This window comes from Pandoraea sp. SD6-2, assembly GCF_000389825.1.
In the GTDB taxonomy this organism is placed as follows: Bacteria; Pseudomonadota; Gammaproteobacteria; order Burkholderiales; family Burkholderiaceae; genus Pandoraea; species Pandoraea communis.
Genome location: NZ_KB944427.1, coordinates 1 through 51,836 on the forward strand (window position 1 = coordinate 1; position 51,836 = coordinate 51,836).

The following is a 51,836-nucleotide window of genomic DNA, read 5'->3' on the forward strand; positions in this document are numbered from 1 at the left end:
GAGGATCTTTTACGCTTTGGTAGTACTGCGTGCTGCGAGGTTGCTTCACCAAACGACAGGCCCGCCTCATCGTCAATCCATAGTGGCTTATCACGTAATCCACCACGTCTTTCCTCAGCGCGGGCCGGGCCACTTTTTTGAAGCAACATCCTGCAGAATGGCCTTGTCCAGGCTTAGCTCGGCCACTAGCTTCTTGAGCCGTGCGTTCTCGTCTTGCAACTGTTTGAGCTCACGTACCTGGTCTGACTGCATACCCGCGTATTGCTTTTTCCAGCGATAAAACGTCTGCTCCGAAATACCGACGTGACGGATGAGATCGGCCACCGGCATGCCCAACTCGGCCTGCTTCAGTACCGCCACAATCTGCTCGACTGAAAAGCGCTTGCGTTTCATAGCAAACCCCTCCTTTTTCCAAGGGTTAAGTTTGCCGAAAAACTAACGTCCCAGGTGGTCCAGATTTCTCATTGCAGATCACCCCTTCTGATGGATCAACCGGAGGACAACCTCGACAACGCCTTCATCGCAGATCGGATCGTCGTAGAGTTGAGGGAGGCAAAGACCAGTCGGCAGTTCTTGTTTGCGACACACAACGCGAACATCCCGGTGTTCGGTGATGCCGAGTGGATTGGCGTGTTCACGGCCGCTGAGAACCACGGGTGTCTCGGGTTGGAAGCGCAAGGCTCGATTGACGTTCCTGTGATTCGGGATCAGGTGGCCAGCATTCTGGAAGGCGGGCGCGACGCTTTCATCCAGCGCAAAGAGAAGTACGAGTTCTAATTGGCCGTGGAGTGGAGCGCGGAACCGAATTGTTTGTCATGGTATTTCCCATGGCATTGATTAGGTCGATGTATGTAAGTTGTTGGTGTTTAATGATAAAAATCCGTCAAATACAATTGAGCGGAAATAATTCGGCGCGTTCGGCGAGCCCAGTCGCTGTATGATCACCGAACCATTTTTCGCGAGTGGGCGGCCGCCCTGAAGCAGGCGTGGACAACTTGACAACGCGCCCCATGCTGCGGCGCGCCTTGTCCCAGTGACCCGTCATAGACCGGGTCACTTGTTTTCTTACCTACCCAGCCGACTTGAGGTCGGTCCAGCGAAGCGCCGTAAAACGGTGCCTTTTGGCTGGAAGGCGACCTTAGGCCGCGTGTCACCTGTCTAACGGCACGCCATCATGTGCGGCTAATACGTGGAAAGAAAAAATGAAGTGACAAGCGAGCGAGAAGCGCCTGGTCGGGCGCTTCTCGTTTTTGACAAGCTACTTCATGTACTTGACGGTCACGGTACCTGCGACCTTATTCTTCCCGATCTCATAGTCTGGATCATAGGTAGCGAGATTGTGCGCAGCTATACCAATTGCGGCACCTACGCCCAGAATAGCCGCCGGACTAAATATCGTTGCTAGGGAGGCAGAGCGATATTCCGTGTACACGCGGCATTTCAAATCGGATTTTTCGATTCTTCCTTCGATCATCTCGACGACTTTGCCGATGTCGGCGACGCCCACGACCTGAAATGAGGCGCGAGTGGAGATCAACTGGTTGAGCCTGCCGGTGTTGAGTTCGTCGGCGGCGAACTTCTGAATATCGATGGACATTTTTAGTCCTTCCAAGAGTGGACATTTCGGACGCCGGGTTTCGTCGGCGTGTTGGCCAGCGACAATGCGGCGTCGCCGTGTTCCCCGCCAGCGGTGCTGATCTGGCGTCCGACGGTTTCCAAGTGCATATGCGGGGCTGTGGGATATTGCCTCAGTTGCAGTTGCGCTGATCCTGGAAGTCAAAGTCGCTCAACTTGCCCCACCCGACGACACGCCCAGCACCCTGATTCGGATTCGGTTTGTCATAGTCCGGCACTGTCACCAACTGGATGTACCCGCCTGGCGCCTGCGCTTTAATGGTGAATGCCTCCATTGAGGTGAGAGTGCGTTTGCTTGCTGTGGCATTCGGTGCGTCGGCGACGTTGATCGGTGCCTTCATGACAAGTCGTCCTCCTGCTCCTACCTTTGTCTTAGGAAACACGCACTGCCCGACGTGGTTGGCCGCGAACCCGGTCGACGAACCTACAAAGCCTATGGCGATAGCCACGGCGATTGTGATTTTCTTCATGATTTTCCTTGTGTTAATGGTGATGCGGGTGAGGAGCTGATTCGCCGTTTGTCTGGCTGGTCAGGCGAGTCCAATGAGGACGAAGGTTGCAATCCAAACCCAGAAGTAGGCTTTGGGTTGGCGCAACGAGGTGGCCCGCTTCCACAGGTACACGGGCACGATGAAAGCGAATTTGCCAAAAGCCGACGTATCGACACCAGCCTGCTTGAGCTGCCTGTCGTCCAGCAAGCTCAAACCGATGTTGAGCAACAACGTGATGTACCAATATTGGTTTGACCGTAACGCAGCAGTCGCTGCCGCACTGGCCATATAGTCAGGGGCAATGGCAGCGGCAAAGGTCGCCTCAAGAAGTGCCCCGATGATTGGTGCGAACGCGAGGATCCACACGATCGTGTTGCCAATGCGCGTCGCTGGCAGCACTGGTGGCGCGCTTGCCTGACGTAAATGCACCGCCAGATCAGTTTCCGCAAGCGGCGTCCAGTCTGCCAATCCTTGTGACCAGACCAGGGTCTTTCCATCAATCGTTCGGTTCTGAATGAGCGCCCCGATCTCTGTGGTGCTAATAGCACCGATGCGCTGACCGTTCTTTTCGTAATGCCACGAGTCCGTCATGAAGCACTTTTCTCCTTAAAGGTTTGATGTGTTTACTCTACAAAAATGGGCGAGCGGCTACTCCGCCCACTGACTGCTACGTCACGGCGGAACCACAGCCCAAATAATCAAATAAGATTTGTAGTATATAGTCATCATTAATTGATGTGTTTACAGCGTCGTTAATCAGTCGTCAAGCAGGCATCCTGCCGCTCATGACTGCCAAACGCCAGGACGCCACTGCTGCTCGCCAACCGGCCCCCATCTCGCTTGCCCTGGGCAAGCGGATCAAGCAATGTCGGCATGCCGCGGAGAAGTCCCAGGAAACGCTGGCGTTCGAGGCACATGTGGATCGCACGTACATCTCTGCGATCGAACGTGGGGTAGCGAACCCGTCGATTGAGACGATCGCCAACATTTGCCACGTGTTGGGTGTGACGCTCGCCGAACTGTTCGAGCCGTTAGGCAAAGTGTCCCTGGCCCCCACCGGTACCCGCCGCGCGAATGTGGCGACTCCGCCCGAGATCAAGCGTCAGCGCTTGCGCTAACAACATCACGAATCGACACGCCGCCAAGCAGCTGAACACCTCGGGAAGCCGATGGCGACTGATATCGAAATAGCGTGTCGTTGTGTCGGGCGAGACGTGCATTGAACCCGGCAAGGCCTGGTTCATTCCCTGCTGGGTCAATGAGCAACAGTGCTTGCGTATCAAAAGCGCGACCGCCTCCACGTCCCTCAATACCAACAACGAGCGCAGCGCGCCATTTGACCGGGTGTCGTTGCTGCCAGCCGATAATGACCGGCCATCCGGCGTCGAGCTCGCGCAGCACAAAGCGCAGTAGGTCGCGCCCTGTGGCCGTACGCGTCGCAGGGCGCACGCCAAGATTCAACTCTGCGATAAAGCTTGCCAGTTCTGGCAACGTCAGCCCGTCCAGATAATGCGGCCATGCGTCGTCCCACACCTTCTGCTCCGGACCGCTACCGTGGTACGGCAGATAGACGGGATCCGTCAATTTGCCAAGGAGTGCGAGCGCCATGGCAACGCAGTGCAATGGGCTGCCACCGTCCCAGTGGCCTTGCCTGCTGAACAGCGGGTTGCCGGTTTGAGCGACGACGGGTTGCTGACCGAGTCGGATGGCAGGGTGAAATTTGTGAGTCACCATGATCAATACTCATGAGGCAACAGGAGGGTGGTGGTGAACCGATCAGCTTCGGTGATGATCCACACTTTCTGTTCGTCGCCAAGGGGGTAGCAGGACAGCACACGGCGCCCAGCCACGACCGACAGGTCGTTTTGCTCCCGATCGGCTTCGGACAGTTCGCCCCAGTCGCCGCGAGCATGGCGGTTGACCAAAGCAAAGATCGAGGCACCGGTCGATTGGATCGCATCGACGGCAGCGGGAGTTGCCAACAGGCGGCCGAGCGGCAGACGTGCGCGGGGGATACGTGAATGGGAATTCGTCAAAGTGTTCTCCTGAATAGGGACGAGCAGATACTTCCGAAGTCCCTAGGGGGATCGGATGCTCAGTTGAACAACGGGAAATGGCGGAAGCTGAACGCGTCTGGTGAGGTGAACTAGCGCGCTTCTGAGGCGAGTGCGTTGGGGTAGTGCTTGGCGAGGATCTTATTCATTTGGTCGACAAGATCGGCGCGAAGGAACGTCAAATGACCATTTCCATTCTTGAACCAACGCAACTGGAAATAGGCGTTCTCGGTCTCTGTCTCGCGTAGACGCTGGGCGTGCGAAATGAGCGACGATATGCCATGTCGATGATCCGGCTCGGGCTTGCCATCGAGCACGCTGAACACTCGCGTTAGATCGTCCAGTTCGTTGGTGGCGTGATAGTTCGAGCACCCTTGCGAAAGAAGGTGGCGCACGATGATGCGCTTGCCGAACCTGAACGGCGAATTGGATTTGTAGTCCCACGACAGCCGGCGAAAGCACTGAAGCACGCCGCGCTCGAACATGTCGCCGCGTGCACTATAGAGCTGGGCGAATGTGGCTTCAATATTGGCGACGGTGAGTTCTGGTACGTCGCCCTCTGCGATCTGCCGGTTCCACTGCTCACGTGCCTTGGCGTCCATGAACGTGCGCATGCCGGATTCCGACAGCAAGTAGTTCCAGCCGTGAGCGTCGATGAGGCGCACCATGGCGGCTTGGGCTTCGTCGCGTTTGGCATAGTCACCGGTGACGCTGGGATGACCGCGGCAGCCATAACTTTCGTCGAGCACAAGCCGGGGAAATCGTAGGTGCGCAGCGGTGGCGAGTTGTTGGGCTTCGCCGAGCAGGTCGAGTGCGGCGTGAATGCGCTCGACGATAGCGGTGCGTTGATTGGCGAGGTTGGCGATGCTGATGCTCTTGACGAGGTCGGTGGTGTCCATGGGGCACGATGGGTTTGGTTTGAACGGGAAAGATGAGAGCGGGCATAAGCCCCGGGCAGCGTGCCCGGTGGCTATGCCGTGATGTCACGATCAGCAAATTAGGACAGGTCGGCTAACTGACGGCGCAGAGCGATGGCCCGAGCTTGCGAGCAGCCGAGGTGACGACGGATGTCGGCGACGGTGGCGCGTAGTCGTCCGGCGGCGATGTCCCCGACGAGTTGCGTCACGTCGTGACTGCCGGTCCCAGGTGTTGATAACGATGTGGTGGAGTCGTTGGGGATGGCGTGACCGTGAAGGTAACTGTCGTCGTTCGCGCGACTTTGCGTGACTGGTGGCACGACTGTGGACACGACTGGCGCCGTCGGCCGTGCCGAGCGAGGTTGAAAGGTAAGGCGCCAGAGCAGGCACGCGACGCCTTCCAGTACTGCCGCAAAAGCCAGTCCCGCCAGCAGATCGACGCGCGCGCCGGTCGTGCCGAGTAACGCTGCGAGTCGCGCAGTCACGGGATCCGTCGCCAGCGCGTCATGTTGGGCGATGGCGCGATCGTCCAACGCTTGCGCGCGACGAACATCGCTGGCCTCTGCTTCCAGTGCCTTGAGTTTGGCGGTAAGCGTTATGCGGCGTGTCTCCAGCGTGGCGCATTTACCGGAGCATGGCTGGGCGTTAGCGATCGCCAGTCGTGCCAAGACGTCCGCTCGTTCTCCCATGACGACGGTAAGACTCCGCTTCAGAGGTGTAGTCAGGACAACGGGCGCGGCGTCAGCGCGAATCTGCGCGGCGTGCTGCTGAGCGAACAGGAAGAAGTAGGCGTGACTGTTGATGGCCGCGAGCATGCATGCGGCCCACAGCCAGTAGCCTATCCACCGGATGCCACCCGTAGCACCTCGCAGCAACGCGGGTAACAGATGGGCGCTCATTACCAGCACGACGCCTAACGTGACCCACACGACTCGTTCGGCAAGCGCCCCGCCGCGCTGCCCACCGGCAATCACCGAAATGCTGATGGCCGTGGCCGTTGCCGCGACCGCCAACCATAACGCGAGACGATCCGTTGGGCGATCCTGGGTCATGCCGCTTGGCCTTCGTGGTGGGTACCCAGCCGTGCGGCCCGTCGATCCAGCCGGTCCTTGAGACTAGACTGCGCCGGAGAATCCGGAGCGTCATCTTTGCCAGTCGGCTCTCCGTCCGACGGTGCAGAAGGATAGAACTCTTCCGCAACGGCTGCCCCGTCTTCAACGCTTTCCTCGAACGCGCCGTTGCGAAATCCCGCTCGTGCAGCGTCGTCCAGTGCGCTTTGGTCGAACCCGGCTGCTTTTCGCTGCGAAGCCAGTTCGACGGCTGTGGTAATGGCATCCACCAGCGCATTACCGCTACGCACACCAATATCCACGTAGTAGATGGCCGAGCGATGGCTTTGTGTGGTCGACTTGCCTCGCAGCTTAAGCTCCAGTGGTAGACACGCGAGCCGGTTGCCAGATATAGCGCTGAAGTAATGCAGGCGCGCGGCCAGCGTGCGAATCGAGTTGTACGAAGTGGTGCGGAATATGAACGAGCCCATCTCGTCTTCGTCGCCGATCAGGACGTTCAGACGCCCATAGGGCTTGCAGGCACCTGACTTACCGAAGGCACATCCGTCGGGGGACGGGCACGGCAATTCCGCGATGCCGGTGTCACCGGCGCGGCGACAGGTCTCGCCGTTACCGACGCACACCGGACGGCCTGACTCGCGGTCAAAGCAGGCGTATTCAGCTCGAAGATTTAGATCCGGGTCGTTAAACAGAAACCGGACAGGGATTGAGCGCAGCTTGCCGGTATTGGCTTTGCGCAGGGATTCGTTCAAGGGATGCAACATCCAGCCGTCGCGCTGCTGGATCTGGGTGGTTAGGGTGAATTGGTCATCCTTTTCGGGAAGACGTTTGCCGTTCTTCTCGACGACACGACCAATGGAGATTCGCCCAACGACGGGCGGAGTAATCGCAAGACCTTTGAGCATGGAAAGACTCCGAGTAGAGACTGAGAAATGAAACGGGAGATGGGAGGTATACGAAGCTGCGAACGAGCTTGGCGATCTAGGCCTGAACGAGGAAGCGGCGCGAACCCGTCTTCGTGACGGCGTACTGGCCCGCGAACGCAGGGTGGTCGGCTAGCAACCGCTTGAGATCGATGCCGGTGCCGTCCTTACTGCGCTTGTAAGAAACGGAGCCGGTCTCAAACTGCGCCCGATCCGCTTCGCCCATCGCCTGTGCGAGCGTCTGTTTCAATTGCGCTTCGATCGTCTGGCGGGCTTCAATCTCGGCTCGAACGGAGACGAGATCGGCAAACGTCGCGGATAGCGCCCGGTCATCAGTGAAATCCACTGTGCCGCCTGTGCCTGGATAGAGACAGCGCAACGCACGATCGGCCGATGCCGAGCCGTCGGCGGGCGGTGGAGTATCGGTCTGTACGTAATGCCAGAACGCCGCTTCGAGCTCTATCAGCCGTGCAATCAATGCGTCGTCGCGGACAATGCGGTGGACTTCGAGTGTCTGGCCGCATAGCAGCACCGCTACGTCAGCCGCGAGTTTCCCGGTGACGGCCAACTGGTGTTGGACCTGGAGCTGCACGTATTCCGGCACTCCGTCGCGCCAGAGCCGGGCGCCGAACTCTCCCGCCGTCTTGCATTCGAGAATCGATACCTCGGGAGCGCTGACGATCTCCCGGTCGATATTGGCGAGCATCCAGGCAACGGTGGGATGTCGGAGCACGGCGTTGACGCGCCGCACTCGACGTCCGGTCTGTTTGGTATAGGCCGCTGCGACGACCGGTTCAAGCAACGTGCCCCAATACACCGGATCGGTGGTGTCATCGGGATCGGGCGAAGGCAGATCGGCATCGCGCCCGGTCTTGATCATCCACAATTCCAGAGGACTCATGTAGGGACTCAGTCCCACGGCAGCAGCAGCGTCAGAGCCGCCGATGCCGGTTTTCCTGACCGATAGCCAGTCCTCACGAGACAGTGATGCCGTCTCGATTAGCCGCAGGGCCGGACGATGTCGGTCGCGACTGACAGGTTCGGGGTGTGACATTGCAACCTCCAAAAGTAAGAAGGCCCGGCGGGATAGCTCCCGGCCGGGCCGTATGACGTAGTGTCGAAGGATTCACGCTACCAGCTTCATGGCCTCATCCCAGGCTTTCTGCTTGAGTGCCGCGCCTGCACCGAACCAGGCCGTATCGCGCCGGTGATCGTCGCTGCGCGCGCGCCGATGGTGATCCACATGTTCGGTAATGGCATTGACCAACCCCCATGCCGTGCCCGCTGCGGACGCCAACGTCGCGCCCTTACCGGCCCCGGCGTACAACTGCCCAACTGCCTTGACGGCGCGCTCGTTCACAGCAATCGCATCACGATCTGCTGTACTCGTAGTGGAATAGGTGAGCACCCGGCGGAAAAATGCCTCGGCGGTGGCGTCGGAGACTTTGCGTTCTGCCAACGCCTTGGTGCGGACCATGAAGGAGTCCCACGATGAGACAGCGATGCCGAGTTGGCGCTTGACGGCTTGCGCGTCGAATTGAGAGCGATGAGGAACTTTGACGGCGCCGACGTTGTTATCTAGCGCGATTGCTAGCGTGTTATTGCAGACGACGCGCACCGACGTGAATTGCGCGGTGGTCGCGAGCGTGCCATCACAGGCCGTGGCGAGCAACAGATAGCCCTTGACCTCATCACGGCCCTTGAGGGTCCCGCTCTGGCCGGTGCGTGCGAGCGCCCACAATTTGCGGCCCTCTTTCAGAACACCAGCCGTTTCGAGTTCGAACCCACCAACCTCGGTCAGGTCCTTGTAGAAGTCCAGGATCTCGGCGGGTTGCACGACTTGGTAGCGAGCGGACACGACGGACAGCGGCGCCTTGGTATCGGAGCGGTAGAGGACCTTCTGGTCGGGAAACGCGTGAATCGAGCCAAGATCACGGTTGCTAGCAGCGACGAAGCGCACTTCGGCTTCTTCGATACGCCAGTCCATACCGGCGGCTTTTGCCCAGACGTCGAGCGATTGTTTCGGGGCGAGGCGGTGGCCCAGGCCGTGCCACGGTGTGGCGCCGACGTAGGCCATGGATTGAACGAGATGCATGGATTTCTCCTATTGGGGATAGACAAAGGCGGATACCGGCATATGGCCCGGCACATGCCGGGCGTTATGTCGGATAAGAAAAGCGGGAGACGAGTGCCGGAGCGGACGCACGGACAAGCACTGTGATCGGAACAGCAAGCGCGAGCATTAGCTCGCCGAGCAGACCCTCTGAATTCCGGCGGTGCGCCGCGGGAGGCGACAGAAAAGCGCGGACCAGAGTGCTCCGGCAAGGAAGGCGATGGCGAACGCGATGAGATATTCGAGCGGAGACGGCTGGATCATCGTTGCTCCATCAAATCGACGCGTTGAACGTATGTCCGCAGGCCACGCAGCGATGATTGTCGAGAATGTTTTCGTCGATGACTTCACCCATGGCGGCACCCGCTGCGCAGCCCGCCGCACTGGCGGCGAGTCCGGCAAGGATTGCGCCAGCCAGACCACCGAACACTGAGCCGATGGGACCCGCGATCAGTCCGACCGTTGCGCCGACTTCTGCACCCGATAGTGTCATGGCGACACCGCTTGTTGCACCGGCGACAGCACCAATGGTGCTGCCAGCTTTGCGAGCCTGATTGCGCTTTTCGATGTGGTCTGAGCCACAGCGTGGGCATAGTCGACGATTCGCGGGCGAAGGCGCCTCGGTGTCTTGAAAACTGAATGAGGTGTCTGTACTCGCACCGCTGTCGCTCCACTCGTGGTGGTTGGCAGAATAGGTGGAATGTCGTTCATCGAGCGTGTCGTCCACCTCTGGCATTTCCGTTGCAAGCTCGATTCGAGGGGCACGGTAGCGTTTTCGTACTGGCGAAGCGACGACCCAGGCAGCAAAGCACAGCATCGCAACGCTGGCAAACAATGTCGGGTAGGGGAGATTTGGAATCACATGTTCCTCCAAGAACTTCCTTCGCGCGGGATTGCGCGAAGGGAGGAGGCCTACTCTGGCCAGCTCAAGGAGGTGATATGTGGTCGAAAAAATCTAGGTTGTATCTAGGTCGTCGTCCCGGAGCTTGCCGTTCCGAGAGTATTCCTCCGCGTGCTAGAGTTTCTGCACCTTCCTCTGCCTTCTCAACGTGAGGTAAAACGTGAAAATTGACCAACCACCGCCGTTAAGCGTAGCCGGAATCTCACTGCGCCAACTTTATCGATTCGATCGGGATGCTTGGTATTCCTATCTGCGATTAGCCTGCGTAACCGAGCATACGAGTTGGAATCTTGCCTCGGCCAGTGATCTAGAGCCGCTCTTTGACGCGGTTGAATCTGAAGAGACGGATTCTATTCGTAGACTGGCAATTATCGATGACGCGTCCGAATCATTGATCGGAACCATTGGATTTCACACAATTTCCGACGCAAACAGAACGGCCGAAATCGCGTATGACCTGGCACCGTCGCATTGGGGGCGGGGGATAGGAAAGGCTGCCTGTGCGGCTGTAACGCAGTGGGGGTTTGATTTCGCCGGGTGGGTTCGAATTCAGGCTGTGGTTTTGGAGGCCAACGTAAAGTCGCTCGCTGTACTCGACGCTTGCAATTATAGACGCGAGGGCTGTTTGCGTTCCTACCGCATGGTCCGAGGCGCGCCGGGCAACTTCGTTATTCTCTCTCGCTTACCGCGAGACTGAGTGCCGTAATACACCGCGGTAATGGGTTGAATCAGATGATGCATGTACCCTGATTGGAGCGGAACGTTGACGCGTTGGTCGATATCGATCGATGTGCTTGCGATCGGGGAGGTGATGCATTACCCGCGAGCCTCATGCATGTCGACCTGCTTAGTTCCTCTGAAATTTATCGGAACGGGCGGGGATTTTCCGATATGGGCCATTCCACGAGCGCTCGTTGAGCACGTAGGTCGCCGTGTCTCTGGGGGGCAAGGTTAGCATTTGTCGTCCTTCGCAAAGACTGCGTTGCCTTCCCACTGCACGTCCTAATTTAGCAACGAAAAGAGCTTTGTCTCTTGGCGAGATTGCGCAGTACCCGATCCAATATCCCAAAAGACGAATTCCCAAACGCCACCTCACGTACCTCGATCCACATCCCATATAGGTAGATTGCACGGATGTGCGGCGGACATAAATTGTGAAGAATCGACTTCACAAGCTGATCCGCCCGTACGGCCTGCGTCCGTGTCTGCAATCTCACTACTCATGCAAAGAGTTGAGTGCTTCCCGCGCGGGACAAACGCCAGTGTGCCCCCAATCGCAAGAAGAGGGGGAGGAGATTGATTTTCACTCTCGAGATCATCGCGCCTCTCGTACCTCATCGGGCCGTTGGTCAGGAAAAACTCATCGCGAGCTTCTGGATATTTCTGATGGTTTTGCGTCGCTGCCGACAAAAATACCCCAGAGTGAACGTGGGGAAAAGGACAATCAAGTTTGAGGAGGCGTGATGGATTTGTTCATTGATGAACTCTTATCTTCAGTTGTCTCGAGACCAAATTCGCTCGAAATTCCGCTTAGGTTGAAGAGGTACGCTCATGAATTGGGCTTTGACTATTGTGCGTACGGATTTCGTCATCCAGTTCCATTTACGAAGCCGCGTGTCATGAAGGTGAGCAATTATCCAAGGGCGTGGTGTGAACTATATGAGGCATCAGGATACGTGGATATTGACCCTGTAGTTCTGAGGGCGAGGAAATCTCAGTTGCCATTCACTTGGAGCGAACTGCCGATAGGTGAAACGAGCGCCTTTTGGGAAGAGGTGGACCGGCCAGAGTTTCATAGACACTCACGAGCCGTTTAGCGCATAGCGCCGCTCAAACTCTACAGGTGAGATATCGCCAACGAAACCATGTCGGCGAATTGGGTTATAGAACATCTCAATGTAATCGAACACGTCCGTGGTCGCCGTCGCCCTGGTCGGATAGATGCGCCGTTTGATTCGTTCCTTTTTCAGCGCACTGAAGAAACTTTCCGCCACGGCGTTGTCGTGGCAGTTGCCGCGACGACTCATGCTCGGCACCATGTGATGAGCCTTCAGAAACGATTGCCAGTCATCGCTGGTGAACTGGGCGCATTCAACCGAATGAATCATGACGCCCGGTTCAGGTTTGCGCTTCCAAACGGCAGCCAGCAGCGCCTGCAAAACCAGGTCACTGGTCATGGTGGCGCGTGTGGCCCAACCAACGATTTGCCGGGAATACAGATCCATGACTGCCGCCAGATACAACCAACCCTCGTAGGTCCGGATATAGGTGATATCCGTTACCCAGGCCTTGTTCGGCGCATCAGGCGCGAAGTCTCGGTTCAGGACATTGGCCACAACGCCGACCGGACCGCCGCGATAGCGTGGCTTGCTGCCGTAACCAACCTCGGCGCGCAAACCTTCGCTCTGCATCAGCCGGAGCACGCGGTGGCGGCCGCACGCCTCGCCCGATTCGCGCAAATCCACGGTGACTTTGCGATAACCGTAGACGCCGCCGCTGGCCAGCCAGTGATGCTTGATCAGCCCCAACAGTCGATCATCCTCGCGCTTACGGGCGCTGACCAACTGGCGCTGCCAGACGTAATAGCCGCTGCGATGCACGCCAAGCACTCTGCACATTGTGCGCAGACAATGCTCGTTGATATGGGCTCGCATGAACGCGTACCTTGCCGTTATCCCTTTGCAAAGTACGCCGCGGCTTTTTTTAGAATGTCGCGTTCCTCGGTCACGCGTTTGAGCTCGGCCTTCAGACGCCGTACCTCGGCACTCTGGTCTAGCTCCGCTTTCCGCAAGATATCCGGCTTATCGAACTTCGCTTTCCAGGCATACAGACTATGAGTCGTGATGCCCAGTCGCTGCGCCACATCCGCTACCGAATGACCTCGCTCGGAGACTTGCTTGACTGCCTCGATCTTGAACTCATCCGTGTACCGCTTGCCGCTCATACTGACCTCCTCGGTTGCCATAAATTATGGCTCGAAGATGTCTACGAAAGGCTGGCCAGTCCAGTCCACTTTCCGGGGACACGTCATCTTCCTCGTCTCACATCAGGACTCGGCGCCAATGATGGCGCGCATCGGCTGACGTTGGGTGATGGAGTCGAGTGCCGTAGTGGTCGTCGCGCATTAAACATGGGCTGCAGCCCAAATTAACCTGGGCTTTGGCGGTCCCGCTCATTGAGCGCTGTCCACCGGCAGATGAGCCTGAACGAGGGATTTCGAGCGCGTTTCCAGGGGATGACGAGCCTGAATCCGACAAGCGCCTGCCGGGGTTGACTGCCGATCGGCGGCGGTCTGTGGGGGGGGGGGTGATGATCTTGGATGATCATCGATTTGAACGAATCGCAAATCCGCACCCTCGCACAGGTGCGCGCCGTGCTGGACGGCACCCAGATACTGGATTTCACCCCGGCGGCCGACGCCTAGGCACGCTGCGACTGGATCGCTTCGGTACTCAGGCGGCTCGACTATCCGGGGCTGGTCTTGACCCATCTGTGCCATTTCAGCGGCTTTAGTCGCGCCCAGCGCCTCCGGCTCGTGCGCCGCTGGCGCGCCGGCCAAGGCCTTTGCCCGGCGCTATACCGAATACCGAGGCTGACCTGGATGCTCTGGCCGATGTCGAGCGCGAATATGGCCGGCTCTCCGGGCCGGCGACGGTCGCTGTCCTGCGACGCATGTACCAGGTCTATCGCGATCCTCGCTTCGAGCGCCTGCAGCACCTATCGTCCTCGCATCTCTACATCCTGCGCCGCTCGACGGCCTATCGCGCACCACCACACCGTGAAGACCAAGACGCGCAGCGACCCCAAGGGCGCTGCCATCGCGGCACGGCGCGCGCCGTTACCCGATAACCGGCCCGACTTTATCCGCATCGACAGTGTCCATCAGGGCAACTTCCGCAGCAAGGATGGCATCTATCACATCAACGCCGTGGACTGCGTTACCCAGCGGGAGGTCGCCACCACCGTGCCGCTCATACTGCGAACCATGCTCGATCAGTTCCCGTTGCGTATCCTCGGCTTTCATAGCGATGGCGGAGTCATTTGTTGTATTTCTGCTGAAAGCGGGAGCGTCTCGCACCGAAGTTAAATGCCAAACGAATTGCAAAGTTGCGCCTGATTTCACGCAAACTCACAGAAATCAATCGACAATTGTCCCGGGCCGGGGGGGCGGGATAAACTATGCGCCCCTTTTAGCTGGCGGAGGAAATCCGCAGTTGGCGCGGCGTAACGCCATAGCGTCGCTTAATCTGCGTCGTAAAATAGCTCTGCCCCGCAAAGCCGCACTGTAGCGCGATCGAAAGAATGCTATCGGAGGTATTGACTAGCATCCACCTCGCTTTTTCGAGGCGCCGCTCGATTATGTACTGTGTTGGGGTCACACCAAACTGAGCCTTAAACACCCTCATCATCCATACTTTGCTCTCCCCCATATGCGTGGCGATATCAGCAAGAGAAATCGAGCTGCTCAGGTGTAAATCGACGAATTTATCTATGGCCGCCCTGGAAAATACGTCGCGAGCATCAAGTCGTAGGTCGCTGGCTTCAAGAGCGTGGCAATTTTTTCGATAGGTGACACTTGGGGGCTCGCCAAAACGCAGACGATACGCGAGAATGAACTGGTCTGATAAGTTAAACCCAAACTGTCGAAGCGTCCCGACAAAAGTCCGTTCTCCACCCTTGCTTAAAGCGCGATGGACGCCACGAAGCCTTGCCTCAAAGAACAAGTCTCGCGCAGTTCGCCCAGTGAGCCGAAGAATACCGTTTTCCAGAGAAGCTATCGCACACCTCAGCGTAATAGCAATGCTGCCAAGCGTGCCCCATCGCATGGGGTCAGCCTCAATCATCGAAAGTGCCGCACGAGCCTGCTGCTCCGCCACGCAATGATCGCTTGTCATCAGATTGCTGTAGCTGTTCCGGTGCCCGGTCGCGACAAGCTTGAGCATATGCTCATACAGTGCGTGCATTAACGTTTCTGGGACTGGCGACATTAGCAACGCCTTTTGCAGACAGCTTACAGCCAGATTCCACTGTATAGCCGTCGCTGGAGGCAGTGCGGAAAGCTCAAAATGAATGGGCTTTTCTAGCGGGTGCCCAAGCCAACGGGCGACGAAGTCATTAACGTCATAAGCGTCGAGGATGACAGAAATGTGGTCGAAGCCTTCCGTGCCAGATTGACAGTGGGACGTATCCGTGGCAGAGACTGCCATGACATCACCAGTTCCACACGGGACAGTCGAGCTACCATTTGAGTACGTAAGCCCCCCGCGATTGCAGGCCATGAAAAGGTAATTCTGCCGTGGCTCGTCGGTGTGAAAATGATGCGACATTTCCATTGCCACGTCATACACTCCGATACCTTTCCAATGTGCCCCGCCAATGTCAACAACATGTCGCGCGGAGTGAATTCCCGTCGGGCGAAATACATTGCCAGCATAGATTTTACCAATGTACTGCGATATTTGATCGGCATCGTCGCTGCGAAAACTATGCGTTGTGACTTGTGAAGCAGACATGGTAGCTTCCTGCAAAGCGGTGACTGGGAAGAGGCTTACCCAATGAGAGTAGGCGATGAGTTGGTTAACGCCATCGCTCAGTGCAAATAGTCACTATTTGCTCTCAGTACTGGCGTAAGGGCCTGATGAGTGCCGTCTGTATGAGGAGAGGTTAAGTTGTCAACGTGGTGTGCACTACTTGAGGTGGTGCACACCACTTTGGCAACAGAAGCCGCGAAGAAAGTTGGGCGCAAGCGCGTGCCGAATCATCCGATCGATTTTCGGCGCGAGATCGCCAGGTTAGCCAACGAGCCGGGCGTGTCGGTGGCGCGTTTAGCGATGGAGCGGGGACTGAACGCCAACCTGGTGTTCAAGTGGCGCCGATCATTGCGTGCGGGTGAGTACGATCCGGTGGGGCTTGTTCCCGTGCACGTTCACGAGCCCCAAGTGCCTGCCGTACTCTCAAGCTCAACGGTAGTGCCGGCAGGCACGCTTGAACTCAGCGTCGGGCAAGCCAGACTTCGCATCGAGGGTAAGCCAGATGAGGCTACGCTGACTCTCGTACTGCGTGTGTCGTGCCCAGTCTCAGGGTTTGCCATGATCGGCGTGCCCTCAAACGCGCGCGTGTGGATCGCCACGGGTGTGACGGATATGAGGTGCGGCTTCAATAGTCTGGCGTGCAAGGTCGAGTCGGTGCTGGAAAAGGGCCCCTTCTCGGGCCGCATCTTCCTGTTTCGTGGTCGACGCGGCGCTTTGCTCAAAGCGCTTTACTGGACACGTGGTGATGAGAAAAATGAAAGCGCTCTAACATGGCCATCGCTTTCCGGCCGTCGTCATCAGTTGTGCGGTTCGCTGGCACTTTCGGTTTCAGTTGAGTCTGCGCGACATCGAAGAGCTGCTATTTGAACGTGGCGTGGTCGTGGGCTACGAGATGGTGCGTCGGTGGTGCGAGAAGTTTGGTGCAGGCTTCGCCCGTCGCGTCAAGGTGGCTCGCCGGAGGCCCGGCAGCACTTCGCGCTTAAGCGACATCTGTTGCGCGCTTCGTGCTACCGCAAGCAACTCGCTGAGCGTTTTGCCGCATGGCATCGATTCACCGAGATCTCTCAAAATCCGGTACCTGTCTGAGCATACATAAGCCTTTTGCCGAATTGTGTCGTCGACGAGTCAACGTCCTCGGTACCGCCTATGCGCTCGCCAAACTCGGGCTCAACCGGCGGTGGACAGCGCTGAGACTGCTTCGAGTCGGCCCTGGTGTGGAAATGGGCTCGCTCCCATTTCGTCGACTGAATTCCCGTGGTTCACTGTCGGGATTTATGGTGGCCTTGGGCTCATCATCAACTCAGAGCAGTTCGATTTAAAAGCATATCTGGTTATTCGGGCCGAGCGAGTCATCGGACTAGCAACTGTGTGACGATTTATGAAAGCGGCTACCGAACCGCTCTTTCAGGGGATCGTCTCCGGGAAAGGATGACCGAACTTGCTCCGATAGATGTGATGTGAGCGTCCAGCAAGTCGTTGGCTCATCAAGCGATATGCGCGAGCTCCTACCGTTACCCACTAGACGCTGACGTTCTCACTATCGATTAAACGGGGAGGCCGAAGCCTTCCAAAGGAGGCTGGAGACAGCGCGCAGTATCAGGCCGTGACAGTCAAACTCATAAGCCCATTGGCTCCGACGTGGACCTCAAAAGTCAAGCTCAAGGCTAAGACGGGGGGGCATCCTTCCGGGCTACTGGGGCTTTGAGGTGAGCCGGCGCCTGAGTGCATCAATCTACGCGTCGCGAAAGTTGATCTGCGGTCGGGCGAACAGGTGGTGTTTGAGCCACTGAGCGACATTCTTGGCTTCCCTCCGTTCGTTGACGCAATTTGCGCATAGCCGCTCATTGAGGCTTGCAACATTGGGGGGCGTTTAGAACAACCGGTGAATCCGGCTGCCCGAGCCGCAAATGCGTGTCCCCAAAGCCGGTGCCTGTATAGAGCAAAGAAATATCAAGGCTGGTTTTCCAAGGTCCTGTGTTCGAGAAAAAGAAACATGCACAACGACAACATTCCACACTCGCGTCACACTGGCGACGCATCGGCAAGTGGCATCTCGCGGCGTCAATGGCTGCAGGGTGCGCTGGCACTGGCTGCGGCTGGTCTCACTGGCTCGCCGGCGTTGCGGGTGCTCGCAGACGATCCCGGTATCGCGCCACTCGATACGTTCATGACGCTTTCCGAAGCATTGACTGGCAAGAAGGGGCTGAGCCGCGTGCTCGGCGAACGCTTCCTGCAGGCATTGCAGAAGGGCTCGGCCGAGATCGCCGACAGCCTGCCGCAACTCGTCGGTGCACTCGCAACTGGTTCGCTGAATTCCGATCAGGAAGCGCACGCGCTGAAGATTCTTGGAGCGTGGTATTTGGGTATCATCGACAACGCCGTGATTGCCTATGAAGAAGCATTAATGTTTAACGTCGTATCCGATACGCTCGTGATCCCGTCGTATTGTCCCCAAAAACCCGGCTTCTGGGCAGACAAGCCGAGCGAGAGGCAAGCCTGATGCCCGATATCGCTACGCAAAAGGCCGACGTCATTGTAGTCGGGTCGGGTGTCGCCGGCTCGATCGTCGCGCACCAGCTCGCGCTAGCGGGCAAGTCGGTGATCCTGCTGGAAGCCGGCCCGCGCATGCCTCGCTGGGAAATCGTCGAGCGCTTTCGCGACCAGCCTGACAAGACGGACTTCATGGCGCCGTACCCGTCGAGCGCGTGGGCGCCACATCCGGAATACGGCCCGCCGAACGACTACCTGATTCTCAAGGGCGAGCACAAGTTCAACTCGCAGTACATTCGGGCGGTGGGCGGCACGACGTGGCACTGGGCCGCATCGGCGTGGCGCTTTATCCCGAACGATTTCATGATGAAGACGGTGTACGGCGTTGGCCGAGACTGGCCGATCCAGTACGACGATCTCGAGCATTACTACCAGCGTGCCGAAGAGGAGCTCGGCGTGTGGGGGCCGGGCCCTGAGGAAGATCTGTACTCGCCGCGCAATAGGCCGTACCCGATGCCACCGCTGCCGTTGTCATTCAACGAGCAGACGATCAAGACGGCGCTCAACGGCTACAATCCGAAGTTTAATGTGGTGACCGAGCCAGTCGCGCGTAACAGCCGCCCGTACGACGGTCGGCCGACCTGTTGCGGTAACAACAATTGCATGCCGATTTGTCCGATCGGCGCGATGTACAACGCCATCGTGCATGTCGAGAAGGCCGAGCAGGCAGGCGCGAAGCTGATCGAGAACGCGGTCGTTTATAGGCTTGAGACGGCGCCGAACAAGCGCATTACCGCAGCGGTCTACAAGGACAAGACGGGCGCTGAGCATCGGGTTGAAGGCAAGTACTTCGTGGTTGCAGCGAACGGCATCGAGACGCCGAAGATCCTGCTGTTGTCGGCGAACCGAGATTTCCCGAACGGTGTGGCAAACAGCTCTGGCATGGTCGGCCGCAACCTAATGGACCATCCGGGCACCGGCGTGTCTTTCTACTCGAGTGAAAAGCTGTGGCCGGGCCGTGGCCCGCAGGAAATGACGTCTCTGATTGGCTACCGAGATGGCCCGTTTCGCGCGACCGAAGCGGCGAAGAAGATCCACCTGTCGAACATGTCGCGTATCAATCAGGAAACGGAGAAGCTCTTCAAGGGCGGCACGCTGATGAAGTCCGAGGAGCTCGACGCGAGGATCCGCGACCGCTCAGCGCGCTATGTGCAGTTCGATTGTTTCCACGAAATGCTACCGTCCCCCGAGAACCGTATCGTGCCCAGTACGACTGCCACCGACGCTATCGGGATTCCGCGTCCCGAAATTACCTATGCCATCGACGACTACGTAAAGCGGGGAGCCGCGCACACGCGCGAGATCTATGCAACGGCCGCGAAGGTGCTGTGCGGCACTGATGTTGTCTTCAACGATGAGTTTGCGCCGAACAACCACATCACCGGGGCAACGATCATGGGGGCGGAAGCGCGCGACTCGGTCGTCGACAAGGACTGCCGCACGTTCGATCATCCGAACCTGTTCATCTCCAGCAGTTCGACAATGCCGTCCGTCGGCACAGTGAACGTGACGCTGACGATCGCGGCGCTCGCTCTGAGGATGGCGGACACGCTGAAAAAGGAAGTCTGATATGCGGAAATCTACTTTCAACTTCCTCCTCGTCGGCTGCCTTGCCCTACCGGGTCTTGCCCGTGCAGCTGATCCAGCGCCTCTCCGGCGGGGCGAATACCTCGCGGTTGCGGGTAATTGCGTGGCGTGTCATACCGCGAAGGGCGGCAGGCCGTTCGCGGGAGGACTCGGTATGCCAGTCCCAATGCTCGGCACGATATACACCAGCAACGTCACCCCCGATCCTGATACCGGCATCGGCAACTGGACGTTCGAGGACTTCGAAAGAGCGGTGCGCCATGGCGTATCGAAGGACGGCAGCAACCTGTATCCGGCGATGCCATACGTGTCATATGCGAAGATCAACGATGACGACGTGCGCGCCCTCTACACGTACTTCATGCACGTTGTCGAGCCGGTCAAACAGGTGCGGAGGAGGAGCGAGATCCCGGTCCTACTGAGCATTCGCTGGCCATTGAAGATCTGGAATTGGCTGTTTCTGACGGACGGCGCGTATGAGCCGAAGCCAGCGCTGAGCGCTGAGTGGAACCGCGGCGCGTATCTCGTGCAGGGCCTCGCGCATTGCGGCACATGCCACACGCCTCGCGGCATCGCGATGCAGGAGAAGTCGCTCGACGAGACGGGCAGCAGCTTTCTGGCAGGCTCTGTGCTCGCGGGCTGGGATGGGTACAACATCACGTCTGACTCGAACGCGGGGATTGGCGGTTGGACGCGGCAGCAGCTTGTTCAGTACCTGCGCACCGGTAGCGTACCAGGCCTCGCGCAGGCGGCTGGACCTATGGCCGAGGCGATCGAACACAGCTTCTCACGGATGACGGAAGCCGACATCGGTGCGATCTCCACTTACATTCACACGGTGTCAGCCGTCGCCCGTGGCGATGAAAAGCAGTCGCGTTCGTCGTGGGGCAAGCCAGCCGAGAACGGCCTGAAGCTGCGCGGCACCGCGCCCCCATCATCAGGTATCGATCCGGCGCGACTGTATCTCGGCAACTGCGCGACCTGCCACCAGATGCAGGGTAAGGGGACACCGGACGGCTATTACCCGCCGCTTTTCCACAACTCGACCATCGGCGCGCCGAACCCGGTGAATCTCGTGCAGGTGATCCTGAACGGTGTACAGCGCAAGGTGGGCAGCGAGGACGTGGGGATGCCTGCTTTCCGCCACGAATTGTCGGATGCGCAGATCGCCGCGTTGACCAATTATTTGACTAAGCAGTTTGGCAATCCAGCCGTGAGGGTGACCGAACAGGACGTCGCGGAGCTGCGCCATCGCGGCTAGCCGCCGAAGCCCAACTGGGGACATCGCACGTCTGACAGCCGCCTGATTCGCAGAACTGGGCCTGTTCCCGTCACATGCCTTGCTTGCGTCAAGATGCGCCCGGTTGGACTACTGGTGACGCTGCATACGATCGGTACCCGCAAATCGGCCATCAATACTGAGCAATGAATGTTAGTGAACAGATCAATATCACGATTCTTGTTTACAAGAATATTGCGATTCCTGGCGGACTGCTTCCGCTTTGCGCGGAGGAACCTCGCCATTTTCGATCAATCTCGAATAAACGGGCTGAGGACGTGCGCCGGAAGGTGGACATCCCAAGGGAGCATCATTCTGCGATTCAAATATTTTGCATGGCTGGTCGCAGCAGTCACACCGGTGGGCACGTTTGCCCAGACGAGCGTAACGCTGTACGGTCGTGTCGACGGCGGCGTTGAATACCTGACAACATCGCGCAGTCGAACGGCGGCAGTGCTACGCGCTGGGGCGCAGAAAGCGGTGATTGGGGCGCTAGCATGTTTGGGCTGAAAGGCATAGAGGCTCTGGGCAGCGGGCTGTGGTCGGTCTTCAATCTTGAAACCTCTTTCCAGGTGATTAACGGTCAGACGAGTGGCGGGCGCATGTGGTCACGGCGCGCGTATGTCGGGCTGAAGAGCCGTACGTGGGGCCAAACGCAGGTCGGTCGCAACCTAATCATAGGCAGCGACGGCGTGTGGGAATTCGATCCGTTCGTGCAGCAGGCGTTTTCCTCCTCCTCGCTCGTGCGCGGCCGCAACTGGCAGCAGACCAGCAACAACATCGAGTATCACAGCCCAGTGATCGGCGGCTTCGACGTGCAGGCGCAATACGCGTTCGGCAGCCAGTCGAGCAGCCTCCATTACGGCACGGCTGACGATTTCGGTCGCTCATACGGGATAATGGTCTCGTACCATTCGCTATTACTCGACGTGCGTGGCATTTATGATGAGCTGCGCGGCAACAACGGCAAGCTGGGCAATATCTTTACCGCTTCGCGCGAATATTTCTTCGGCGCAAACGTGAAGGTGTGGAAGTTTAAGATCCAAGGTGCGTATACGCACTACCAGGCGCCGGACAGCCCGCTGGGTGTCGCCGATCGCGGCGATCACTACTGGCTTGGCGCAACGTACACGGCGACCGCGCACTGGGCTGTGACGGGCGGCGGGTACTATGTGACGGTCAGCGGCGGCGGCGGCGATGCGTCGCACGATCCGTCGGGGCACGCGCTCATGTATGTACTTGGCACGACCTACAACCTATCGAAGTGCACCTTCCTGTACGGCACGGTCGCGTACGTGCGCAATGACGACAACTCGAACTTCTCGCTGCTCGCGACGCCGCATGACGCGACGTTGGGCACGAGTCCAATCGCGGGCAAGTCGCAGACGGGCGTATACGTAGGGATAATGCATACGTACTGAGCGGGGTGCGACAACGTTTGCTGTCTTCTTTTCAAGGCAAATTTGATCCAGTCTCGGCTGGCTTGCGCTAGATATGGTGCTGTTATCTCCATATAGGCCCCGTCGCCTTTGGCGGAAGTGCTACCGTCAGTCGTGTTGCATGACCGAAGAAATGCCGACCCGTACAGTCATTCTCATCGACGATCCCCAGGAGGTTTTATATATATAGATGGGCGCATCAGGATGCCGAGAATAATCTATGAACGCCCTCTTTTTTGCAACGCTGAATGGAAACTTGGTTGGCTTGCGTAAATCTCTCGGCGTAGTTGTAGAGGTCGCTCCACGCGCCGCGATGAGATTCGCGCATGACAGTCCTAACGTGTACGTCGGCTTCGCGGTAAACCAGGATCCGCCATAAAGTTTCCGTCAGGTAGGTGTTCCAGTCATGTCATCAGGTTCGAGAGTAGCAAAACCTGAGGCCGCCCCGAGAATTTCGCCTTCCAGCAGGTCGTGTATAAAATCGACCAAAAAGAAGGCCGTTAGGATGTTTGATCCGCCCCAGGCAACCCTTGCAAGGCTGGGCCGTCTGGCAGGTATTCAATCATCAGCACGAGTAAAGCTCGCAGTGGGAGGCAAGTGGGGTAGTGGCGTCGAAGTTCGGCTACCTCCGAGACTTTGCGCAAACGGGGGGGGGCGAGCGGCAGAGCTGACGGGCCATTACGCAGGCAGAGCTCGAGCGCCGACCGAAGTCTTGATCACGTACCTGACCTTGCCAAAATCTAACCGATCGACTAGCCGGCATCGCTACCGCCTCAACGGCTCGTACCCCGGTACAGATCGAGTCATTACAATCACTAATCTCCCGGAGATCGAGATGCACTGTCGTGCCATTATTGTGGAAGACATGAGGCTGCCGTTTTGGAATCAACGGTTTGGGGCAATTGGGTGGGCGTGGCTAATCCGGTGCCTTGTAAGGATTTTCGGAACCGTCACTTTGATGTTCTTGATAGCGGCAATTTCGGCATGTGCTCAGAGCGCCACGTCGGATGTGACTGAACCTGTGTACCACCTGATCGTCGGCACCTACACGGGAGGGAAAAGCACGGGGATCTACGTTTATCGATTCGATACGAAGACTGGAGAGGCAACTCGTGTGTCGGTCGTGCCAGCGGTCAATCCTTCATATCTCGCCGTGAGCCGCAACGGTCATCGCGTGTACGCGGTGAACGAACTACCGGGCGACAACGGATCGCCCTCGCGACGAGGCAGCGTCAGTGCGTTTGAATTCAATCCGTTGGAGGGGCGGCTGAGGTTTCTCAATTCCGTAACGTCCGGGGGCAACGATCCTTGCTACCTCAGTCTGTCGCCGGACGAAAAGTATCTATTGGTAGCTAACTATTCGGTGGCGGCGCATCCGGGTGGGAGTTTTTCGGCGTTCGCATTGCTTCCCGACGGCCGGATAGACGCGCCGATGCTGACGGTCAGTTTAGATGCGCGCGGTCCGGTCCGAGGACGACAAGACAGTTCGCATGTGCATTCCACCGTGTTTTCCCCTGATGCACGATACTTGTTCGTTCAAGACCTCGCTGCCGACAAGCTCTACTCCTATCGTTATTCTCCAGATACTCGCAACGACGTACTGCGTTGGGACGAACGACATCAAACGAGCGTGAAGCCCGGCAGTGGTCCTCGCCATCTGGTATTCGGCTTGGATGGACGTACCGCTTACCTCGTCAATGAACTCTCCGCGACGGTCACGGTGTTTGGTTACGATGCGCGTGGGCTCACGCAACGTCAGGTTTTACCGCTGACCACACCGGACTTCAAGGGGCGTGTGGGTGCCGCCGCCGTTCATCTTTCGCCGGACGGGCGGTTCTTATACGCAAGCAACCGGGGCGACGCGAATGAAATCGTGATTTTCTCGGTCGCGCCAGTGACCGGCGATCTTGCGGTCGTGGGGCGCCAACCGAGCCTTGGCAAGTCGCCTCGCGAGTTCTCGATTGATCCGACTGGTCACTGGCTGATCGTGGGAAATCAGGATAGCGATACCGCTTACATATTTAAACGCAATCCGCAGACGGGGTTGCTCGAGGCGAAGCCGGGAGCAATTGACATTGGTGCGCCGGTCGACTTCAAGTGGATACCGGCGTTCTGAGTGTAAAGGCTCGATCTGTGCATAAAGGCTGGGCGCCCGATGTAGGAGGCGACGTGCGGGATGATGGGGCTAAAAACCACCCGCCCCAACGAAAATTCGGGCGGGAAGTATGGCCGCGAAGACTCTGTGTTGTCATAGGAGTCGCAGAATGCGTAGATCGAATGTAAGCGCGAACTAACCCGCGCCGCCGAGCGATCGGACGGAAGCGGAAGCGCCATGCGACTTGGCGAAGTTGAACGGCAAGAGATCGCTGATATCGGCATTGGCCGCGCGCTGCGGCAGCTCAGTGAGCACATGCAGCAGATACGCATACGGCTCGACACCACAGGCACGACACGTCAGCATCAAGCTGTAGACGATCACGCTGGCCTTGGCTCCGGCGACGGTATCACAACAGCCATGCCTTGCGTCCCGTGGTAAACGGCCGGATATCTCGCTCGATCACGTTGTTATCGACCGGCGCGTCACCGTCCTCTACGTAGCGTCGCAGACAATCCCATTGGTTCCGCGCATAGCTGATCGCCTTGCCGGTCAGGCTTTCCGGCAGAACTTGCGGAGCCTGTTCATCGAGCCAGACGCCGTCTTGGGACGGCCACTCCACCCGCTCGATTCGGTAGCCCTTCCAGCAACCGGGTGCTTCCAATGCTTCTCGGCCTAGCAATTTTCCATCCGAACGCCCTTGCTATTGACGTCAGATTATCATTTGCCGCGATTTTGAAATGGGCGGAGCCCTATGGGGTGATGTTGGCGCTATGCGTTACCCTGCGTGGCAGAGTATCAATTGTGGGGGGGGCTGTGGTGAGGAAGTCTGTGCTATTTGCGTTTCTTTGCTTGCGGGTTGCGGCGACTCAAGCCGCTAATTGGGTAGAGTTCGGCTCGAATAGTCATGAGCACGTGTATCTTGATGAATCATCAATTGTTCGATCCAACGACTCCGTAATTTTCTGGGCGCGTGCAGTCTTTCCGGGCGGAGACTCCCGTCTGATGTACGGGTCAAAAATTGCCGCGACCGCTGTTGCCCGCTGGAAGATAAATTGTGCAACTCGTGAAATAGCATACAGCAGTGGTACTGCGCGGGATGTCGTGGGATCAATAATCTATCAATCGCCTTCCGGCTGGAGTCCGGCGGGCGACGTTCGCTCGGACTCCATTGGCGAGGATGCTTACCAATACGTTTGCGAGCGTTCATGATCTCGCAGGGGAGGGCATAACACTGTTTGCAGCGTGGAGCGGTGACGTGTAGCCACTTCGTCTGCTCGTACTAGTGCCGTTCATTTCTTCACCCTGGTGAGTTCGCCACCGTCGGAGAGATGAAGTTAAACAGCCCGTATTGGTGACTCGATTTGATCAGAGCGAAGCAGTGATTCCGTTGATGTGAGCGGCCCCGCCGTCGGCGAGGCGACGTAAAAAAGCCCGTATCCCGACCCGCGTTTGGGAGCCTGTTCCTGGGGCCGCTCACCTGAGCAGAACATCGCTGCAAATTTTCGAGCGAGCGGCCCTGCGTCGGCGCGGTGACGAACAATACCCGCGCGCTTCATTGATCGCCTCTAGCTCGGGCGCGTTGTCTTCGATGAGCGAGCAAAATCCGCTTGCTCCATCTCGCGATTGCTCGCGCCAAGCCATAGCTTCTACTCGATGGAGTGTAGCGCGCCGTACCTTGCACGGAAATCTCGTGGGCCCTGTGCGTCGCATGCCGCTATTGCCTGGTGATCATTTGGTCCTGTGCGGAAGAAAACCGGATCGGTCTTGAGGTAGATGAACGTGCCGTTGTTCATTGTTTCGTTGCGAAGTGGGTGAAGCTGATCTTGTCGCAAAGGTTTGCGGCCGCCTACTGGCATCGGTGCGGCGAGTGTGTCGTTCACCTGGTATCAGTCTATGGCTGTAGTTTGGGTGTGGTGCTCGGGCAACGTGTGCGGTCGGAAATCCAACGGAACGCGGTGATCCCCAAGTGCTCCGACGTGTTTGGGCGCAGTCCTATGGGGGCGGATGCCTCGGGGCGCTACCTTCGGCCAACTTCTCATGGGAAGTTTTCGGTTGTGCGTTGATCCGTGCAACGGATAAGTCTATTGGTGCGATAGCTCACCCATCTATCTCCTCTATCAGAGCTAACCCAGCATCGACCACTTTAAGCATGGGCGGTCGAATGCCCTATTGTTGTATGTGATGCGACGAGATCATATTTCGTTCAGCCAAAGCTATGCGATTAGTCAACCTTTGCCTGAATGGCGGTCGCGGGTTGTTGTGGCATTTATTTCGCTGGCATTTTTTGCGTTGGTGGCGCGAGGTTTCTGGGTTCAGGTTTGGAACTCGCGGTTCTATATCCAGCGGGGCGAGGCGCGTTACGGGCGTCTGCTGTCGGCAAGGGCACCACGAGCCCAAATTGTCGACCGCAACGGAAACGTATTAGCCATCGGCGAGCCCGCCGATGATCTGTGGGTCGATCCCAGATTTTTCGTAAACGCGAACGAGGGCCAAGTGCATGTGATCGCGAGCGTGTTATCTCTGTCGTATGAGGAGGTCGAAGCGTATCGAAGAAGCAATCGCCGATTCGTCTACCTGAAGCGCCTCGTCGCGCACAGTACGGCTGCCCCCCTTCTAGCTCAGGATATCCCGGGGCTATATGGTGTTCGGGGTGAGCGACGCTTCTTTCCCGAGGGCGAGTTGGCGGCCCAGGTTGTCGGGTTGGCGGGGCGGGGCGGCGATGGTGTCGAGGGCGTTGAGCTTGCCGCGAATTCCCAACTGAAGGGGCGCGGAGAAACGCGGGAGGTGGTTGTAGACCGGCTCGGGCGGGTGATCGAGGATCCCGAATACAAGGGGGTGCTCCTGCCTGCCGAGCGATTGGAACTCTCTATTGATCGGAACATTCAACGCATGGCTTTTGACGCCCTCAAGAGGGGGGTTGCCAGATCTGAGGCCCAGGCCGGTTGCGCCATCGTTCTGGATACGGCAACCGGAGAGATCCTAGCGTTGGTTAACGTGCCGACATTTGACCCAAATGTGCCGAGTTCCGGGGGCGTGCTACCAATACGAAATCGAGCGCTAACCGATGCATTCGAACCAGGGTCGACGATCAAACCGCTGGTGGTGGCCATGGCAATGGAGAGAGGGGTCATCCGTCCACAAACAATGTTTGATACTTCGCCTGGAGTGCTCCATTTTCATGGCGCCGAGATTCACGACACTTCTAACCACGGCACCATTAGCACGGTGGACGTCATTGCAAAATCGAGCAACATCGGCATGGTAAAGATCTCAGAAATGCTTGCGTCGAGAGATATGTGGGGAGGGTTTCGCCAGTTTGGAGTCGGCGCTATGCCGCTCACGGGATTTCCTGGGGTGACATCGGGAATGCTTCATGCGCCATCGCACTGGCGGCCGCTGGAACAAGCAACGATGGCGTACGGCTATGGGCTATCTGTGTCTTTGGCGCAGCTCGCCGGTGCATATCAGGCGCTCGCCAATGACGGCGTAAAAGTGCCGCTGACGTTGTATCGGCGGCAGAAGCCCGCGGTGGACACAGTTCGCGTGGTTTCGAGGCGAGTGGCCACGCAGGTTCGCGACATGTTAGAGGCTGCTGTTGCCTCCGGAGGGACGGCAACGATGGGGGCGCTTCCGAACTATCGAGCAGGTGCAAAGACGGGGACAGCTCGCAAAAGCGATGGCGGGGGGTACGCGGCACGGAAGTACATCGGCGTATTTGCAGGCATTGCCCCGATGTCGTTACCCCGCATTGTTGTCGCGGTCATGATTGATACGCCGACCAAGGGATCATTCTATGGCGGACCAGTCGCTGGGCCGGTATTTGCCGAGATCGCACAAAACTCGCTGAGTTATCTGGGGGTTAGACCGGACAGAGTTCGCAGTGCGGCAAAAAACTAACTTGGCGTTCGTTGGGGCGCAGTCGTTTTGCGCTATGGCTCGGGAGTTCCCTGTGGGCAAGCGACGCGTGTCTGGCAGATCAGTTCCGCATTTCCATGCTGGCGCTGTCAGTTTACGTCCTGGAAACAAAACAAGCCCCATTTGACTAATCAGCTTAATTCTGTACTTTTCTTATGCGCGTCCACTCTCTGTTGCTTCGTATCGTTGTCATTGTCGCTGCACTAGCCGGATTTATCTGGCTTGTTGTTCATCCCTCGTATGCGCAACAAATATCGCCGCCGCCCATGACGGCCAAGGCGTGGGTCATTGTTGACGTGACGAGTGACCAAGTGCTGGCCGACCATAATTTGACTCAACGAATCGAACCCGCTTCGCTTACCAAAATCATGACTGCATATCTGGTTTTCGATGCATTGAGGGGTAAGCGTATTGCGATGGAACAGCTCGTAATACCTAGCGCATCAGTGCGGGAAATTGGCAATGATGAATCGCGAACCTTTGTTGAGATGGGCAAGCCTATTTCGGTGCGCGATCTCGTCTATGGAATGATCATTCAGTCTGGGAATGACTCATCGATTGCGTTGGCCGAGTTGATTGGTGGCTCGCAGCCAAGCTTTGTTGATCTCATGAATCGTGCGGCTCAACGTATGGGGCTACAGGACACGCATTATGCGAACGTCGACGGTTTGCCTGATTCTCAGCATTACACGACGGTGGGGGACCTCGCGGTGTTGTCCATACATCTGATTCGCGACTTTCCTGAGTACTACGGGATCTTTGGGGAGAAGGGCTTCACATATAACAAAATCCATCAGGCAAATCGGAATCGTCTCTTGTATCTTGATTCGACCGTTGACGGCCTGAAAACCGGACACACAAAGGGGGCCGGATACTGCCTTGTCTCGACGGCATTACGCCCGTTGCCGGGGCGCGACGGTTTGGCGCGTCGTTTGCTTTCGGTTGTTGTTGGAGAGCCTACGGAGGGCGCGCGTGTGCAAGATAGTCTGGCAGCGTTGAACTATGGCTATCAGAACTTCGACACGTTGCGCATTTATGTTGCGAACCAGGTTTTGACCGAGCGCAGAGTTTGGAAAGGCGAAGGAGGCGGGAAATTTGGATTGAACCGAGATGAGTTCGTCACGGTCCCTCGCGGGGAGGGGCGGAAAATCGAATCGCTATTGGAGCTTCGTGAGCCGCTTGTCGCCCCAGTTTTCGTCGGAGATGTGGTGGGGCGCGCCAAGGTCATGATTGATGGGCGGCAGCTTGCCGAATTTCCTGTCGTCGCACTGGATGATGTGCCGCAAGCGAGCTTTGTTGTGCGCGCTTGGGATGCACTGCGCCTCTTTGCCATCAGCGCGTGGGGGCGGACTTAACGTCGCTCCCACGCGTTTCGCATAAGGCGCCCGTAATCAGATTTATGGCGTCCTCCGAGAGGGTGTCAATGCTTGGTAATCCTTCTCGCACTGCTGGCCTGCTAGTCGGGCTCGGTCAGCATACTCTGCCAAATCTGTAGCCGCGCCGTTAGACCGGCTGAGCAACTGGGCGAACATATCGAAGGTGGTGTCGGTTGACGTGCGTCCGGATGCAGCGGCGGAATGGTGTGCTCTTGCCGCAAGGTTTGCGACCCGCTTGCGCAAGCCGTCAGCAGTGGAAGCAGCAGCAATAGCATCGGCGCGCGCCAGGTCCCGCTTCCTTGCAGCCTCCTCTGCGTTTTGAGAAAGTGCTTGTGTTCGGGTGCGATAGACATTGCGCTCCTCTTCAAGGGCTTTAATGGTGTTGGTCTGAGCGGCGAGTTTTGCCGATTGGTCGGCATCGGTGTGTCCTTTTGCATAGCCTCCGGCAAAGCTCGCTAGCGCTGTCAGTAATAGTCCAGCCAAGGACGGAAGTTTTAGAAAGTTCATGCGACTTGTCGGTGCGGCGAAAAGGATTAGCCTTGGTGGCGGGTCTTGGTGCCCTGGCGAGGTTGTTCTGATGAAGTTCGGCGCATAGTCCTGCTCAACTGGGGCCGTCGCCGTGTGTGGGTGGATCGGATGATTCTCGTCCAAGGTATCGTCGTAGCAGGAATTCAAGCGTAGATTGACCGCCGCAACCTATCAGGGCAGCAATGCCAACTAATGCCGTCGGCCGCAAGTCGTTGAACATGATGAGTGCCGCCCCTGAGCTCATCGACAGGCCGGCGCCAACAATTGTCTGTCCGAGAATTGCTCGTAGCGTTAAGCGCGAGGTACTTGAAAATAATTTTCCAAGCCCGATCGTCGCGCCTAGCACCAGCAGCGTTATCAGCTCTTTTTCATGGGTACTAATCTGCATGTCGCACCTTATACGACAAGTCCAACAGAGTAGCGCACGGGTTTGCCGTCAAAGTGTGCGGTGAGAATCTGCCGGCGCGCGGCTGCGCCGGATCGAGGGGCGGAAATATGAACCCAAGTACCCTCAAAGATCAGTTGCTGGAATTCAATGTCAGATCTTTCGATTGCCTGGCAAATTTGATACGGGGTTCCGAATTTTGGGCAACTGAAATCAACCGCAAGTCCTTCTACGTGCGCGCTCGCACCGGCCCCACCTATCGCTCGGTTGAGCGCGGGGGACCGATAGCCGGAGGAGATGATGACGGGGCTACCTAGCAGCGAACGAACTTGCTCAAGGAGATTTGCCGTTCTCATTAGATTGTTGATGACCGATGCCGGGGCTTGGTTGTCGATGCCAAATTTACGTGCGGTGGCACTTTCTGTCATCTCATGCAAGGTGAAGTGCTCTGTCAAATTCATCCGAATCCTTTCCGTTTTTCGTGTGCTCTGCACATCTCGCATCGATTTGCTGAGAGCACTGTCGATAATCGATAGTTAATGACCCGTCGGAATAGTGCCCTGAGTGGGGCGTTGGGATCTCGACAATCTTCCTCTTGCCTAGTCGAACCTGGTTAAGAGGCGCGGGAAGAATTGGAGCGGCTTCATCCTTTGATTCTTGCTCGCGACAATGTCACTGGGCGCATCGGCAGGGCTTCGCGAGGGCGATTCAGTGCCATCGACCAGAAGGCGATGAGTCTTTCCCCTTTTGGGTGACTGGGCTGGACGTCGTTGTTCTTCCATCCCATTAGCGTGCCGTGACTAATGCCGATAAGGCGTTCGATTGTTGTCGTTGAGTATCCGGACATCCCCAATTGGAGTAGTAATGTTCGCCAATCGACACAGGTGTGTGAAGGCATTCTCGATGCTATGAGAATGCGCGCATTGAGTGATGGGGCACCGCCAAGACGGAATTCTTCGAACCGAGAGGGGTTCCTGTTCAACGGGGCAGGTTGGGTTCTTGCGCTGGTACCTGATGGGTCTTGACGTGCCTGTTGCGGGATTGTCTGTCGCTCATTCTGTGATCTGTCTGGAGATATCTGCCGAGATGGACTTTCCCCATTTCCCGACGATGCGTGACTCGCGTTAATGTCGGAGTTGAGGATGGATTGGGCAAGGGTAGTGCCGTCTGGGAGAAAGCGGCGAAGCGCGCGCCTGTCGATTCGATAGAAGATCTTGTGTTCAAGCCGCTTTACGGATTCGATCAGTAATCCGATGGCTCTAAGTCGTCTTCGTGCAGTTCTTTGAGCTTCATATGAGAGTCCGGTAGCGCTAGCCAACTCGTCCACCGTTTTGTGAACGCCTTGCTGGGCGAGCAGATCGTTGTCTTGTGTTAGGAGGTAGCTTAGGAGAACCGCTGCGTTCACGTTTCCTAGGGCAAGTGCAAGGCCGGGATGATAGGTAAAGGGTGTGGGGATCTTATGCTGCACAGAGGCTCCTCGCGGTCGATCGTTTTGCGGGGAGGTCAACGGATATGGAGCAAGGGGGGGGGCTCTCAGTAAAGCTCGAGTGGTGCACTCATGTCATTGGGACGCGATTCGACTGAAAATCATGAGCGTTGATATGAAGCGCAAAGAAAGCTGTGCTTTTTAGCGTGTTCTTGACGGTCTTGAAATAAGGTGACACCCAAAACGACGTAGCAAGCTCCCCGGCGTTGGGAGCTAGATCACGACAAGGCCTGTGCGGAATGAGTGTGGGTGGCTCTCGGGAGCTTTTCTTGACAGGGGGCGTTGGCATCCTGAGGGTGAGTTCGTCAAAAATGGGTGTCCGCCCATTCCTTCTTCCCTGTCCCTGGGGGTAGCGTGTCGGCTATGTGCATCGCTTCTTTGCGGTGCGATCAGCGTTCGTTATTGCAAGCGATGATGAGGGGGCTGATGCTGTTGAACTTACGTCTTCTTGGCTTTCTGCGGTCGTTATTTCGCTATCGTTCGATAAAAATGGCAGGGCCGTCCCGTCCATTGATTCCGCTGTCGACACGCTCTGCGCTGGCAGGTATTGCGCTGTCTTCGGGGGCGTCGATTGCGGTCGGTATAGGGCATGTCAAATCAAGCGAAATTCAAGGCGGCCCAAACATAAATGGAGTCGGCGGACCTAACCTCGTTGTCCGACAGAATTCTCCAAACGCAGTTGTCGGATGGAATAGCTTCGGCATCGACAAGAGCGAATCCGTTACCTTCAGACAGCCTAGCCCAACTTACTGCCAGGCTGAGTTGCGTTATCGGTGGCAGTCCTGATGCCACTCAGATCATTGGCGTGTTCAACGCTAACGGACAGCCATTTGCGGAAGGCGCTGAACTTGTCGATATCGATGGTTGAGCCGGCAAGACGATCGGTCGAGAGTCTGTGCAGTAGCACATCGAGATCTAACATCTCCCCAGCTCAAAGCGAGTCTGAGCATGACTTGCCATGGGATGTTGTTAGGGAAATATCGACGCTGGCGCAGAACATTTCGCGGTGTGACTTCTTGCTGGAGTGCAAGGCCACTCGTGAGGACTTCACAACACCGATTCGTCTGGCTCTACTTGATGATAAGAGAGCCGAAGCAAACATTGAATTGAAAATATTGATGCGTAAAAAAGCCAATACCCTACGCATGTGCGCACGCGGGTGCGCAGTCGCCATGCTTTTCTCTATGGTGGCGAGCACCGCGAATGCGCAAACGCCCCCCATCGCGCCCCCGCCAAATGCGGGGAGTTTGCTCCAGGAGCGTAAATCGGAGTCGCGAGATTTTAGTTCGCCGGAAGACATCGACAAACTCGATAAGGCTAAGCGGGCGAGCCAGACCAAGCATATTCACGTCAACACGGTGGTGTTCGAGGGAAATTCTAAGCTCTCGGCTGAGGAGTTGGCGCCACTGGTGCAGGCAGTTCAGGGGCAGGATGTTTCCGAACTCAATCTGTCGCGTCTGGCAGAGGCTGTTAATGCCGAGTATCGGGCGCGGGGATACGGCTTCACGGCTGTCTCGGTCGATCCGGGCAGCCTGCCCAGCGGAAATATCAAGTTCGTCATCGTTGAGGGTAAGGCCGGGCGAGTCAGTGTGGACAATCATTCCCGAGTGAACGGTTCGCTGCTTGACGGAGCATTGGATGGATTTCGCGAGCAACCCGACGACACGGATCGACTCGAGCGTGCCGCTCTGCTGATGTCGGATACTCCCGGTGTAGGCGGGGCCCGTCCTCGCCTGAGTCGCGGTGAAGAGGGGGGGCAAGTCGACGTCGTAATGGACGTTCAATCGGCACCGCTACTCGGCGGCTATACGTCAATTGATAACTATGGCAGCCGGACTTCCGGGCGCACTCGCCTGAATGCGGTGTTGGGCATTAATAGTCCGTTCGGATGGGGAGACGCGTTACGCCTCAGCGTATCCGGTCTGCCGTTTAACATGCAAAGCGGCGACTCCACGTTGGGGGGTATTACCTACGATTTTCCGATGGGAAGCAGCGGCTTACGCGGCGGTGTCGGATATAACCGCATGCAGTACCACTTGGGCGGGATTTACGAAGGATATTTCGATGGCACGGCTGACGTGATGTCGGCTTACGCGAGCTATCCGATTTTGCGGCAGCAGACTCAGAACCTCTCCGCCAGGCTGTCATATAGCCACAGCCTGTATAAGGACAATCAGGTGGGCTTCCAAAACAAGCGAAGCTCCGATGCTGTGGCATTGTCGCTGTATGGAAATATGCAGGACTTCCTATTTGGTGCGGGGGCTGCAAATCGTTTTTCGGTCACCCTGACCCAGGGCTCGTTGAGATTTGATGATCCATTATTCGCAGCGCAAGACGCGATGGGCAGCAAAACAGCCGGGGGATATACGAAGGCTGAAATGACCCTGTCCAGGATGCAGCAACTGACGAGATCGACCTACCTGCAGGCAGACGTCGTCACTCAGTACGGGTTGAAGAACTTGGACAGTTCTGCCCGTATGGTCATGGGCGGGCCGTTCGCAGTACGTGCCTTTAGCTCCGACTTTGTCTCGGTTGACTCTGGGGTACTGCTGCGCATTGCTGCCGGTTGGCGTCCGAATTTTCCGCTGCCTGTCAACATTTACGGGTTTTACGACGTCGGCTCGGGCGTACTACGTCACACCCCGTTTCCGGGGCAAGTCAATAACGTGAACTTGCAAGGTGCGGGCATCGGTGTCGATGTGGCATATCGGTCGGTTTCTGCCTCGCTGAGCTGGGCGACACGCATTGGTGGGAACGTGCCGGGGATTGCCCAGCAACCTAAGAGCTGGCTGTGGGCAACAGTGGCCTATGGATTCTAATAGCGAACGGATGCTGATCCAGATCTCATCGTGAGTCCATCGCGAATTTCAATATATTCAGCCGACTGCCTGTTGCAGCCGGCTTTTTTGTTTTTTATTAAGTACTCCTGTATATCAGAGGGGGATTGGTGGATATCCGGTGGACTAATCTTTGTGACACTTTGCTAACGTGCGGACCGGATGTCGATATGCGATCTCGAGTCGTCACTGGCTTGGAAATTTTGTAGGAGCGACGATGAACGATTCTTTTCAAATGCGGCGGAGTGATTCTGTTCTGCTGGGGGTATTAAGTGCAGGTGCATACCTGATCATCGCGCTATTTTCAACGCAATTGGGCAGCGGCACTACCCAATCGATCCCGGTTTGGTTGTCTTCCGGCGTTGTGTTCGGCCTTCTTATCTCGATTCCGAAACCTCATTGGGATCCCCTACTGATGGGAGTTAGTTTAGCGAGTGCTGTTTGGGCATGGTGGGCTCATGGACTCACCGGGATCTCGATGGTGTCCTTCGCCGCATTAGACACGGGCAGTGTGTTGATCGGAGCATGGTTCGCATCGTTGGGAAGAAATAGAGATCCTGTTCTCGCTGCTGCCTTCCTTATTGCCGGGACCTTTCTGACATCCGTTCTCGGCGCAACACTGTCGGCCGCGCTTTGGTATTTGAGTGGGCTTGACGAAGCCTATGGCAAGGAGTGGCTGGCATGGGCACTTTCCACGGGCTGCGGCATTGCGCTTGTTGCGCCGATTGTGATGCATTTTCGCGATTTTCGGCTCAAGCTCGCCGACGGCCTGTCAATGCAGTCGTTTTTTACAGGATTGACGACCTTTGTGATGTTCGTCGGGGCAACGATGTCGGTGTTCAGTAAAGATGCGGTCCAGCGCTTCGGGGCTATCTCATCAACGCTTGGCTACGTACCGATGCCATTTTTGCTCGTGACGTCGTTGATCTGGGGGGCATTGGGTGGTGCTCTGTCCACCCTCGTCGGGGCTCTGTTGGTCTTCAGGCTGACGGTCGATGGATGGGGGCCATTTGCGGTTGCTGATTCGGTATTGGGCGATGCGATCGTCGGCGTGCAATCCTATGTGTTGGTCTGGGCTGTCGTGATACATCTTGCGCAGGCACTGCTGGCGTCCCGTCAGATCGCGTATCAGCGTGTGCGACGCTGGCAACTCCATTGCGAGAGAATTCTGCAGGCGTCGCATGTTGCCAGTGTGGAGTTTGACGTTGCGACTGGTTCTGCCGAGTGGGGGGAGACTGCGGCCAATGTGCTGGGGGCAGAAGTGACGCGGTTGCATCATATATCCGATTGGTTGGATTGCTTACGTGTAGAGGAGCGCTCAACGGCCGATACTAAGTGGTCCACTGTTGCGAATGGTGAGTGTTCGGTGAGCGACGCCACTCACAAACTTCGCATCGGTAGCCAGGATTTGGTCGTGCATGTGCGCTTTGCCGGGGTAAAGGGCCCGGATGGGGGTGTTGAGCGCGTCGCAGGGGTGATCTGGATTGTTAGCCGTGTGTTTGGGGATGCAGGGGATGCCTAAGGCTGCGGTGCTTCTCATTCACGGCTTAGGTGGAACACAATACGATCTCGGTTCTTTGCGCCGGAATCTCGCAGACGCTGGCTTTCGCACTCACGCGATCATATTGCCGGGGCATGGTAGTCATGCGAGCGATCTACGCGCCGTCCGCGCAGAGGATTGGCTGCGGGTGGTGCGGATTAAGTATCGGCAGCTTAAGCAAAGACATCGAACTGTGCACATTTTAGGATTGTGCATGGGGGCGTTGCTCGCGATCGAAGTGGCGAAGCTCGAGCACCATGTAGATGGGGCTCTGGTTGCACTTGCGGCACCAGTTTTCATTGATGGGTGGGCGACTCCATGGTACCGAGCTATGCGACATGTGCTTTACCGTATTCCGGGAGTCGCTGCGCGCATGAGAGTTGAGGAGGGAGGGCCGTTCGGGATCAAGAACGAGCACTTGCGCACTATTGTTCGGGCGAAGTTTGCTCGCAACGAAAGTTTTCACTACCGTTGGGTCCCTCTTGCGTGCATTCGTGAGGTTGATCGCTTGCGTTCGATGGTTATGAACGGCCTTGAGAGTGTCGCTTGCCGTACCTCGATTGTGCATGCGCGTCAGGATGAACTGACCAGCCTGCGCTCTGCATACTTCTTGGAGTTGCCCCTGTAACTCAGGACACGTGGACACCGTTAGGTTGATGACGCCGCTGCTCGCCTGAACTCGCGAGGCGAGCGGTATTTCAGGGCTTTGTGCGGGTGGCGCTCATTGTAATGTTCAAACGCAATGGCCAGACGCGAAAGCGCCGTTGGCACGTCGGGCTTGTCCATATAGGCGACGTAATTGTGCTTCATGGTCTTCACGAACGACTCAGCCATGCCATTGCTCTGCGGCGAACGTACGGGCGTGGTCAGCGGCTCCAAGCCCAGCTCGCGCAGCGAAGCTGCGCGTGCGATGGTCGATGTAGGCCGACCCGTTGTCCGTCAGCCATTCGATGGGCTGCGCCGTCTGCGTGGTGCCGAAGCGCTGCTCGACGGCCGCCAGCACCACGTCGCCGCTATGCCCGCCGGTCGTAGCAGCCCAGCTAATCGCTTCCCGGTCGCAGCAATCCAGCGCGAACGTCACGCGCAGCGGCATGCCATCGTCGCACCGGAATTCGAAGCCGTCCGAGCACCAGCGGGTATTGCTCCTGTCCACGGCCACGCGACCATCGTGCCGCCGCTTGTCTCGCCGTACGCCGGGACGACGCAGCAACAAATGGTGCTCACGCATGACCCGATACACGCGCTTGTGGTTGATGCACGGTGCGCCGACCATCTCACGACTGCGGCGCAGCAGCGCCCAGATGCGCCGGTAACCGTAGGTCGGCAGGTGCGCCACGTGGGCATGGATTTCCTCGACCAGTTCCGTGTCGTCGGTGGGCTTGGCACTGCGACCATCTTGCCAGTCAGACGAACGAGCCTTCTTCACCGCCACAACAGAGCGCGCCACGCCGAGAACTTCGCAGACCGCTTTCAATGGTCGTCCCCCGGCAGCAAGGGCGAGCGCGCAATCAGGTTTTTTGAACGGCCCCATTCCACGGCTTCCTTCAGGATTTCGACTTCCATTGTCTTTTTCCCGAGCAGCCGTTGCAGCTCCTTGATTTCCTTGATGGCTGCGGCCAATTCCGATGCGGGCACTACGGTTTCTCCCGCTTTCACTGCCGCCAGACTGCCTTCCTGGTATTGCTTGCGCCAGCCGAACACTTGGTTAGGGTTCACGCCGTGCCGCCGGGCCACGGCTGACACCGAGGCGCCCGGTGCCAGCGTCTCTTGCACGATGGCGATTTTTTCCTGCGCCGTGCGCCGACGACGGCGCTCCGGCTCGGTCAGAATTTCGATGGGTTCCACGTAATGACTAGGCTTACTGATAGGCACAAGACTATCCGTTATTTTAAGAGAGTCCTTGTGTCCTCAGATACGTGGGGCCGCTCCACTCTCGTTATAGGTTGCCCTCATCCCATTCAGATCCCTCTCGGCCGCCCCTAGAGTATCGATGTGGAGCAGGCCCCTGAATCTCCGGACACGGTCTCCCGCTTAAACTAACGGGTAGGCATAAGACTGTGTTTTTGACTAACACCAGGCAGGAAGTGATGGAAGTGTTGACGGGCCCGGAGCGTCGCCGGCGCTGGACGGCGGAGCAGAAGCTGGTCATGGTGCGGGAGAGCTTGGAGCCGGGGAGGTCGGTTTCGATGATCGCGCGCCAGCATGGCGTGAACCCGAATCAGTTGTTCCACTGGCGCAAGCTGTACCAAGACGGGAGCCTGTCGGCGGTCAAGGCTGGCGAGGAAGTGGTTCCAGCATCGGAGCTGGCCGATGCGCTCAAGCAGATTCGCGAGCTGCAGCGGATGCTCGGCAAGAAAACCATGGAGAACGAGATTCTCCGCGAAGCAGTCGAGTATGGCCGAGCAAAAAAATGGATAGCGCACTCGCCCTCGCTGCCGGAGGACGACCAGTGAAACTGGTTTGTGAAGTTCTCGGCGTGTCGCGCTCGAACGTATCGGCACGACTGTCGCGTCCGACGACGTGGCGCGATGGCCGTCAATCGCGGCAGACCGACGATACGAGCGTGGTCGAAGAAATCCGCCGAGTCGTCGGCGAATTGCCCAGCTATGGCTATCGCCGAGTCTGGGGCACGTTGCGCAATGAACGTGTTGCTGCCGGACAGGTGCCGTTCAATGCGAAGCGCATCTATCGCGTCATGCGCACGCATGGTCTGCTGATGCAACGTCGTCCGACTCCGCCTCGGCCGCAACGTCGGCACGATGGCAAGGTGGCCGTGGCACGCGGCAACCAGCGTTGGTGTTCGGACGGCTTCGAGTTCCGCTGCGACAACGGCGAACCGCTGCGGGTGACGTTCGCGCTGGACTGCTGCGACCGGGAGGCCATGAGCTGGGCTGCTACAACGGCGGGCCACAGCGGCGACATTGTGCGCGACGTGATGCTGGCGGCAGTGGAAAATCGGTTTGGCGACGAACTGCATACACCGTCCGAAATCGAGTGGCTGAGCGACAATGGTTCAGGCTATACGGCCAACGACACACGCCGGTTTGCGATGGACATTGGCCTGAAGCCATTGACCACGCCGGTGTGCAGCCCGCAAAGCAACGAGATGCCTCCCCCATAGCGCGCTGAAATACCGCTCGCCTCGCGAGTTCCGGCGCTCGATGGATTCAGCAACTTTAGTGTGACGCCGTGTCCGGGATTACAGGGTCAACTCCACACCCAATGGGCGGCATCCCATTCCTCATTGGGGCAAATGTCGCCATGATGGCTCGTAGGCTCGTAGGCTCGTAGGCTCGTAGGCTCGTAGGCTCGTAGGCTCGTAGGCTCGTAGGCTCTAGGGTGCTGAGATAGCTTGGTTTCCCCGAGGCCCGCGATTACCCGCGGCGCGGCAAGTTTAGGGGGCATGGTGTGTTCGACGCGAAACGCTTGAAGGAATTGGAAGTCGAGCCGCCGCACTGAAAAGCTGTTGGCGAGATCTGTACTGGAAAACGAGGTCGGACGTAAGGCGCTTGAGCGAACGCCGGTCCCTGTGGGTCATCGGCTAAGCGTCAGCGCCTATAGATATCGGCCAACTCCCGCGTAATCTGGCTTTGCGGTACCGATGTTGGAGCGTCAGCCGTTGAGACGCCCGTCGGCGTTCATCGAGTGCGGCTAATGGACTTTGTGTTTGGCCGAACCTCCGATTAGCGGGCTCGGACTGACGCTTTGGATCGAGCCGCTTTGTCTCGCAGGCTATCGCAGCCGATTCGCGCCGACAATGGCAGGATTTTGTGATTTCCCGGGCGCTACGGAAGGGGCGTCACTCCAATAAGTCAACGAATTCATCCAAAAATCTCTGACATGACCAAGCTAACAGTATATTTGCAGATCGGATTGACGCTAGATGCGCCTGAAGCTATTGCTATCCCCTTACCTGCCCCCCCAAAAGGGACAACCTGGGATAACCCGCTTAAAGACACCATTCCACCAGGAATTAAAGCGGATAACTCATCAACGGAACTTCGTATTTATGGAAGTGCGACCCAGGCTGGTCGATGGTCGATTCGTGTCTGGGACTCGAAAGAACTGAGTCTGTGGGAGTGTGATGTTGTCATTGGCAGCAAAATCAAAGTGTTTTTGCTAAAGGATCACCCTGTTGCTCAAAATGAAATAATTATTTCATTGGGGGGAGTGTCTTATGTCCCTTGGAGTGAGTTCGATCGTAACAGCAAACCTATTGATAATAAAGCCCCGCAGGGCATTACGTATGATATTCATACGGTGGGAGAGACTAGCAATCCATTCAAAGGTACTGGCGGAGGGCAGGTCCGCATTTGGGGGAGCGCGACCAAAGTTGGTTCTTCCACCCTAACGTTCCATAGCGATTCCTCTATGTCTGTACTCGCCGGCGGGAGAACGGTTTCGTTTGATATTGTTGTTGAAGAATCCATCGAGATATCTCCCTCTGATCTTACGTTGCCGCCTGCCGTAAGTGGAGATCCTTATAAAACGAAGATCACTGCTTCAGGGGGTTCTGGGCCTTACAAGTATCAAACCAAAGATAAGCCATCGGGGCTAACGTTGGCGTCCGATGGCACTGTGAGCGGCGTACTGACCGGTGATAAGCTTCGTCGTACAAGAGTCGAGTTCTGGGTGGGAGCGACCGATAGTGCTAGCTCAGGAGGGCATGTCGACGAGAGTGAGGAGATCTTGAATCTAAACGGTTGGCAACACTATGTAGTGAACGTTGAACCGAAGATTATCCTCGAGCCAGCGAGTCTTCCAATAGAACAAGCATTTGTAGGCAAACCCCTCGATTTTAAAATAACGATCAAGGGTGGGCTAGAGCCCTACACGTACCAGATTTTCGACAAAGAAGGTACCGCCATCTCAAGCCAACCATGGCTAAAACTTGATACGGATATCTCTGAAGGGATTGTGCATCTGCAGGGGACTCCGCCACAGGCAGGGATATGCAATTTTTACGTTGGCGCTACGGATTACGAGGGTTCGGGTGGGCACAAGACTGGCTGGAACGGTTGGTGCGAATATACGCTGAAGATTATTAGTGAGCCATCCATCACAATCTCGCCAACCGATACGCTGCTGTCAGGCACGTTAGGGCAACAATTCACGCAAACATTCAGTGCCTCGGGTGGAGAAAAGCCCTACAGATATAAAATTTGGAATATATCCACGGACACCCCGGTACCTAGCGATTGGCTGAAAATAACAGATGATAGTCAAACTGTGACTGGCGGCGTACTATCCGGCTGGCCGCCCCATGTCGGCGAATACAAATTCTACGTGGGAGCAGTCGATAAGAATGACCGCGGTGCTCATGACTCGGGCATGAATGGATGGCGTAGTTATACGCTAAAAATCGAGAATCCCGCGACGCCTGTGACACCAACGCCCCCCCCTGCGATTCAGATTGGCGGGCCGTCTGCACTTCCCAACGGCATGCTCAACCGAGCCTACCCAGCACAGACAATCGTGGCGGCCGGAGGCTCAGGGGCGTTTACATATAAACGATCTGGCTCGGTACCTCGTGGCCTCGACATAAACCCCAACACTGGGGTCTTTTCTGGCATCCCAAAGGAGGTCGGTGACTCATTCAAATTTTGGCTTGGCGCAACCGATTCCGACGGAAATGGCGGCCAAGAACACGGTATGAACGGTTGGCACGCCGAATACACGCTCGTTATTAAACCTGAGCTTACTGTCTCTTTTTCTGGCCCTACGGATGGGCATGTGGGACAAGCCTACTCTGGCAAGATAATTGTCTCGGGAGGCACTCCTCCGTATACTTATAAGGTTGCAGGACTACCTGCAACGCTATCACGTAACGGTGACGGTGATGCAATCTCCGGCACGTTGCCTGATGCGGGAAAATTCACATTCAGTATTACGGTGTCCGACGCTCTCCACTACGAGTCAGTCTATTCTCACCTGCTCTCTGTGAAACCCGCATCATCGAGCGAAAATCTAGTGATCCGATTCAGTGGAGAAGCATACGGGCGAGTCAACACCCCTTATACCGGGACACTCAGCGTAACGGGGGGACTCGGCCCATACGAAATCAAGGAACAAAAGACCCCTACGTTTTTACACTGGTCGAAAGGTGGTGATGGAAAATCTGATAGCGTCTCAGGAACACCTAAAGCCCCGGGGCTCTACGAACTGGACGTTCTCGTAACTGACTCTGCAGGTCACAGCGCAGAAAAAAGTTGGGAATTAGAAGTCGCTTCAGCGCCATCAGACATCGAGAAATCCCCTTTTTTTATACGAGAAGCATATGTGTCCCCCATATCCTCGATGGATGTTGCGCTGCATGTCGAAGGGGAAAGCATCGACCCTTTGAGCTCCCCCATCACTCACTTCGGAGTCAGTTGGGCGGGACACCTTGAGCGTGATTCTAGTAAGATTAGTTGGGTGACAGCTACGGCAAGCAATGGTGGAAAACGACTATTCGAAGTCTCAACGCCGGTTTCGCAGATAAAAGAGCCTCTTTATCCAGTGCTATGCGCTCAGTTGGAAAATGGCACTATCGTCGGAGAACACTTTGTTTTTCCAAGTGGCGATGGGCTGTTCAAGGTCATCGCTAAAGTGGCGCGGGGGGGCAGCCCCGTCGGTAGTCCAGAGCCTGTACCACTGACTGGAACTGGAAAATTAAAGAAGTCGTCGCCCATTTCCGTCAAGGCTAACGAGAAGTTTTATGTGGAATTTACTGTCACACCGATAGTAGGGCTGCGCCGAATCAATGTAGACGCGTCCTTAATCGGACTGACCAAACAAAGTGACAAAATCCCCCTCATAAGTCCTGCAGACTTGGCCGACGGAGACAAGGATTCATTACAGCGCTGGAATGGTGCAAACAGCACGCAGGTTCTCGCACTTTCAGATATTCATATAGGAAAATATTTTACAGCCGCCTTCCATCTTGAGGTCACCACTCCAGGAGATTGTTCTCTGAAATTAAAACTCTCGGATCCAGAAAACTTTCGAACATCCCTTAATAGCGCTTTTCAAGATGATGTCGTGTACGTCATCGAACTACACGCAAGCGCTTAATTTGGGAATTTGAGCCGATTCGCGATCTGACAGGTCGCGAGTCGCGCTAAGAGCGGCTAACAAAACCGGTCAACGAGTCGAGCGCAGATAACAGCGCAAGCCAAGGAAAGCAAAGCGAGGTGGGTTTGAAGAGATCGTTCGAAGCGGATGCGCAGCTTTCCGAAGCCGGCGAGCCATGCATGCGTGCGCTCGACCACCCATCGATGCTTACCGAGGCGGTCATTCTTCTCGATGCCTCGGCGAGCGATCCTGGCAATGATGCCGCGCCTATACAAGTGCTGCCGACAACGCGCGAAGTCGTAGCCCTTGTCGGCGTGCAGTTTGTCGGGTCGGCATTGCGGACGGCCGTTGAGGCCCGGCACACCCGGAATGGCGTCGATCAGTGCCTCGAATACCATCGAATCGTGGCGATTCGCACCCGTGACAGTCACCGCCAAAGGCACGCCTCGCCGATCTACAACAAGGTGACGCTTGCTGCCGAGTTTGCCTCGATCCGTTGGGTTCGGCCCTGTCTGTTCGCCCCCCCGGGGGCTTGAAACGGACGCCCCATCAATGCTGGCCCGACTCCAGTCGATCGATCATGTTCGCGCAAGCGCCTGAGTAGCGCCAGATGCAAGCGCTCCCAGATACCATCCGATTGCCAGTCTCGCAAACGGCGCCAACACGTCATGCCACTGCCGAAGCCCATCTCTTGTGGCAAGTCTTCCCACGGAATTCCCGTATGCAGGACAAACAGAATACCGTTCAGGGCTGCGCGGTCGTCCACACGAGGACGCCCACCTTTCGTTGAAGGCGCTGCAACCGGCAGCAGCGGTTGAAGTGCCTTCCATAGTTCATTGCTGATTTTTCTTCGTGCCATGCCACTTCTAACGCCGATCAGCATTCTTTCGATGACATGGTTTTGTTAGCCACTCTTATTCATTCTTCGTCGGTGCCACCGACGCCGATGATCAGGGTGGACAGGAACATGGTGGCAACGGATGGAAGACCTATTCGATAAAAATTCTTGAGCCTGATGTCAACGTTGTTATTACTCCTCATTTGTTGGTAACGGGAATTCAAAATGAAGATTATGCGAGTCGCCGACAAAGAATATGTGCCGCTGGGGGGGGGCAGAGCCTTACGTTTACAAGTTATGGACAGACAAACCGGATTGGCTTCATATTGACCCTCAATCTGGGTTGCTTTACGGAGTTCCGCCGGCGGTGGGTACTTACCATTTCAATGCTGGCGCTACTGATGCCAATAATCACGGAGGACAAGCGACCGGGAGTAACGGCTGGTTTAACTACAGTCTGAATGTCGTCGTGCCACCGCCCCCGTTAGATGTTTCTTTCACAGGAAAATCTTTCGGGAAAGTCCATACGGATTATGCGGGGACGCTGAGCGTGAACGGGGGAGTCCCACCGTACGTTATTACGAAGAGAAAAACCCCCACATTCTTGATTTGGTCTAAAAAAAGCGAGACGTCAGAGATTGTGACCGGACAGCCAAAAAGTCCGGGGCTCGCCGAGTTGGACATACTTGTAACCGACGCTGCTGGCCACAGTGTGGAAATCATGCGGGATTTGGAAATCGCGTCAGCCCCGTCAGATCTCGAAAAATCACCCTTCGTCAAGATTTCTGCCTTTGTAAATGGCGACGGGGGAAGTCGCTCACTTCACGTCAAAGGAGTTGGAATATACGACATCAAGCGCTTCGGGATTAGCTGGACCGGGCACGCTGAAGTTAACTCAGATCGGATTAGATGGTCGCAACCAATACCCAGTCCTGACAATGGTTGGGCATTCGATTTTTCGACATTAGTTGCAGCGCTAACGGAGCCGTTATATCCCCTACTGTTCGCGGAACTGACATGCGGCGGCACCCAGCTCGCGGAACACTTCGTTTTCCCGACTGGAGAGGGTCTGTTCGACGTTGTTGCTCAAGTGGTGATAGCGGAAGGTAGTCCGAAAACCGTGCCCATGGAAGGGACCGGTAGTATGAGAAAGTCCGCTCCTTTTCACGTTAAGGCCGGTGAGAACCTGCGAGTCGAATTTACTGTCACACCGGCGGTGGGATTGCGCTATGTGAATGTGGATGCTGCGTTAGTGGGTACGCATCTGGCCAGACAAAATAACGGCGCTGTGAGTGTTGCCCCGGCGGCAGATCTATTGAAGCAACCTGAGGATAGCAAACGACTTGAGCGTTGGAATGGCACCAACAATACCCAAGTGCTTGCGCTTGATAATATTCCCGCAAATAAGTCTTTTACCGTCGTCCTTCCTATTGAGGGGGTGGTAGGCGAGTGCTCCGTGAAATTTACGCTTTCGGACCCGGAAAACATCGGTACATCACTTAATAGTTCTTTTGAAAAGGAGGTCAATTTCGTTTTGCGCTTGCTTGGCAATACCTGAGTTTTAATTCTCAGATTGATTGCAACGAGCAAAAAACAAGTCCTCGGAATAGGAACTACAGACGTTAGCGATGACATGGAGCGGGTGAGCGTAGGCCATGGGTTGTGAACGGCTTTGTAGCCCAGCGCGAGGGGTTGGGGCCGTCGTTCCCGAGAGGCGAGCGATGGCCCGTAGCTCGTATTTGGTGCCGGCCCCTTTTTTGAGAGGCTGCTTGCCGACAAAGGGAATAACTGCTTTCTGCGTTGTAGACAGAGTTTGCGCAGACGATGCATTGAGAAGAACGGCTGGCTGGGCAAAAACTGATGGGCGTCGAGTGTACGCGCATGTTTGCGCTTGCGGCCTTGGGAAAGCTGCACATCTACTGCAGCGTTTGGAGGTGGTGGCGCTTGCGCGACCTGACTGGGCGGAATTCCTGTCCGACCTTCCGAGAAGTCCCACCTCCCAACTTTTGACAGTGTCTGTTGACCGACGCCCTCCCCTTCGGTCAACTCGTTGGAGTCAAAATTGCTGGCTAAACAGGCTTAGATTTAAAGTGAAAAATATAGTTTGTATTATTTTGAAACGTTGATTTTGTTGCCGGCCCAAAATCCTCCTCATCTGCCAAAAAAAGCGTAAAAGTCATTGCTTCCGATAAATTCTTAAAAGGAAATGTCAATTTTAGTGGCGTGGTTTTCGAGAAATCCGTGAGCGAAGTAATCATTGTCTGATTTGCTCCATTCCATTTCAAAAGAGGGCTTTCCTTATTTTGTCCAACGGCTATCGTGGGAGATTCGAAATTCTCGATCCCGGCTCCATGAAGGAGTCCGTAAACATTAACCTGCTTCATTTTTATTTTCGGGGTTATTGTAATACTCAATGCGCCTTGCTTCTCCGCCGGGAATTGACAAGTCGCCGACTTGGTGCGGCCATTTCTTGCGAGGGTTGGAGTTATTTGAGTTCCGCCAAAAATGACATTTATGTCAATTAATTCAAATGCATAATTGAAAAGTAGATGTTCCTTGTATGGCTCGCCGGCGCGTGTAAAAGAAGTCGCTTCCGGGTAAATGACGCCGTTATTTAAATTTGAAATAGGGGTGGAAATATCGAACTTAAGGTGATTTTCTTTTCCTGGTACGGCTTCGTGTTCAGTCATAATTTCGCTCGTCCCCCCTTCGCTCCACGTGAACTCAACTCTTTGGATCTCTTTCTCCGTGGAAAGCACGACAACGTCAGCATGAAGAGTATCGCCCGAAATTGACAATTCACTTTCATCCGCCAAAATTGGAGAAATTGAGTTGTCGATGGTAATCGCGAGTTCATGGGTCTTTGCTGATGCCTCGTCATTCTTATAATTTATCTTCAATTTTGAGTTGGCGTATTCCGCGTCACTTGGACTCGGAAGGAATTCCTTGGGAATTTTAATGGAAAATCTTGATGAGTCTGAGGAGTATTCGAAACCCGAGTCGGTGGAGATTGGTCCGGAGAATGTCTTCCCGTCGTTGAAGCTTATTCTCGCCTCAAGAACTGGGTATTCCACAGGGGGTTGTCCACCGGAAAAATCTCCGACAATAGAAAAAGAATCCGCGATTGCAATAAATTTTGTTCTTTGTAATTTGAAATCTGGAATTGGTGGCAGATAAGAAAATGGTTTTCCCGTGTAAGGCGGATTTTGGTTGGTGATGACAAGAATGGGGGCCGTAACCTTTCCGGTAAGGGCTATGGCGTCCCCAGTGAGAATCACCTCAATCGAGTCTGAGGGCTGCGTTATTTTTTCTGGGTCGTTCAATTCAATTTTGGCGAGATAAACTGCGTTCGGTGGATCTCCCTTTGTTAAATCTACCTTGGTAGGGATGAGATTTTCCGAAAAGGAATTTATCGACTTTGGCCATTTCACTTTCACCTCCTTTGCTGGGGGAAGGTGAAATCCGGTACCTGCGGCTTGCTCTTCGAGGCTTCCGGCAACAATGGTTACATAAGCATCTGTTGGCGCCTTGTATCGGATTGGGTTTTGAACAAAAATAAATGCTGCATAGGCATTCACCGGGATCTTTACGAGCTGAGCTGGGCTGCCTTCGCCGCACCGATCCATTACCCGAACGTAAAATGCTTTCTCAAGATTTCTCTCATTCGGTTTTTTTTCCGCGTCAAAAGTGACGGTATATTTACTTTCCTTAGCAGGAAGGAGAGTGGGGAAATCCTGCCAAGGTCCGTTTCCCCCCGCGGTGGAGTACTGCGCTTTGGTTACATGCGGAAGCTCAGCCGCAACCGGCTTATCCATGGTTAAGGTGATGGTGTGCGAGGCAGCCGTAGCGACCGCGTTCGGAGTTTGCTGCGGCGTATTTCTTACTATTGCCAACTCTTTCGATTCGCTCCAGATGAGGGCTTGTTCTGACGGTGTAAGATCATTAACGTCTTCCGCATAACTAACCCGCGCATACAGAACTTTGCTTTTATCTGCGTCGGTGGCCTGGACGGGAATCGAATTGGCCGTGAGCGTAGCGTTGGCATACGTCGCTTTAACTGGATTCGTCCATTTGTTTTTATCCAAACTGAAGCTAATAAATGCTTGCTTCACGCCCCCAAGCAGGGTTGTGCCTATGGTGGACGATGCTATTGTCAAGTCGCGAAAAATGAATCCGCCGCTCTCGTTCGGTGAAATGTTGGCGTCGCCAGCAATTGAGAATGTCGTCAGCACCGGTTTGGGTGGAAAAATGGATAAATTCAACGGATTTGCCGCTTTGGCTGGCTCGTCGTCGTTGGCGACAACCCACGCTCGCACTTGGTGATTCTTAATTATATTGCCAATCTTTGGGGTAACTTTAATATCCCATTCTATAGTTGTTTGAGTTGTTGGTTTGTCGCCGGGAAATGCCGAAAGCTCGGGAATTTCAGCAAAAAGTAGCTGCTTCTGAGAGTCGCCCCATTTGGGGCTGGTTATTGATCCGCTTGGACGCCCCGTATAGGAATTGCTGAATATCAGGGGCGAGGTAGTTGACGAAAGCGAGTTCATCGCGGGGGGGGATTTAAATTCAAGAGAGCTATCTAGCTCGACATATACCTGCAAGGCCGGTCGATCTTTTGCTTCAAGTGTTAAGGATAAATTAATCGTGGCCTCTTCTTGGGCTTTGATTTGATTGGTTTTTTTGCTATTGGCTAAAATTAGCTTGACATTATCTGTGTCTGACATGAATGCGCTCCTTGAAACCGAAAGAGAGGAATTGCCAATGTTTTGATTGGCACATTCAACGCGAATATGCCTAACATAGTGGCCAAATCATTAGCTCACCTTTGGCATTCCCCAAAAATGGGCGACGGCCCAACATGGGGTGCACATCGATTGCCTCGAATTATGGGCGTTCGCCCATTCCTCGCGAGGTGAGGAGGGGGGAGTATGGGCTTCAATATGAAGCATGCTCACTCCCAATTGATTTTTGCGAAGAAAGGTCGCCCGTCCCAGTTGCTAATGCGGCTGTGCCGGGGGCTTTGTTTTTGTGCAGTCGCTTTGTTTGAGTCTCGGGCCTATGCAGTTGGAACGGGGAGTGTAGTGCAAGGCGGAGTACAGGAAGGCCCCCGAATCAATGGGGCGAACCAACCGAATCTCGTTATTCAGCAGACCAGTCAGAACGTTGTAATTAATTGGGATAGCTTCAATATCAATGCAGGGGAGGCTGTCACGTTCAATCAGCCTAATAGGGCTGCGGCTGCACTCAATAACGTTTACAGTGCGGATCCCACCCAGATCCTCGGCACCCTGAAAGCGAATGGACGGATTTTTATTGTCAACCCGAATGGGGTGGTGTTCGGACAGGGTGCTTCGGTGGACGTGGGGGGATTGGTAGCTTCCACGCTGAGCATCAATCAAAACGACTTCATGAACGGCAACTATGCGTTTGCTGCGTCTGCAGGCACCGTGCCGCCCGGCGTTGTGACCGTCGCGCCAGGCGTCAATATCACCGCCAAGTCCTTTGTGGCGCTGCTCGGCGCCAGTCAAGTATCCAATGCCGGCACGATTACCGCCGGCACGGATCCCAACGCGGATAGCCGCGGCATCGCGCTTGTCAGTGCGAGCGCGGCCACGATCCAGTTGGGCAACTGGAATGTCGTCGTTGATCAGGCCACCCAGAACGCCCTCGTTCAAAACTCGGGCGATCTGATCATCGGGCAATCGCAGGCGGACGGCTCCATCCTCCTGAGCGCACAGGGCAGTAACGCGCTCATGCAGGCGCTGCTCGCGGGGAGCGTCACCAACCTCAGTCAAGGGGCGAACAGCAAGATTTCACTGACGTCGTCGGGCACGACGGAAGTGGGCGGGGAGATCAGCGCTGCGGCGGGTGCGGTCGACATTCAGGGGCGCGACATTACTCTTTCCGGCAACATCACGGCCGGCAGCGATGACGCCTCGCCGCCCGTGTCTGTCATCGTGGGAGATCAGGGCCTCACCAATAGCGTTACGCAAACGGAAGCCAGTACGATTTATGCGATGGGCCAAAATGCGGCGATCCAGATCGCGGCTCGCAACGTGCTTGATATGTCTGGCGCGCTACTTGCCCCAAATGGGCAGATCTCATTGGCGGCGCCGATAGTTGTTTCTGGCCTCCTCCTCTCGGTTGCCGATGTGGTGAATATCCTCGGGAAGGAGGTTCTCGCCCTGCTCCCTATTTATACCGAAGATAGTCTTGCTGTTTATCTCGGTGTCGATGGAGGGTTTTATGCGGCCGATGGACGAAGTCTTGATTCATCCGCGAATCTATATGCGGATCGGGGAAAGGTGGGGTTGATTCGCGATGACATATCATTATCCGGCACTGACACTTCGCCTGTTGCCGCTTCCGAATCACCTAGAACGCCTCTTTCTCGCCAGTTCCTCCTGACAGGATCTCACGGGGTCGTCTATGTCGATGGCGCAGGCCATCTTTACGACCGCGATGGTAACCCACTCAAGAGCGTGGTTATGGGAGGATCTGGGGATGAGGCAATTGTCGTTCGATTTGACTGGGGGGACATGGTGGTAGTTGGCAACAGCACCACCAACGAATCCTCACGCGTGTTCGTGATAAGTGATTTCCAAGTCGATGGGGGCTCTCCTGTGCTTCAGGCCATGCCAGCGGGCCTCAAAGCGGTTCGAGTGGGAGCATCTGGGCAATGGGTCTTGGCGAATGCGGCGGGGCAGGTATCTTTGCCAAAGAGGAGCAGCGCCTCCCGCGGTTTTACCTCTGAAAAGACGGGGCGGTCGATTGTGGGGATGGATGGCGGTCGCTTTGAGTTTGCCGACGTACTTGAGGGGGCGGCAGCGCGTCTGAAGCGTGAGGCGGCGCTGAGGGCAATAAAAGATATCCATGATGCCGACATTAGGGCGGTTATTGAACGCCGAGACGCGGGCGATCCTTTCCTCTCGCCAGAGGAGGTGGCAGACGGTGTGAGTGGGCTAGCAAAGTCGATCCGCATGTGGAATGACGCCGCCAGGATCCAATGGCAAACCCAGGAGTCTATTGATGCGTTAGGGCTTGCCAAACTTGCTTCAGATGCGGCTGCGAAACAGGCGCTTCTCGATCAGGAGAAGGTGGCCCTTGATGGGCGGCGGTTGGAAGCGCAAAAGCGGGAGCTTGCTGATGCGCAAGCGCGGGCTAAGGGCGCGTCAGACCAAGCGCAAGCGGACGCTCAGCGGCAGGCTGTCCTTGATGGGCAGCGGCTGGAAGCGCAAAAGCGGGAGTCCGACGATGCGCAAGCACGGGCTAAGGCTGCGTCTGATCAGG

At 56.3% G+C, this 51,836-nt stretch carries 36 protein-coding genes and 7 pseudogenes; 22 read left to right on the plus strand and 21 right to left on the minus strand.

Annotated elements, in window-relative coordinates:
• Nucleotides 1-393, minus strand: a pseudogene (locus C266_RS05930) (transposase); the annotation flags it as partial.
• 81 nt (nt 394-474) lie between these two features.
• Here C266_RS05930 and C266_RS05935 point away from each other — a divergent pair.
• Nucleotides 475-777, plus strand: a pseudogene (locus C266_RS05935) (TrlF family ATPase); the annotation flags it as partial.
• Nucleotides 778-1,258: 481 nt separating this feature from the next.
• Here the strand turns inward: C266_RS05935 and C266_RS05940 are convergent.
• From C266_RS05940 to C266_RS05950, 3 genes are all read right to left on the minus strand, one after another.
• Nucleotides 1,259-1,597, minus strand: a complete 339-nt coding sequence (locus C266_RS05940; RefSeq protein ID WP_010804559.1) for a hypothetical protein — start codon at nt 1,595-1,597, stop codon at nt 1,259-1,261.
• Between the two features lie 151 nt (nt 1,598-1,748).
• The gene (locus tag C266_RS05945; protein WP_036661756.1) at nt 1,749-2,105 is read right to left on the minus strand and encodes a hypothetical protein; all 357 of its coding nucleotides are present in this window, start codon (nt 2,103-2,105) and stop codon (nt 1,749-1,751) included.
• A gap of 60 nt (nt 2,106-2,165) precedes the next feature.
• Complete coding sequence (locus C266_RS05950; RefSeq protein ID WP_010804561.1) at nt 2,166-2,717, minus strand: DUF4339 domain-containing protein; 552 nt, start codon at nt 2,715-2,717, stop codon at nt 2,166-2,168.
• A gap of 182 nt (nt 2,718-2,899) precedes the next feature.
• On the opposite strand from C266_RS05950, the gene C266_RS05955 reads away from it, so the two are divergent.
• Nucleotides 2,900-3,244 (plus strand): helix-turn-helix domain-containing protein, encoded by a 345-nt coding sequence (locus C266_RS05955; RefSeq protein WP_036661778.1) that lies wholly within the window; start codon nt 2,900-2,902, stop codon nt 3,242-3,244.
• On the opposite strand, the gene C266_RS05960 is transcribed toward C266_RS05955, so the two are convergent.
• The 8 genes from C266_RS05960 to C266_RS28025 form a co-directional block, all read right to left on the minus strand.
• Nucleotides 3,222-3,860, minus strand: coding sequence for a hypothetical protein (locus C266_RS05960; protein ID WP_010804563.1), 639 nt, complete (start codon nt 3,858-3,860; stop codon nt 3,222-3,224). The two genes, C266_RS05955 and C266_RS05960, sit on opposite strands and share 23 nt — an antisense overlap.
• A gap of 2 nt (nt 3,861-3,862) precedes the next feature.
• On the minus strand, nt 3,863-4,162 hold the full coding sequence (locus C266_RS05965) for a hypothetical protein (RefSeq protein ID WP_010804564.1): 300 nt from the start codon (nt 4,160-4,162) through the stop codon (nt 3,863-3,865).
• Between the two features lie 110 nt (nt 4,163-4,272).
• Complete coding sequence (locus C266_RS05970) at nt 4,273-5,079, minus strand: DUF4942 domain-containing protein (RefSeq protein WP_010804565.1); 807 nt, start codon at nt 5,077-5,079, stop codon at nt 4,273-4,275.
• A 98-nt stretch (nt 5,080-5,177) separates the two neighbouring features.
• Entirely contained in the window at nt 5,178-6,149 is a 972-nt protein-coding gene (locus C266_RS05975; RefSeq protein WP_010804566.1) for a hypothetical protein, read from the minus strand.
• Nucleotides 6,146-7,072 (minus strand): hypothetical protein, encoded by a 927-nt coding sequence (locus tag C266_RS05980; RefSeq protein ID WP_010804567.1) that lies wholly within the window; start codon nt 7,070-7,072, stop codon nt 6,146-6,148. The genes C266_RS05975 and C266_RS05980 overlap by 4 nt, the downstream gene beginning before the upstream one ends.
• Before the next feature lie 76 nt (nt 7,073-7,148).
• Nucleotides 7,149-8,144: a YqaJ viral recombinase family protein gene (locus C266_RS05985; RefSeq protein ID WP_036661759.1), complete on the minus strand. Its 996-nt coding sequence runs from the start codon at nt 8,142-8,144 to the stop codon at nt 7,149-7,151.
• A 72-nt stretch (nt 8,145-8,216) separates the two neighbouring features.
• A complete protein-coding gene (locus C266_RS05990) occupies nt 8,217-9,185 on the minus strand; it encodes a DUF932 domain-containing protein (RefSeq protein ID WP_010804569.1) in 969 nt (322 codons plus the stop codon).
• Between the two features lie 292 nt (nt 9,186-9,477).
• Nucleotides 9,478-10,077, minus strand: coding sequence for an NBPF family protein (locus C266_RS28025; RefSeq protein WP_246831144.1), 600 nt, complete (start codon nt 10,075-10,077; stop codon nt 9,478-9,480).
• Nucleotides 10,078-10,264: 187 nt separating this feature from the next.
• Between C266_RS28025 and C266_RS26635 the strand changes: the two genes are divergently transcribed.
• Together C266_RS26635 and C266_RS28355 are read left to right on the plus strand one after the other, a co-directional pair.
• Nucleotides 10,265-10,801: a GNAT family N-acetyltransferase gene (locus C266_RS26635; RefSeq protein ID WP_010804572.1), complete on the plus strand. Its 537-nt coding sequence runs from the start codon at nt 10,265-10,267 to the stop codon at nt 10,799-10,801.
• Nucleotides 10,802-11,567: 766 nt separating this feature from the next.
• Nucleotides 11,568-11,921, plus strand: a complete 354-nt coding sequence (locus C266_RS28355) for an autoinducer binding domain-containing protein (protein ID WP_081636182.1) — start codon at nt 11,568-11,570, stop codon at nt 11,919-11,921.
• On the opposite strand, the gene C266_RS06000 is transcribed toward C266_RS28355, so the two are convergent.
• Nucleotides 11,907-13,048 (minus strand): IS3 family transposase gene (locus C266_RS06000; protein WP_371257036.1). Its coding sequence is split into 2 segments (ribosomal slippage): nt 11,907-12,802 and nt 12,802-13,048, totalling 1,143 coding nucleotides; the frame shifts between segments, so codons are not numbered across the junction. The genes C266_RS28355 and C266_RS06000 overlap by 15 nt on opposite strands.
• Before the next feature lie 834 nt (nt 13,049-13,882).
• Between C266_RS06000 and C266_RS27265 the strand changes: the two genes are divergently transcribed.
• Nucleotides 13,883-14,191: a hypothetical protein gene (locus C266_RS27265; protein WP_144265722.1), complete on the plus strand. Its 309-nt coding sequence runs from the start codon at nt 13,883-13,885 to the stop codon at nt 14,189-14,191.
• A 103-nt stretch (nt 14,192-14,294) separates the two neighbouring features.
• Here the strand turns inward: C266_RS27265 and C266_RS06020 are convergent, their stop codons facing one another.
• Nucleotides 14,295-15,617 (minus strand): helix-turn-helix domain-containing protein, encoded by a 1,323-nt coding sequence (locus tag C266_RS06020; RefSeq protein ID WP_036661762.1) that lies wholly within the window; start codon nt 15,615-15,617, stop codon nt 14,295-14,297.
• Nucleotides 15,618-15,800: 183 nt separating this feature from the next.
• Between C266_RS06020 and tnpB the strand changes: the two genes are divergently transcribed.
• The 7 genes and pseudogenes from tnpB to C266_RS06045 all read left to right on the plus strand — a co-directional run bounded on the left by tnpB (nt 15,801) and on the right by C266_RS06045 (nt 24,606).
• Entirely contained in the window at nt 15,801-16,502 is a 702-nt protein-coding gene (gene tnpB / locus C266_RS27875; RefSeq protein ID WP_081636183.1) for an IS66 family insertion sequence element accessory protein TnpB, read from the plus strand.
• Nucleotides 16,432-16,641 (plus strand): annotated as a pseudogene (locus tag C266_RS28030) (IS6 family transposase); the annotation flags it as partial. The gene tnpB and the pseudogene C266_RS28030, both read left to right, overlap by 71 nt.
• 987 nt (nt 16,642-17,628) lie before the next feature.
• A complete protein-coding gene (locus tag C266_RS06025) occupies nt 17,629-18,135 on the plus strand; it encodes a sugar dehydrogenase complex small subunit (protein WP_010804579.1) in 507 nt (168 codons plus the stop codon).
• Nucleotides 18,135-19,754 carry a GMC family oxidoreductase gene (locus C266_RS06030; RefSeq protein WP_010804580.1) on the plus strand — a complete coding sequence of 540 codons (1,620 nt, stop codon included), beginning with the start codon at nt 18,135-18,137 and terminating at the stop codon, nt 19,752-19,754. Before C266_RS06025 ends, C266_RS06030 begins: the two co-directional genes overlap by 1 nt.
• A gap of 1 nt (nt 19,755) precedes the next feature.
• Nucleotides 19,756-21,033, plus strand: coding sequence for a cytochrome c (locus tag C266_RS06035; RefSeq protein WP_036661765.1), 1,278 nt, complete (start codon nt 19,756-19,758; stop codon nt 21,031-21,033).
• A gap of 333 nt (nt 21,034-21,366) precedes the next feature.
• Nucleotides 21,367-22,472 (plus strand): annotated as a pseudogene (locus C266_RS06040) (porin).
• 1,039 nt (nt 22,473-23,511) lie between these two features.
• A complete protein-coding gene (locus tag C266_RS06045; protein ID WP_371257037.1) occupies nt 23,512-24,606 on the plus strand; it encodes a lactonase family protein in 1,095 nt (364 codons plus the stop codon).
• 174 nt (nt 24,607-24,780) lie between these two features.
• On the opposite strand, the pseudogene C266_RS26660 reads toward C266_RS06045, so the two are convergent.
• Nucleotides 24,781-25,180 (minus strand): annotated as a pseudogene (locus tag C266_RS26660) (transposase); the annotation flags it as partial.
• 167 nt (nt 25,181-25,347) lie between these two features.
• Between C266_RS26660 and C266_RS28360 the strand changes: the two are divergent.
• The 3 genes from C266_RS28360 (at nt 25,348) to C266_RS06065 (ending at nt 29,858) form a co-directional block, all read left to right on the plus strand.
• Complete coding sequence (locus C266_RS28360; RefSeq protein ID WP_371257038.1) at nt 25,348-25,797, plus strand: surface-adhesin E family protein; 450 nt, start codon at nt 25,348-25,350, stop codon at nt 25,795-25,797.
• A gap of 1,050 nt (nt 25,798-26,847) precedes the next feature.
• Nucleotides 26,848-28,485, plus strand: a complete 1,638-nt coding sequence (locus tag C266_RS06060; RefSeq protein ID WP_246831145.1) for a penicillin-binding protein 2 — start codon at nt 26,848-26,850, stop codon at nt 28,483-28,485.
• Nucleotides 28,486-28,676: 191 nt separating this feature from the next.
• Nucleotides 28,677-29,858: a D-alanyl-D-alanine carboxypeptidase family protein gene (locus C266_RS06065; RefSeq protein ID WP_246831146.1), complete on the plus strand. Its 1,182-nt coding sequence runs from the start codon at nt 28,677-28,679 to the stop codon at nt 29,856-29,858.
• Nucleotides 29,859-29,900: 42 nt separating this feature from the next.
• Here the strand turns inward: C266_RS06065 and C266_RS26665 are convergent, their stop codons facing one another.
• From C266_RS26665 to C266_RS06070, 3 genes are all read right to left on the minus strand, one after another.
• Nucleotides 29,901-30,386: a DUF2514 family protein gene (locus C266_RS26665; RefSeq protein ID WP_081636184.1), complete on the minus strand. Its 486-nt coding sequence runs from the start codon at nt 30,384-30,386 to the stop codon at nt 29,901-29,903.
• A 94-nt stretch (nt 30,387-30,480) separates the two neighbouring features.
• Nucleotides 30,481-30,795: a holin family 2 gene (locus C266_RS26670; protein WP_010804587.1), complete on the minus strand. Its 315-nt coding sequence runs from the start codon at nt 30,793-30,795 to the stop codon at nt 30,481-30,483.
• A gap of 8 nt (nt 30,796-30,803) precedes the next feature.
• The gene (locus C266_RS06070; RefSeq protein ID WP_010804588.1) at nt 30,804-31,253 is read right to left on the minus strand and encodes a D-Ala-D-Ala carboxypeptidase family metallohydrolase; all 450 of its coding nucleotides are present in this window, start codon (nt 31,251-31,253) and stop codon (nt 30,804-30,806) included.
• 1,978 nt (nt 31,254-33,231) lie between these two features.
• Here C266_RS06070 and C266_RS06080 point away from each other — a divergent pair.
• The 3 genes from C266_RS06080 (at nt 33,232) to C266_RS06090 (ending at nt 37,283) form a co-directional block, all read left to right on the plus strand.
• Entirely contained in the window at nt 33,232-35,097 is a 1,866-nt protein-coding gene (locus C266_RS06080) for a ShlB/FhaC/HecB family hemolysin secretion/activation protein (RefSeq protein ID WP_010804590.1), read from the plus strand.
• 235 nt (nt 35,098-35,332) lie between these two features.
• Complete coding sequence (locus tag C266_RS06085) at nt 35,333-36,637, plus strand: MASE1 domain-containing protein (RefSeq protein ID WP_010804591.1); 1,305 nt, start codon at nt 35,333-35,335, stop codon at nt 36,635-36,637.
• Nucleotides 36,630-37,283 carry a carboxylesterase gene (locus C266_RS06090; protein WP_246831147.1) on the plus strand — a complete coding sequence of 218 codons (654 nt, stop codon included), beginning with the start codon at nt 36,630-36,632 and terminating at the stop codon, nt 37,281-37,283. Before C266_RS06085 ends, C266_RS06090 begins: the two co-directional genes overlap by 8 nt.
• Nucleotides 37,284-37,303: 20 nt before the next feature.
• On the opposite strand, the pseudogene C266_RS06095 reads toward C266_RS06090, so the two are convergent.
• A pseudogene (locus tag C266_RS06095) lies at nt 37,304-38,491 on the minus strand (IS3 family transposase).
• Between the two features lie 251 nt (nt 38,492-38,742).
• Here C266_RS06095 and C266_RS06110 point away from each other — a divergent pair.
• Nucleotides 38,743-39,840, plus strand: a pseudogene (locus tag C266_RS06110) (IS3 family transposase).
• A 655-nt stretch (nt 39,841-40,495) separates the two neighbouring features.
• Nucleotides 40,496-43,708: a putative Ig domain-containing protein gene (locus C266_RS27280; RefSeq protein WP_144265724.1), complete on the plus strand. Its 3,213-nt coding sequence runs from the start codon at nt 40,496-40,498 to the stop codon at nt 43,706-43,708.
• Nucleotides 43,709-43,764: 56 nt separating this feature from the next.
• Here the strand turns inward: C266_RS27280 and C266_RS26675 are convergent.
• Nucleotides 43,765-44,567 (minus strand): IS5 family transposase gene (locus C266_RS26675; protein ID WP_144265727.1). Its coding sequence is split into 2 segments (ribosomal slippage): nt 43,765-44,285 and nt 44,285-44,567, totalling 804 coding nucleotides; the frame shifts between segments, so codons are not numbered across the junction.
• A 346-nt stretch (nt 44,568-44,913) separates the two neighbouring features.
• Here C266_RS26675 and C266_RS27285 point away from each other — a divergent pair.
• Nucleotides 44,914-46,104, plus strand: coding sequence for a hypothetical protein (locus C266_RS27285; RefSeq protein ID WP_144265725.1), 1,191 nt, complete (start codon nt 44,914-44,916; stop codon nt 46,102-46,104).
• A gap of 511 nt (nt 46,105-46,615) precedes the next feature.
• On the opposite strand, the gene C266_RS27290 is transcribed toward C266_RS27285, so the two are convergent.
• Nucleotides 46,616-49,270, minus strand: a complete 2,655-nt coding sequence (locus C266_RS27290) for a hypothetical protein (protein ID WP_144265726.1) — start codon at nt 49,268-49,270, stop codon at nt 46,616-46,618.
• A 204-nt stretch (nt 49,271-49,474) separates the two neighbouring features.
• On the opposite strand from C266_RS27290, the gene C266_RS06120 reads away from it, so the two are divergent.
• Nucleotides 49,475-51,836, plus strand: a 2,362-nt coding sequence (locus C266_RS06120) for a filamentous hemagglutinin N-terminal domain-containing protein (RefSeq protein ID WP_010804598.1), incomplete at its 3' end; no start/stop codon positions are given.

What these genes read in the sequence shown, in the direction of transcription:
- C266_RS05940 (WP_010804559.1), bottom strand. Translation starts at nt 1,597, where the DNA reads ATGTCCATCGATATTCAGAAGTTCGCCGCCGACGAACTCAACACCGGC.
- C266_RS05945 (WP_036661756.1), bottom strand. Translation starts at nt 2,105, where the DNA reads ATGAAGAAAATCACAATCGCCGTGGCTATCGCCATAGGCTTTGTAGGT.
- C266_RS05950 (WP_010804561.1), bottom strand. Translation starts at nt 2,717, where the DNA reads ATGACGGACTCGTGGCATTACGAAAAGAACGGTCAGCGCATCGGTGCT.
- C266_RS05960 (WP_010804563.1), bottom strand. Translation starts at nt 3,860, where the DNA reads ATGGTGACTCACAAATTTCACCCTGCCATCCGACTCGGTCAGCAACCC.
- C266_RS05970 (WP_010804565.1), bottom strand. Translation starts at nt 5,079, where the DNA reads ATGGACACCACCGACCTCGTCAAGAGCATCAGCATCGCCAACCTCGCC.
- C266_RS05975 (WP_010804566.1), bottom strand. Translation starts at nt 6,149, where the DNA reads ATGACCCAGGATCGCCCAACGGATCGTCTCGCGTTATGGTTGGCGGTC.
- C266_RS05980 (WP_010804567.1), bottom strand. Translation starts at nt 7,072, where the DNA reads ATGCTCAAAGGTCTTGCGATTACTCCGCCCGTCGTTGGGCGAATCTCC.
- C266_RS05985 (WP_036661759.1), bottom strand. Translation starts at nt 8,144, where the DNA reads ATGTCACACCCCGAACCTGTCAGTCGCGACCGACATCGTCCGGCCCTG.
- C266_RS05990 (WP_010804569.1), bottom strand. Translation starts at nt 9,185, where the DNA reads ATGCATCTCGTTCAATCCATGGCCTACGTCGGCGCCACACCGTGGCAC.
- C266_RS28355 (WP_081636182.1), top strand. Translation starts at nt 11,568, where the DNA reads ATGGATTTGTTCATTGATGAACTCTTATCTTCAGTTGTCTCGAGACCA.
- C266_RS06020 (WP_036661762.1), bottom strand. Translation starts at nt 15,617, where the DNA reads ATGTCTGCTTCACAAGTCACAACGCATAGTTTTCGCAGCGACGATGCC.
- C266_RS06025 (WP_010804579.1), top strand. Translation starts at nt 17,629, where the DNA reads ATGCACAACGACAACATTCCACACTCGCGTCACACTGGCGACGCATCG.
- C266_RS06030 (WP_010804580.1), top strand. Translation starts at nt 18,135, where the DNA reads ATGCCCGATATCGCTACGCAAAAGGCCGACGTCATTGTAGTCGGGTCG.
- C266_RS06035 (WP_036661765.1), top strand. Translation starts at nt 19,756, where the DNA reads ATGCGGAAATCTACTTTCAACTTCCTCCTCGTCGGCTGCCTTGCCCTA.
- C266_RS28360 (WP_371257038.1), top strand. Translation starts at nt 25,348, where the DNA reads ATGTTGGCGCTATGCGTTACCCTGCGTGGCAGAGTATCAATTGTGGGG.
- C266_RS26665 (WP_081636184.1), bottom strand. Translation starts at nt 30,386, where the DNA reads ATGAACTTTCTAAAACTTCCGTCCTTGGCTGGACTATTACTGACAGCG.
- C266_RS26670 (WP_010804587.1), bottom strand. Translation starts at nt 30,795, where the DNA reads ATGCAGATTAGTACCCATGAAAAAGAGCTGATAACGCTGCTGGTGCTA.
- C266_RS06070 (WP_010804588.1), bottom strand. Translation starts at nt 31,253, where the DNA reads ATGAATTTGACAGAGCACTTCACCTTGCATGAGATGACAGAAAGTGCC.
- C266_RS06085 (WP_010804591.1), top strand. Translation starts at nt 35,333, where the DNA reads ATGAACGATTCTTTTCAAATGCGGCGGAGTGATTCTGTTCTGCTGGGG.
- C266_RS06090 (WP_246831147.1), top strand. Translation starts at nt 36,630, where the DNA reads ATGCCTAAGGCTGCGGTGCTTCTCATTCACGGCTTAGGTGGAACACAA.
- C266_RS27280 (WP_144265724.1), top strand. Translation starts at nt 40,496, where the DNA reads ATGACCAAGCTAACAGTATATTTGCAGATCGGATTGACGCTAGATGCG.
- C266_RS27290 (WP_144265726.1), bottom strand. Translation starts at nt 49,270, where the DNA reads ATGTCAGACACAGATAATGTCAAGCTAATTTTAGCCAATAGCAAAAAA.